This is a genomic window from Streptomyces celluloflavus (assembly GCA_000720995.1).
Classification (GTDB): Bacteria; Actinomycetota; Actinomycetes; order Streptomycetales; family Streptomycetaceae; genus Streptomyces; species Streptomyces celluloflavus.
Genome location: JOEL01000021.1, coordinates 1 through 57,671 on the forward strand (window position 1 = coordinate 1; position 57,671 = coordinate 57,671).

Annotated in this window: 44 protein-coding genes and 1 pseudogene (1 of these 45 running past the window's edge); 33 read left to right on the forward strand and 12 right to left on the reverse strand. The window is 72.2% G+C overall.

The genetic code is table 11. From position 1 onward, the window contains the following. Positions 1-593 precede the first annotated feature (593 nt). From dcd to IH09_RS20430, 3 genes are all read left to right on the forward strand, one after another. Entirely contained in the window at positions 594-1,169 is a 576-nt protein-coding gene (gene dcd, locus IH09_RS20420) for a dCTP deaminase (RefSeq protein ID WP_052858567.1), read from the forward strand. Between the two features lie 153 nt (positions 1,170-1,322). After that, entirely contained in the window at positions 1,323-1,820 is a 498-nt protein-coding gene (locus IH09_RS20425; protein ID WP_052858414.1) for a phosphoribosyltransferase, read from the forward strand. A 275-nt stretch (positions 1,821-2,095) separates the two neighbouring features. Beyond that, complete coding sequence (locus tag IH09_RS20430) at positions 2,096-3,646, forward strand: ricin-type beta-trefoil lectin domain protein (RefSeq protein WP_052858569.1); 1,551 nt, start codon at positions 2,096-2,098, stop codon at positions 3,644-3,646. A gap of 138 nt (positions 3,647-3,784) precedes the next feature. On the opposite strand, the gene IH09_RS20435 is transcribed toward IH09_RS20430, so the two are convergent. From IH09_RS20435 to IH09_RS20455, 5 genes are all read right to left on the reverse strand, one after another. After that, positions 3,785-4,789, reverse strand: a complete 1,005-nt coding sequence (locus IH09_RS20435) for a Yip1 family protein (protein WP_052858415.1) — start codon at positions 4,787-4,789, stop codon at positions 3,785-3,787. A 334-nt stretch (positions 4,790-5,123) separates the two neighbouring features. Beyond that, positions 5,124-5,324, reverse strand: coding sequence for an N-acetyltransferase (locus tag IH09_RS20440; RefSeq protein WP_318279498.1), 201 nt, complete (start codon positions 5,322-5,324; stop codon positions 5,124-5,126). A 209-nt stretch (positions 5,325-5,533) separates the two neighbouring features. Continuing rightward, the gene (locus IH09_RS20445; protein ID WP_052858418.1) at positions 5,534-6,217 is read right to left on the reverse strand and encodes a LysM peptidoglycan-binding domain-containing protein; all 684 of its coding nucleotides are present in this window, start codon (positions 6,215-6,217) and stop codon (positions 5,534-5,536) included. A gap of 518 nt (positions 6,218-6,735) precedes the next feature. Beyond that, on the reverse strand, positions 6,736-7,638 hold the full coding sequence (locus tag IH09_RS20450) for a trypsin-like serine peptidase (RefSeq protein WP_318279499.1): 903 nt from the start codon (positions 7,636-7,638) through the stop codon (positions 6,736-6,738). Positions 7,639-7,857: 219 nt separating this feature from the next. After that, the gene (locus IH09_RS20455; protein ID WP_052858420.1) at positions 7,858-10,116 is read right to left on the reverse strand and encodes a (Fe-S)-binding protein; all 2,259 of its coding nucleotides are present in this window, start codon (positions 10,114-10,116) and stop codon (positions 7,858-7,860) included. A gap of 277 nt (positions 10,117-10,393) precedes the next feature. Between IH09_RS20455 and dnaK the strand changes: the two genes are divergently transcribed. The 6 genes from dnaK (at position 10,394) to IH09_RS20485 (ending at position 18,421) form a co-directional block, all read left to right on the forward strand. Beyond that, positions 10,394-12,253, forward strand: a complete 1,860-nt coding sequence (gene dnaK, locus IH09_RS20460; RefSeq protein ID WP_052858422.1) for a molecular chaperone DnaK — start codon at positions 10,394-10,396, stop codon at positions 12,251-12,253. Next, positions 12,250-12,921: a nucleotide exchange factor GrpE gene (gene grpE, locus IH09_RS20465; RefSeq protein WP_052858424.1), complete on the forward strand. Its 672-nt coding sequence runs from the start codon at positions 12,250-12,252 to the stop codon at positions 12,919-12,921. Before dnaK ends, grpE begins: the two co-directional genes overlap by 4 nt. Positions 12,922-12,966: 45 nt before the next feature. Further along, positions 12,967-14,145 (forward strand): molecular chaperone DnaJ, encoded by a 1,179-nt coding sequence (dnaJ, locus tag IH09_RS20470; protein ID WP_052858426.1) that lies wholly within the window; start codon positions 12,967-12,969, stop codon positions 14,143-14,145. Position 14,146: 1 nt separating this feature from the next. Continuing rightward, positions 14,147-14,599: a heat shock protein transcriptional repressor HspR gene (locus IH09_RS20475; RefSeq protein WP_052858427.1), complete on the forward strand. Its 453-nt coding sequence runs from the start codon at positions 14,147-14,149 to the stop codon at positions 14,597-14,599. Between the two features lie 423 nt (positions 14,600-15,022). After that, positions 15,023-17,650 (forward strand): ATP-dependent chaperone ClpB, encoded by a 2,628-nt coding sequence (gene clpB / locus IH09_RS20480; RefSeq protein WP_052858573.1) that lies wholly within the window; start codon positions 15,023-15,025, stop codon positions 17,648-17,650. A 234-nt stretch (positions 17,651-17,884) separates the two neighbouring features. Further along, positions 17,885-18,421 (forward strand): YbjN domain-containing protein, encoded by a 537-nt coding sequence (locus IH09_RS20485; RefSeq protein ID WP_052858429.1) that lies wholly within the window; start codon positions 17,885-17,887, stop codon positions 18,419-18,421. Between the two features lie 95 nt (positions 18,422-18,516). Here the strand turns inward: IH09_RS20485 and IH09_RS20490 are convergent, their stop codons facing one another. Then, complete coding sequence (locus IH09_RS20490; protein WP_052858431.1) at positions 18,517-19,545, reverse strand: serine aminopeptidase domain-containing protein; 1,029 nt, start codon at positions 19,543-19,545, stop codon at positions 18,517-18,519. Between the two features lie 314 nt (positions 19,546-19,859). Between IH09_RS20490 and IH09_RS20495 the strand changes: the two genes are divergently transcribed. Then, positions 19,860-20,345: a hypothetical protein gene (locus IH09_RS20495; protein ID WP_052858433.1), complete on the forward strand. Its 486-nt coding sequence runs from the start codon at positions 19,860-19,862 to the stop codon at positions 20,343-20,345. Between the two features lie 427 nt (positions 20,346-20,772). Here IH09_RS20495 and IH09_RS20500 read toward each other — a convergent pair whose 3' ends face one another. Next, positions 20,773-21,957 (reverse strand): pyridoxal phosphate-dependent aminotransferase, encoded by a 1,185-nt coding sequence (locus IH09_RS20500; protein WP_052858435.1) that lies wholly within the window; start codon positions 21,955-21,957, stop codon positions 20,773-20,775. Positions 21,958-22,804: 847 nt separating this feature from the next. On the opposite strand from IH09_RS20500, the gene IH09_RS20505 reads away from it, so the two are divergent. The 15 genes from IH09_RS20505 to IH09_RS20575 all read left to right on the forward strand — a co-directional run bounded on the left by IH09_RS20505 (position 22,805) and on the right by IH09_RS20575 (position 40,249). Further along, a complete protein-coding gene (locus tag IH09_RS20505; RefSeq protein WP_052858437.1) occupies positions 22,805-23,326 on the forward strand; it encodes a DUF2617 family protein in 522 nt (173 codons plus the stop codon). Positions 23,327-23,595: 269 nt separating this feature from the next. Beyond that, complete coding sequence (locus IH09_RS20510) at positions 23,596-25,320, forward strand: polyamine aminopropyltransferase (protein WP_052858439.1); 1,725 nt, start codon at positions 23,596-23,598, stop codon at positions 25,318-25,320. A gap of 124 nt (positions 25,321-25,444) precedes the next feature. After that, positions 25,445-26,323: an SRPBCC family protein gene (locus tag IH09_RS20515; RefSeq protein ID WP_052858442.1), complete on the forward strand. Its 879-nt coding sequence runs from the start codon at positions 25,445-25,447 to the stop codon at positions 26,321-26,323. 188 nt (positions 26,324-26,511) lie between these two features. Continuing rightward, positions 26,512-27,342 carry an aldose epimerase family protein gene (locus IH09_RS20520; RefSeq protein WP_052858575.1) on the forward strand — a complete coding sequence of 277 codons (831 nt, stop codon included), beginning with the start codon at positions 26,512-26,514 and terminating at the stop codon, positions 27,340-27,342. 92 nt (positions 27,343-27,434) lie between these two features. Continuing rightward, positions 27,435-27,977: an orotate phosphoribosyltransferase gene (gene pyrE, locus IH09_RS20525; RefSeq protein WP_052858444.1), complete on the forward strand. Its 543-nt coding sequence runs from the start codon at positions 27,435-27,437 to the stop codon at positions 27,975-27,977. A 265-nt stretch (positions 27,978-28,242) separates the two neighbouring features. Next, positions 28,243-29,265, forward strand: coding sequence for a class II fructose-bisphosphate aldolase (gene fbaA / locus IH09_RS20530; protein WP_052858447.1), 1,023 nt, complete (start codon positions 28,243-28,245; stop codon positions 29,263-29,265). A gap of 178 nt (positions 29,266-29,443) precedes the next feature. Beyond that, complete coding sequence (malX, locus tag IH09_RS20535) at positions 29,444-31,246, forward strand: maltose/glucose-specific PTS transporter subunit IIBC (RefSeq protein WP_318279500.1); 1,803 nt, start codon at positions 29,444-29,446, stop codon at positions 31,244-31,246. 1 nt (position 31,247) lies between these two features. Then, entirely contained in the window at positions 31,248-32,450 is a 1,203-nt protein-coding gene (locus tag IH09_RS20540; protein WP_052858449.1) for a MalY/PatB family protein, read from the forward strand. 123 nt (positions 32,451-32,573) lie between these two features. Beyond that, positions 32,574-34,190 (forward strand): MFS transporter, encoded by a 1,617-nt coding sequence (locus tag IH09_RS20545; protein ID WP_052858452.1) that lies wholly within the window; start codon positions 32,574-32,576, stop codon positions 34,188-34,190. Between the two features lie 112 nt (positions 34,191-34,302). Continuing rightward, entirely contained in the window at positions 34,303-34,716 is a 414-nt protein-coding gene (locus tag IH09_RS20550) for a DUF3151 domain-containing protein (protein WP_052858454.1), read from the forward strand. A 185-nt stretch (positions 34,717-34,901) separates the two neighbouring features. Continuing rightward, positions 34,902-35,795 carry a tryptophan 2,3-dioxygenase family protein gene (locus IH09_RS20555; RefSeq protein ID WP_094793397.1) on the forward strand — a complete coding sequence of 298 codons (894 nt, stop codon included), beginning with the start codon at positions 34,902-34,904 and terminating at the stop codon, positions 35,793-35,795. A 130-nt stretch (positions 35,796-35,925) separates the two neighbouring features. After that, the gene (gene kynU, locus IH09_RS20560) at positions 35,926-37,125 is read left to right on the forward strand and encodes a kynureninase (RefSeq protein ID WP_318279501.1); all 1,200 of its coding nucleotides are present in this window, start codon (positions 35,926-35,928) and stop codon (positions 37,123-37,125) included. Next, positions 37,122-37,985 carry an alpha/beta hydrolase gene (locus IH09_RS20565; protein ID WP_052858458.1) on the forward strand — a complete coding sequence of 288 codons (864 nt, stop codon included), beginning with the start codon at positions 37,122-37,124 and terminating at the stop codon, positions 37,983-37,985. Before kynU ends, IH09_RS20565 begins: the two co-directional genes overlap by 4 nt. 228 nt (positions 37,986-38,213) lie before the next feature. Beyond that, the gene (locus IH09_RS20570; protein ID WP_052858460.1) at positions 38,214-39,596 is read left to right on the forward strand and encodes a histidine kinase; all 1,383 of its coding nucleotides are present in this window, start codon (positions 38,214-38,216) and stop codon (positions 39,594-39,596) included. Further along, positions 39,593-40,249, forward strand: a complete 657-nt coding sequence (locus IH09_RS20575; RefSeq protein ID WP_052858463.1) for a response regulator — start codon at positions 39,593-39,595, stop codon at positions 40,247-40,249. Before IH09_RS20570 ends, IH09_RS20575 begins: the two co-directional genes overlap by 4 nt. A 349-nt stretch (positions 40,250-40,598) precedes the next feature. On the opposite strand, the gene IH09_RS20580 is transcribed toward IH09_RS20575, so the two are convergent. Both IH09_RS20580 and IH09_RS20585 read right to left on the reverse strand, forming a co-directional pair. Then, positions 40,599-42,239: an ABC transporter permease gene (locus IH09_RS20580; protein WP_052858465.1), complete on the reverse strand. Its 1,641-nt coding sequence runs from the start codon at positions 42,237-42,239 to the stop codon at positions 40,599-40,601. Then, entirely contained in the window at positions 42,236-43,213 is a 978-nt protein-coding gene (locus IH09_RS20585) for an ABC transporter ATP-binding protein (protein WP_052858468.1), read from the reverse strand. The genes IH09_RS20580 and IH09_RS20585 overlap by 4 nt, the downstream gene beginning before the upstream one ends. A gap of 94 nt (positions 43,214-43,307) precedes the next feature. Here IH09_RS20585 and IH09_RS20590 point away from each other — a divergent pair. After that, positions 43,308-43,817 (forward strand): annotated as a pseudogene (locus IH09_RS20590) (GbsR/MarR family transcriptional regulator); the annotation flags it as partial. A gap of 224 nt (positions 43,818-44,041) precedes the next feature. Here the strand turns inward: IH09_RS20590 and IH09_RS20595 are convergent. Further along, complete coding sequence (locus tag IH09_RS20595; protein WP_052858470.1) at positions 44,042-45,082, reverse strand: diacylglycerol kinase catalytic domain-containing protein; 1,041 nt, start codon at positions 45,080-45,082, stop codon at positions 44,042-44,044. Between the two features lie 236 nt (positions 45,083-45,318). Here IH09_RS20595 and IH09_RS20600 point away from each other — a divergent pair, with 236 nt between their 5' ends. Continuing rightward, entirely contained in the window at positions 45,319-46,602 is a 1,284-nt protein-coding gene (locus IH09_RS20600) for an adenylosuccinate synthase (protein ID WP_052858472.1), read from the forward strand. A gap of 117 nt (positions 46,603-46,719) precedes the next feature. On the opposite strand, the gene IH09_RS20605 is transcribed toward IH09_RS20600, so the two are convergent. Then, positions 46,720-48,519, reverse strand: coding sequence for a serine/threonine-protein kinase (locus tag IH09_RS20605; protein ID WP_318279502.1), 1,800 nt, complete (start codon positions 48,517-48,519; stop codon positions 46,720-46,722). Positions 48,520-48,871: 352 nt separating this feature from the next. Here IH09_RS20605 and IH09_RS20610 point away from each other — a divergent pair, with 352 nt between their 5' ends. From IH09_RS20610 to IH09_RS20625, 4 genes are all read left to right on the forward strand, one after another. Next, positions 48,872-49,666, forward strand: coding sequence for a VTC domain-containing protein (locus IH09_RS20610; protein WP_052858474.1), 795 nt, complete (start codon positions 48,872-48,874; stop codon positions 49,664-49,666). A gap of 210 nt (positions 49,667-49,876) precedes the next feature. Continuing rightward, on the forward strand, positions 49,877-51,262 hold the full coding sequence (locus IH09_RS20615; RefSeq protein WP_052858476.1) for an aminotransferase class III-fold pyridoxal phosphate-dependent enzyme: 1,386 nt from the start codon (positions 49,877-49,879) through the stop codon (positions 51,260-51,262). Positions 51,263-51,431: 169 nt separating this feature from the next. Further along, a complete protein-coding gene (locus tag IH09_RS20620) occupies positions 51,432-52,109 on the forward strand; it encodes a GntR family transcriptional regulator (RefSeq protein WP_052858478.1) in 678 nt (225 codons plus the stop codon). Positions 52,110-52,203: 94 nt separating this feature from the next. Continuing rightward, positions 52,204-52,854, forward strand: coding sequence for a hypothetical protein (locus tag IH09_RS20625; protein ID WP_052858480.1), 651 nt, complete (start codon positions 52,204-52,206; stop codon positions 52,852-52,854). Between the two features lie 81 nt (positions 52,855-52,935). Here IH09_RS20625 and IH09_RS20630 read toward each other — a convergent pair whose 3' ends face one another. Next, on the reverse strand, positions 52,936-53,673 hold the full coding sequence (locus IH09_RS20630) for an SLATT domain-containing protein (protein ID WP_094793389.1): 738 nt from the start codon (positions 53,671-53,673) through the stop codon (positions 52,936-52,938). A 349-nt stretch (positions 53,674-54,022) separates the two neighbouring features. Here IH09_RS20630 and purD point away from each other — a divergent pair, with 349 nt between their 5' ends. Together purD and IH09_RS20640 are read left to right on the forward strand one after the other, a co-directional pair. Beyond that, positions 54,023-55,363: a phosphoribosylamine--glycine ligase gene (purD, locus tag IH09_RS20635; protein ID WP_052858485.1), complete on the forward strand. Its 1,341-nt coding sequence runs from the start codon at positions 54,023-54,025 to the stop codon at positions 55,361-55,363. Positions 55,364-55,908: 545 nt separating this feature from the next. Continuing rightward, positions 55,909-57,671 carry the 5' portion of a hypothetical protein gene (locus tag IH09_RS20640; protein WP_318279503.1) on the forward strand. It continues 49 nt past the right edge of the window, so 1,763 of the gene's 1,812 nt are visible here — the first part of the coding sequence; the start codon lies at positions 55,909-55,911; the stop codon falls past the right edge of the window.

Genomic DNA, 57,671 nt, shown 5'->3' on the forward strand with positions numbered 1-57,671 from the left:
CACCACCCCCCAGGTCATCCGTTCGACAGGGGGCAAAAGTCATGCCAGGCCCGGAGGCCAGCGGCCCTCTTGCAGGACCGCGAAAAACATAACGGGGGGTGGGGTGGGATGCGGGTGTGGGGTACGGGAGTTGAGGCGTACGGTGGGGCGTCGGAGTGCCGCGTGTGGCGGCGCCCAGTTCATCCCCTAATGTGGCAATTGTTGTCCACGGATTTGGGAGAGGGACTTGATGGAGCGCACCGTCGTACGTTGTGCCGAAGGGCACGTGTTCAGCACCGCTTCGTTCCCCATGCAGACCACCGACCGGCTCGGGCCCGGACGGCTGTTGCGCTGCCCACGCTGTGCTCGGCTGCGGCATTCGGTGCCGGTGGAGTACGCGAAGCGGTAGTCGGCCGTGGTGGTGCGGCGGCGCCGGAGTGAGATAGCGGCGGCGCCGTAGCGGGAGCTTGCGGAAGACGGAAGCAGGCGGAAGCAGGCGGAGACAGACCGAAGCGGGCGGAAGCCGGTGGAGGCTGTGGGCGAGGGTCCGGTCCCGGTGGGGGCCGGGCCCTCGTCGTGCGGCGGGGGTGGTGCGGGCGCGTATCCTCGTCTGCGTGCTTCTCTCAGACAAGGACATCCGGGCCGAGATCGACGCAGGTCGGGTGCGCATCGACCCCTACGACGCATCGATGGTGCAGCCGTCGAGCATTGACGTGCGGCTCGATCGCTACTTCCGGGTGTTCGAGAATCACCGCTACCCGCACATCGACCCCGCCGTCGAGCAGGCCGATCTGACCCGTGAGGTCGTGCCGGAGGGGGAAGAGGCGTTCATCCTGCACCCCGGTGAGTTCGTGCTCGCCTCGACGTACGAGGTCATCACGCTGCCGGAGGACCTGGCCTCGCGGCTGGAAGGCAAGAGCTCGCTGGGGCGGCTGGGGCTGCTGACGCACTCGACCGCCGGGTTCATCGACCCCGGGTTCAGCGGGCACGTCACGCTGGAGCTGAGCAATGTCGCGACGCTGCCGATCAAGCTGTGGCCGGGTATGAAGATCGGGCAGCTGTGCATGTTCCGGCTGACCTCGGCGGCCGAGCACCCGTACGGCTCCGCGCACTACGGCTCCCGCTACCAGGGGCAGCGCGGCCCGACCCCGTCGCGGTCGTTCCAGAACTTTCACCGTACGCAGGTGTGAGCAGGCGCCGGCCGGCGGGCACCCGCGCGCCGGCCGAGCGGAAGGCAGGGCCCCGGAGACCGAGGAACGGTCCCGGGAGCAGGGGGAGCGGTCTCGGCGGCCGGCGAAGGTCTGAGAGCGATCCGAGAGATCTGAGAGATCTGAGAGAGATACGTGAGTGACGTGCGGGAGAACCTGACGTACGAGCGCTTCGGCGGTGCGATCCGCGAGCTGGCGCAGACGATCGCGGACGACGGCTACGAGCCCGATGTCGTGCTGTCGATCGCCCGCGGTGGTGTCTTCGTCGCGGGTGGCCTGGCGTACGCGCTGGACTGCAAGAACATCCACCTGGTGAACGTGGAGTTCTACACCGGGGTCGGCACCACGTTGGAGATGCCGGTCATGCTGGCGCCGGTGCCGAACGCGATCGACTTCTCGCAGAAGAAGGTGCTGATCGCGGACGACGTCGCCGACACCGGAAAGACGCTGAAGCTGGTGCACGACTTCTGCCAGGGGACCGTGGCGGAGGTGCGCAGCGCGGTGATCTACGAGAAGTCGCATTCGCTGGTGAAGTGCGAGTACGTGTGGAAGCGCACGGACGAGTGGATCAACTTCCCGTGGAGCGTCGAGCCGCCGGTCGTGCGGCGGGAGAACCAGATTCTCGACGCCTGACGTACAGGCAGGGCGAGCCCTCGACGCCTGACGTGCGGCGTGAGCCCTCGGTGCCTGAGGTGCGGTGGGCGGGCCGGGCTCCCGGTGTGCGGGGTGTGGTGGCGCGGGTGATCTCCCGTGCCGTGTACGGGAGTTGGCGGGCGAGCCGTGCGCGGGCGCGACGGGCGGCCGTCTGTCGCGGTGCGCTTTCGGCCATTTCCGTTCCGGGTGTTCCGCCGGTGGCTACCTCCGAGTAGAAACCGGCGGTAACAGCAGACCGGAGGGGAGGCCCCATGATGCGTCCGAGACGTGGGCGACGGCTGATGACCGTCGTCGCGACGCTGGCCGCGGCACTGACCGTGTCGGCGTCGATGGGCGGGGTGAGCACCGCCGCCGAGGCCACGGCGACCGCGGCGGTCGCGGCGCCCGGCTCCGCGGCGGCCGTGAAACCGCTGCCGCCCGAGCTGGAGAAGATCCGGGCGCAGCAGGCGGCGAAGCTCTACGGCGACCCGGCCGAGCGGCCGCTCGGTGAGCGCAAGACCTCGTTGATCTCGCTGGGTGACAGCGAGATCTCCGGTGAGGGTGTCGGGACGTACGAGCCGGGCACGGACGGGCCCACCAACTGGTGCCACCGGTCGCCGGACTCGGCGATCCACCGGACCGGGATCGCGGCGGATGTGACGTACAACGTCGCCTGTTCCGGCGCGTACACCGGCAACATCCGGATCGGCGGCAGCAAGCAGTACGCCGATGAGCTGGTGCAGAGCGACAGTCTGGCGATCGCGGCCCGCAACACCCGGCTGAAGATGGTCCTGCTGGTGGCGGGCGCCAATGACGATCTCCAGTTCGGGCCGGTGATGACGGACTGCGTCACGCGGTGGTTCCTGTTGCAGGGCACCTGCGAGCCGAAGTACACACCGGGGTGGCAGGCGCGGGTCGACGGGCTGGTGCCGAAGGTCGAGGGGACCGTCGGCGATCTGCGGACCGTGATGCGGGACGCGGGGTACGCGGACGGCGACTACAAGCTCGTGGTGATGTCGTATCCCAGTCCGATCGGGCCGGATGTGACGGACAACCCGAACTTCCCCGGCAAGATCCCGGGCGGCTGCACGGGGTACACCTCCGACTCGGCCTGGGGGCGCAACACCGCGGTACCCGCCTTCGAGAAGGGCGTGCGGAAGGCCGCGACGGACTCCGGGGCCACCTACCTCGACGCCTCGCGGCTCTTCCACGGGCACGAGGTGTGCATGGAGGACACCTGGGCCCGCGGGCTGTATGTGAACATCTCCAACCCCTTCCCGCCGGATGCGAACTCGGTGCGGCAGTCCTTCCACCCGAACGCGCGCGGTCACGGCGCCTTCGCGTCCTGCCTGACGCAGCTGTACGCGGCGGGGCTGCGCGAGGCGTCCTGCGCCGATTCGGCGAGCACCGGGCAGCCGAAGCTGTACCCGGTGGCCTGGGATGACGCGTACCGGCCGGTCAAGAACGCGGCCACCGGCAGCTGTGTGGACGCGAACGGTGCGGCCAGCGGGAACGGTACGGCCGTCGGCGGCTGGGACTGCAACGGGCAGCGCAATCAGGGCTGGTGGTACGACCAGGAGCACCGGTCGCTGCATGTGGAGCTGACCCAGGACCGGTGCCTGGACGTACCGGGCGCCCGGTACGAGCGGGGCGCCGGGCTGATCCTCTGGAACTGCTCGGGCGCGGCCAACCAGCAGTTCGTACGGGCGGACGGCGGTACGGTCCGGCCGGCGGCCGCGCAGTCGCTCTGCCTGACGCTGGGCGCGGCGAAGGATCCGCTGCGGCTCCAGCCGTGCGACGGGTCGGCGGGCCAGCGGTTCGCCTAGCGGAGCGCGCGGCCAGCCGACCAAGAGCGGGAAGGGCGCGGTCCGGTCCGGAGAGTATGGCGAAGGGCCCCGTTCCGAGTCCTCGGGCTCGGAACGGGGCCCTTTGTCCTGGGGCTGGAGCGGCGCGGTGGGCGGGGCCTACAGCGTGCCGAGCTTCACCAGGGCGAGCAGGGCGACCAGCTGGATCGCGGAGGCGCCCAGGGCCTTGGGCCACGGCAGGTCGTGCGATTTGCCGACCATGGAGGTCAGGAGGTAGCCGCCCGCCAGCCAGGTCAGCCAGCCCAGCAACTGCACCAGGGTGCTGTCGCCGCCGAGGAACATCGCGAAGAGCAGCCGGGGCGCGTCCGAGATCGACGTGATCAGCATGGACAGGCCGATGGTCGGGGCCCAGGCACCGTCGCCGCCGAGCTGGCGGGCCATGGTGTGGGTGACCGCGCCCAGGATCAGGCTGCCGAGGACGAACATCACGCAGGTGATCAGCACCCACGGGATGCTGTTGGAGAGGGTGGCGTTCAGCACGTCCTCGCGGGCCCGGTCGAAGCCGAAGACCGCGAGCAGGCCGTAGATCAAGGTGACGGTCAGCGCCGGGCCCCACATCTTGTGGTCCCGCATCTGCCAGAACGTGGGGTCGGGGCGCAGCACGATGCCGGACAGCAGTTGCTTCCAGTGCAGCCGGGGCCCGGCCGGCGGCGCGGTGGTCTGACCGGCGCGGTAGACGCCGCCGTCGGCGTACTGGCTGTCGGCGCCGTTCCCCCCGGGGCCGGCGTACTGATCGGCGTACGGGGCCTCGCCCACGCTGAACTGCTGGGTGTGCCCCGGGGCGCTGTGGTCGGCGTACGGCGCGTAGGACTGCTGCTGCTGGGACTGGTACCCGGACTGCTGCTGGGACTGGTACCCGCCGTCGCCGAAGTACTCGGGCTCGCCGTGCTGCCCGTACGGCCGGCCCGGGGGCTGTCCCTGCGGTTGGCCCTGAGGCTGTCCCTGCGGTTGGCCGCCGTACTGCTGCGGTGGTTGCGGCGGCTGCTGCCACTGTCCGTGCGGAGGCGGGGGCTGCTGTCCGTACGGCCCTTGCTGCCCGTACGGCGCCTGCTGCCCCTGCTGCTGTCCGTCCTGCGCGGAGCGGGCATCCCGTCCGCGACCCATCCTGAATCCAGCCACGTCATCGAAAGTACCTGGTCTGCGCAACCTGGGTGCGGGAGCTGGGACATCGGACGGGGGTTTGCCGCCGAGCTGTGACATCCCCTAAGGGAATCCGGGAGGGGGGACGGGTCCGGGGGAGGAGGGCATACGGGAAGAGGGGTACGGGAGTACTACGGGAGGGGCGTGTGCTGCGGGAGCGCGCGGGGCGGCGGGCGGCCGTTCCGGGGCGGGCGGGGCGTGTTGTGGGGTTGGGCTGTGCGGGTGAGAGGTGGGGGTGGGGGCGGCGGCCGGGCGGTGGCGGTCGGGGAGTGGCCGGGCGGGGTCCGGGCCGGGCGGGTCAGCTCTCGGTCCGGCCGGGGGACCACCGGAGGGTCAGTTCGGGCAGGTTCTCCATGTTGTCGCCGCCGTTGCCCGTGGCGATGACGGCGAAGCCGTGGTGCGCGTAGAACGCGCGGGCGGCGGTGTTGAGTTGGAAGACATGCAGCGTCAGACCGCCGGGGCTGAGGCGGCGGGCCGCGGTGGGCAACCGATTCGACATGTTGAACGTTCGCGTCGAGGCGGGTGGGGCGCGCCAACTCTTCGTTGGGGCATACGAGTTGGGGTGTAGTGGCGATGGTGGGCGGGGAGCGCAGGCCCCCGTTCGCCGATCAGTGGACGGCCGGCCTGTGCTCCCCGCCCGCCCGGGACCCCCTTCCCGGCATTCCCCAGAAGGCGGGCGGGGGAATGCCGGGGTGTTGCGGAATGCGTTCAGTCGGTGCCGGTGTGCCGTACGGTCAGCCGCATACCGGGGAAGATGAGGTTCGGATCGGCGCCGATTTCCTGGCGGTTCTGGCGGTAGAAGTCCTGCCAGTCCATTCCGTGCGCGTAGGCGATACCGCTCACCGTGTCTCCCGAATTGACGACGACGGATTCGGTGGTTTTCTGGTGGCGCCCCGCGTCGTCCCGGCTTTTCCGGGACCGCGAGTGCCGGAGCGGCTCGGGAGCGGTCTCGGCGGCTTTTCGCGGCGGTGCGGCGGTGTGCGGTGTGGTGTCGCGCGAGGCGGTCGAGCGGAGCCCCAGCGAGGCCGAGCAGGCGGGCCAGGCGCGCCACCCCTGGCGGGCCAGTACCCGTTCCGCCACCTGGATCTGCTGCTGCCTGGTCGCCCGCGCCGCGCGGGACGCGTACGCGCCGCCGCCGTTGGAGCGCCAGGTGGGATGGGCGATCTGTAACCCTCCGGAGAATCCGTTCCCCGTATCGGTATGCCAGTTTCCGCCGCTCTCGCACCCGGCCAGGAGGTCCCAGGTCCTGGCGCTCCGGGCCTCGGCGGGCCCTTCGGCCGCCAGGTTCAGCGCGCCGGCCGCCAGCAGGACGGCTGCCGCCGTGACGCTCCGGACCCCGCGGTTTCGGAATTCACTCCGGACGGTCGATTCCGATGCTTGAGGAGATTCCATTCGCTTGCTCCCGTCGCTCGCCGCGCAGTCTCCTGGCGGCTATTCAGGAAACGTGACGCCGCCGCGGTGCACCGCTTTTCTCTTTCCGTGTGCGGTGAGTTGTGCGGGACGCCATGAATTCGACGGTCCAGAGACAACCACGCCCGGAGTTCGCCCCGGCAGAGCGCGCGGTAGCGCCGTCGGCGTTCGGCCTGCCCCCTTGACGCCGGTGACGGGGCGATGCCTCCGGGTCGCGCACCCGCCTGACCGTAGGGGCGCACCCGTACGGGCGGAGGCGTAAGGGCCCCGGGCGTAACGATCATCCGGGCAGAACCGGGCCGGCCGCCGAGCGCATTCGCCGGACTCGGGGCACACGCGCGGCGGGGGTCCCCACACACCGCGCACGGTCCCCTCCGGGCGGCGCAGTGCCGCACACAGTTCGGGCTGCCGGTACGGCCGGGGCACCCGGTACGGGGGTGACGCCGGCCGGCGACGGGGTCCCGGGCCCCGGTCCCGCCCCGTGGCCGCCGCCCGGATCCTCAGGTCGCGCCGGCCCGCACCGCCCGCTCGTACAGATCGCGGGCCCGGTGGTCGAAGAGCACCGCCACCGATTCACGGTCGGTGTCGCCGCCGCTCAGTACGCCGATCAGGCGCCCGGGGCGGTCCGGGCCGCCGTGGTCGGCGAGCCAGGGGCTGCCGCTGGTGCCGCTCCACAGGCCGGCGCACTCCATCCGCACCATGTACGGCTCGTCGGCGTCGCGGCGGGTGCGGGTGGTGCAGGAGACGGGGCGGTTACCGGGGTTGTGGTCCTCGTTGGGGTAGCCGATGACGGTGACGCGGCGGCGCGGGCCGGAGGTCCAGTCGGGGACGACGGCGCCGACGACCTCCTGGAGGGTGCGGCCGCGGGCGTCCCGCGCGACGGTCAGGAAGGCGTAGTCGCCCCGGTCCTCGTTCTCGTCTCTCCACAGGGTGTTGACGTGGATGCCGGTGACCCGCCACTTCCCGTACGGGTAGCGGCCGGGGGCGGCGCCGGAGTACTGCGGGGCGAACTCCAGGTCGCCGTCGAAGTACCCGGCCTCGTAACCGTCCTGCTCGTCCTCCTCCTGGAAGAAGACGCAGTGGGCGGCGGTGGCGATCACATTGCCCTGCGGGCTGTCCACCACGCTCGCCGTGCACCAGTGGTCGCCTTCGCTGGTCAGGACGCCGACGGAGGGGACGGCGGCGACGGGCGAGGCCGACGGGCGGGGGCTGGGGCGGGCGTCGGACGGCGGGGGTGCCGGGGTGCCCGCACAGGCGGTGAGCAGAACGGCCAGGAGGGCGAGCGGGATCCCGAGGGGGAGGGAGAGAGGGGCGCCGAGCGGCCTGTCCGTACGCATACCCGTGCCGTGCCCCACCCTGCTGCTGCCTTTGTTGTTGCTGTTGCCGCTGTTACCGCTTGTCACTGCCGTTGCTCTGCTGCCGTATCAGTTGTGGTGCCCGGTTGGTGTGCCCGTTGCCCGGTTCGCTGCCGGGTTCGCCGGCATGTCCGCCGCCGTGTTCGCCGTCACGCGCACTGTCACGCGCACCGCCATGTTCGCCGATGTGCCGCGCCGTACGCGCCGACGGCCGGTCCCGCGTGCTGCGGGACCGGCCGTCGGTAAGGGGTGACGTCGCTGTTTCGCCTACTTCACCGGCTCCGGTGCGTCCGCCGGTGCCGGGTCGTCCGCCGGGTCGGCGGGGGTCCTGACGGAGTCCAGCAGCAGCTGGGCCACGTCCACGACCTGGATGGACTCCTTGGCCTCGCCGTCGTTCTTCTTGGCGTTCACCGAGTCGGTGAGCATGACGAGGCAGAAGGGGCAGGCGGTGGAGACGATGTCGGGGTTGAGGGAGAGGGCCTCGTCGACGCGCTCGTTGTTGACGCGCTTGCCGATCCGCTCCTCCATCCACATCCGCGCGCCGCCGGCGCCGCAGCAGAAGCCGCGCTCCTTGTGGCGGTGCATCTCCTCGTTGCGCAGGCCCGGCACCTTGGCGATGATCTCGCGCGGCGGTGTGTAGACCTTGTTGTGGCGGCCCAGGTAGCAGGGGTCGTGGTACGTGATCAGACCCTCGACCGGCGTGACGGGGACGAGCTTGCCCTCGTCGATGAGGTGCTGGAGCAGCTGGGTGTGGTGGATGACCTCGAACTCGCCGCCCAGCTGGGGGTACTCGTTCGCGAGGGTGTTGAAGCAGTGCGGGCAGGTCGCGACGATCTTCTTCTTCGCTTTGGGGACCGTCACGCCCTCGTCGGCGTCCTCGCCGAACGCCGTGTTCAGCATCTCGACGTTCTGCTGGCCGAGCTGCTGGAAGAGGAACTCGTTGCCCAGGCGGCGGGCGGAGTCACCGGTGCACGCCTCGTCGCCGCCCATGATGGCGAACTGCACGCCCGCGATGTGCAGCAGCTCCGCGAACGCCTTGGTGGTCTTCTTGGCCCGGTCCTCCAGGGCGCCGGCGCAGCCGACCCAGTAGAGGTAGTCGACCTCGGTGAGGTCCTCGATGTCCTTGCCGACGACCGGTACCGCGAAGTCGACCTCCTTGGTCCACGCCAGCCGCTGCTTCTTCGCCAGGCCCCAGGGGTTGCCCTTCTTCTCCAGGTTCTTGAGCATCGTCCCGGCCTCGGAGGGGAACGACGACTCGATCATGACCTGGTAGCGGCGCATGTCGACGATGTGGTCGATGTGCTCGATGTCGACCGGGCACTGCTCGACGCAGGCGCCGCAGGTGGTGCAGGACCACAGGACGTCCGGGTCGATCACGCCGTTCTCTTCGAGGGTGCCGATCAGCGGGCGCTCGGCCTCGGCCAGCGCGGCGGCCGGTACGTCGGCGAGCTGCTCGGCGCTCGCCTTCTCGTTGCCCTCCGCGTCCTTGCCGCCGCCCGCCAGGAGGTACGGAGCCTTGGCGTGCGCGTGGTCGCGCAGCGACATGATGAGCAGCTTCGGCGACAGCGGCTTACCGGTGTTCCAGGCGGGGCACTGCGACTGGCAGCGGCCGCATTCGGTGCAGGTGGAGAAGTCGAGCAGGCCCTTCCAGGAGAAGTGCTCGATCTGCGAGACACCGAACTGGTCGTCCTCGCCCGGGTCCTCGAAGTCGATCGGCTTGCCCTCGCTGGCCATCGGCTGGAGCGCGCCGAGCGCCACATCGCCGGACGCCTCGCGCTTGAACCAGATGTTGGGGAAGGCCAGGAAGCGGTGCCAGGCCACGCCCATGTCGGTCTTGAGGGCGACCGTGATCATCCAGATGAAGGACGTCCCGATCTTGATCATCGCGACGAGGTAGGTGAGGTTCTGGATCGTGCCGAGGCCGAGCCCCTTGAACGCCAGGATCAGCGGATAGGAGGCGAAGAACCCGGCCTCGTAACCGTCGACGCCGTGCTGGACGCCTTCCAGGGCGCGCAGCGTCATGATCGACAGGCCGACGATGAGGATGACCGCCTCGACGAAGTACGCCTGGCCGAAGTTGGAGCCGGTGAAGCGGGACTTGCGGCCCGCCTTGCCGGGCTTGCTCAGCTGCCGGATGACGATCAGGACGAGGATGCCGACCGTCGTCATCAGACCGAGGAACTCGGTGAAGATCTCGTACGGCAGCCAGTCGCCGATCACCGGGATCAGCCAGTCGGCCCGGAAGAGCTGGCCGATGGCGTTGACGATCGTCAGCAGCAGTGAGAAGAAGCCCACCGCCACGAACCAGTGCGCGACGCCGACGACGCCCCAGCGGTTCATCCGGGTGTGGCCGAGGAACTCCTTGACCACCGTGACCGTGCGTTGCTTCGGGTCGTCGGTCCGGGTGCCGGCGGGTACGGGCTGGCCGAGCCGGACGAAGCGGTAGATCTGCAAGACGGCGCGGCCGAACAATGCGACGCCGACCGCGATGAGCACCAGCGACACGATGATCGCGGCGAGTTGCATAGGGGCTCCTCGTACCTGCGAGAGCGGAATTACTAAGCGGTAACTTTTCAGGTCTGCGCTGAGATTACCCAGTATCCCGGGCCCCATGAAGCCGCCCGACCGGTGATCTGCGTCGCGCAGGCAACCCTGAGGAGCCCCCCGGGCGTCTTCGGTGACACAGCGGTGACGGTAAGGGCGATATAAAAGTTGAGTGGACTCCGCTCAGGTCTGTTGACAGGCTTCCTCTCCGTGTCGCATGCTTGAGCCTGTTCCACTCAAGTCAGCTGGAGGAATCGAAATGGCACGTGCGGTCGGCATCGACCTGGGCACGACGAACTCCGTCGTCAGTGTTCTCGAAGGCGGTGAGCCCACCGTCATCACCAACGCCGAGGGCGCCAGGACCACGCCGTCCGTCGTCGCTTTCGCCAAGAACGGCGAGGTGCTCGTCGGCGAGGTCGCGAAGCGCCAGGCGGTCACCAACGTCGACAGGACCATCCGGTCGGTCAAGCGCCACATGGGCACCGACTGGAAGATCGAGATCGACGGCAAGGGCTTCAACCCGCAGCAGATGAGCGCCTTCATCCTGCAGAAGCTGAAGCGTGACGCCGAGGCGTACCTGGGCGAGAAGGTCGTGGACGCGGTCATCACCGTCCCGGCGTACTTCAACGACTCCGAGCGCCAGGCCACCAAGGAGGCCGGCGAGATCGCGGGACTGAACGTCCTGCGCATCGTCAACGAGCCCACCGCGGCCGCGCTCGCCTACGGCCTGGACAAGGACGACCAGACCATCCTGGTCTTCGACCTCGGTGGCGGCACCTTCGACGTCTCGCTGCTGGAGATCGGCGACGGCGTCGTCGAGGTGAAGGCCACCAACGGTGACAACCACCTCGGTGGTGACGACTGGGACCAGCGCGTCGTCGACTACCTGGTCAAGCAGTTCCAGAACGGCCACGGCGTCGACCTCGCCAAGGACAAGATGGCGCTCCAGCGTCTGCGCGAGGCCGCCGAGAAGGCGAAGATCGAGCTGTCGTCCTCCACCGAGACGACGATCAACCTGCCCTACATCACCGCCTCCGCCGAGGGCCCGCTGCACCTGGACGAGAAGCTCACCCGGGCGCAGTTCCAGCAGCTCACCGCGGACCTCCTGGAGCGCTGCAAGACCCCGTTCCACAACGTCATCAAGGACGCGGGTATCAACCTGTCCGAGATCGACCACGTGGTCCTGGTCGGCGGTTCGACCCGTATGCCGGCCGTCGCCGAGCTCGTCAAGGAGATGACCGGCGGCAAGGAAGCCAACAAGGGCGTCAACCCGGACGAGGTCGTCGCCATCGGCGCCACCCTCCAGGCCGGTGTCCTCAAGGGCGAGGTCAAGGACGTCCTGCTGCTGGACGTCACCCCGCTGTCGCTTGGTATCGAGACCAAGGGCGGCATCATGACCAAGCTGATCGAGCGGAACACGACGATCCCGACCAAGCGGTCCGAGATCTTCACCACCGCCGAGGACAACCAGCCCTCCGTGCAGATCCAGGTCTACCAGGGCGAGCGCGAGATCGCGGCGTACAACAAGAAGCTCGGGATGTTCGAGCTGACCGGTCTGCCGCCGGCCCCGCGCGGTGTCCCGCAGATCGAGGTCTCCTTCGACATCGACGCCAACGGCATCATGCACGTGACCGCGAAGGACCTGGGCACGGGCAAGGAGCAGAAGATGACCGTCACCGGCGGCTCCTCGCTGCCGAAGGACGAGGTCGACCGGATGCGCGAGGAGGCCGAGCGCTACGCGGACGAGGACCACAAGCGCCGCGAGGCCGCCGAGTCCCGTAACCAGGGCGAGCAGCTCGTCTACCAGACGGAGAAGTTCCTCAAGGACAACGAGGAGAAGGTTCCCGCCGAGGTCAAGACCGAGGTCGAGACCGCCGTCGCCGAGCTGAAGGAGAAGCTCAAGGGCGAGGACTCGGCCGAGATCCGCACCGCCACGGAGAAGGTCGCGGCCGTCTCCCAGAAGCTGGGCCAGGCCATGTACGCCGACGCCCAGGCCGCCGGTGGCGGCGCCGCGGGTGCCGCCGGTGCCGCGGGCGGCCAGCAGGCCAAGGCCGAGGACGATGTCGTGGACGCCGAGATCGTCGACGACGAGAAGCCCAAGAAGGACGGTGCCGCGTGACGGAGGAGACCCCGGGTTTCGAGAAGAAGCCCGACGTCCCCTCCGACACCGAGTCCGCAGGTAACTCTGACGGCACGGCGCGTGCCGAGTCCGCCGACAAGGCGGGCTCGGCCCCGGCCGGGGACGACAAGCAAGCCCAGGACATCGCTCTCACGGCGCAGCTGGACCAGGCGCGTACGGCGCTCACCGAGCGTACGGCGGACCTCCAGCGGCTCCAGGCGGAGTACCAGAACTACCGCCGTCGGGTGGAACGGGACCGGGTCGCGGTCAAGGAGATCGCCGCGGCGAACCTCCTGTCCGAGCTCCTGCCCATCCTCGACGACATCGGCCGCGCCAGTGAGCACGGCGAACTGGTCGGCGGCTTCAAGTCGGTGGCCGACTCGCTGGAGACCACGGTCGCCAAGCTGGGGCTTCAGCAGTTCGGCAAGGAGGGCGAGCCCTTCGACCCGACGATCCACGAAGCCCTGATGCACTCGTACGCACCAGATGTCACCGAGACGACGTGCGTCGCGATCCTGCAGCCCGGGTACCGCATCGGTGAACGGACGATCCGCCCCGCGCGGGTCGCCGTCGCCGAGCCGCAGCCGGGCGCGCAGGCCACCAAGTCCCCCGCCGAAGAGGACGCGAAGGCTTCGGACGAGGAGAGCGGTGGCCCGGAAGAGGGCTGACGTGAGGACACCAGGGAACACCGTGCGAGAGGAGGGACGTCGGGGATGAGCACCAAGGACTTCGTGGAGAAGGACTACTACAAGGTCCTCGGCGTCCCGAAGGACGCCACCGAGGCGGAGATCAAGAAGGCGTACCGCAAGCTCGCCCGCGAGTTCCACCCGGACGCCAACAAGGGTGACGACAAGGCCGAGGAGCGCTTCAAGGAGATCTCCGAGGCGAACGACATCCTGGGTGACGCCAAGCGCCGCAAGGAGTACGACGACGCGCGCGCGCTGTTCGGCAACGGCGGCTACCGTCCCGGTCCCGGCGGGGGCGGCAGCTTCAACTTCGACCTGGGCGACCTCTTCGGGGGTTCGCAGGGTCAGGGGCAGGGTGGCGGCGCCGGCGGCTTCGGCGGCGGGCTCGGGGACGTGTTCGGCGGTCTGTTCAACCGCGGCGGTGCGGGCACCCGTACGCAGCCGCGGCGCGGGCAGGACGTCGAGTCCGAGGTGACGCTCAGCTTCACCGAGGCGGTCGACGGGGCCACGGTCCCGCTGCGGATGTCCAGCCAGGCGCCGTGCAAGGCGTGTTCGGGCACCGGCGACAAGAACGGTACGCCGCGGGTCTGCCCGACCTGCGTCGGCACCGGACAGGTCAGCCGGGGCGCGGGCGGCGGCTTCTCGCTCACCGACCCGTGCGCCGACTGCAAGGGCCGGGGCCTGATCGCCCAGGACCCCTGCGAGGTCTGCAAGGGCAGCGGGCGCGCGACGAGTTCGCGCACCATGCAGGTCCGTATCCCCGCGGGTGTCTCCGACGGGCAGCGCATCCGGCTGCGCGGTAAGGGCACCCCCGGTGAGCAGGGCGGCCCGGCGGGCGATCTCTATGTCGTGGTGCATGTCGACGCCCACCCGGTCTTCGGCCGCAAGGGCGACAACCTCACCGTCACGGTGCCGGTCACCTTCCCGGAGGCGGCGCTCGGCGGCGAGGTCAAGGTGCCGACGCTGGGCGGCCCGCCGGTGACGCTGAAGCTGCCGGCCGGGACGCCCAACGGCCGCACCATGCGGGCCCGGGGCAAGGGCGCGACCCGCAAGGACGGCACCCGGGGTGACCTGCTGGTCACCATCGAGGTGATCGTCCCCAAGGATCTCGGCGACAAGGCGAAGGAGTCGCTGGAGTCCTATCGGGAGGCGACCGCGGGAGCGGACCCGCGGGCGGAGCTTTTCAAGGCCGCGAAGGGAGCTTGAGATGGACAGCCGGGGCGGGCAGCGTCGTAACCCCTATGAACTGACCGATGAGTCGCCGGTGTACGTCATCTCCGTCGCGGCTCAGCTCTCCGGACTGCATCCGCAGACCCTGCGGCAGTACGACCGGCTGGGTCTGGTCTCGCCCGACCGTACGGCCGGGCGGGGCCGCCGCTACTCGGCCCGGGACATCGAACTGCTCCGTACGGTGCAGCAGCTGTCCCAGACCGAGGGCATCAACCTCGCCGGCATCAAGCGCATCATCGAGCTGGAGAACCAGGTCGCCGCGCTCCAGCAGCGGGTCGCCGAGCTCCAGGGCGCCGTGGAGGGTGCGGCCAGCGCGATACGGCAGCGGGAGGCGGCGGTGCACGCGTCCTACCGCCGCGATCTGGTGCCGTACCAGGATGTGCAGCAGACCAGCGCGCTGGTGGTGTGGCGGCCCAAGCGACCCGAGTAGCGGGCCGGGTGCCGTAAAGGCCGTATGCCGTGCGGCGCATCCGTGTCACACACGCGAGCAGGGCCGGGTGATCCCCGGCCCTGTTCGCGTTTTTCCGGCGGGTGGCCGGCCCGGGTCCGTGCGGCGCCTTCCCGCGTCGCCCGGCGGCTGCGGCCCCCGGCGCATGGCGACCCGCGCGCGCCGTCCGCACCGGCGACGATGTTCTTGATCTTGACGCACGACTGCCGGGCGGCAGCGGTGGCGAAGGCGCGTTCGGGTCGCCTCACTCGCAAGCAGGGGCTTCTGAGGTGATGTTGACGCCCCGTTTCAACCTTGAGTGGAGTAGGCTCAACTTATCGCACGATGGTAAGTGCAGAGTCGGTGTGATGGCCGCGGCAGGCGGCGGAATGAGTGCAGGACGAGTACGAGGAGGATCGCGAGGACGTGGACGCCGAGCTGACCAACAAGAGCCGTGAGGCGCTGAGCGCCGCCAATGAGCGGGCGATCACCGCCGGGCATGCGGACATGACGTCCGCGCATCTGCTGCTCGCGCTGCTGGCCGGGCAGGACAACGAGAACATCATGGACCTGCTGTCGGCCGTCGAGGCCGACGCCGCCGTGCTGCGCTCCGGCGCCGAGCGGCAGCTCGCGGGGCTGCCCAGCGTGCAGGGCTCCACCGTCGCGCCGCCGCAGCCGGACCGCGAACTGCTCGCCGTCATCGCGGACGCCGCGCAGCGCGCCAAGGAACTCGGCGACGCGTACATCTCCACCGAGCACCTCCTGATCGGCATCGCCACGAAGGGCGGCCGGACCGGCGAGCTGCTGGCGCAGCAGGGGGCCACCGCCAAGAAGCTGCTGGCCGCCTTCGAGGCGAGCCGGGGCGGACAGCGGGTGACCACCGCGGACCCGGAGGGCACGTACAAGGCGCTGGAGAAGTTCGGTACGGACTTCACGGCGGCCGCCCGCGAGGGCAAGCTCGACCCGGTCATCGGCCGGGACCAGGAGATCCGCCGGGTGGTGCAGGTCCTGTCCCGGCGGACGAAGAACAACCCGGTGCTGATCGGCGAGCCGGGCGTCGGCAAGACCGCCGTCGTCGAGGGCCTCGCCCAGCGGATCGTCAAGGGCGATGTGCCGGAGTCGCTGCGCAACAAGCGCCTGGTCTCGCTGGACCTGGGCGCGATGGTCGCGGGCGCGAAGTACCGCGGTGAGTTCGAGGAGCGGCTGAAGACCGTCCTCGCCGAGATCAAGTCCAGCGACGGCCAGATCATCACCTTCATCGACGAGCTGCACACCGTCGTGGGCGCGGGCGCCGGCGGCGATTCCGCGATGGACGCCGGCAACATGCTCAAGCCGATGCTGGCCCGCGGTGAGCTGCGGATGGTCGGCGCGACGACGCTGGACGAGTACCGCGAGCGGATCGAGAAGGACGCGGCGCTGGAGCGGCGCTTCCAGCAGGTGCTGGTCGCCGAGCCGAGCGTGGAGGACACCGTCGCGATCCTGCGCGGCCTCAAGGGGCGCTACGAGGCGCACCACAAGGTGCAGATCGCGGACTCCGCGCTGGTCGCCGCCGCCACCCTCTCCGACCGCTACATCACCTCCCGCTTCCTCCCCGACAAGGCCATCGACCTGGTCGACGAGGCCGCCTCCCGGCTCCGGATGGAGATCGACTCGTCACCCGTCGAGATCGATGAGCTCCAGCGCGCCGTGGACCGGCTCAAGATGGAGGAGCTGGCGCTCCGGAACGAGACCGACGCCGGCTCCGTCCAGCGGCTGGAGAAGCTGCGCAAGGACCTCGCCGACAAGGAGGAGGAGCTGCGCGGCCTGACCGCCCGCTGGGAGAAGGAGAAGCAGGGCCTCAACCGCGTCGGTGAGCTCAAGGAGCGGCTCGACGATCTGCGCGGCCAGGCCGAGCGCGCACAGCGCGACGGCGACTTCGACACCGCTTCCAAGCTGCTCTACGGCGAGATCCCGGGGCTGGAGCGGGAGCTCGCGGAGGCCGCCGAGGCGGAGGCCGAGCAGGAGGCGTCCAAGGAGTCGATGGTCAAGGAGGAGGTCGGCCCGGACGACATCGCCGACGTGGTCGGCTCCTGGACGGGTATCCCGGCCGGCCGGCTCCTCGAAGGCGAGACGCAGAAGCTGCTGCGCATGGAGGACGAGCTGGGCAAGCGGCTGATCGGCCAGACCGAGGCGGTACGGGCCGTGTCGGACGCCGTACGGCGCACCCGCGCGGGTATCGCCGACCCGGACCGGCCCACCGGCTCGTTCCTCTTCCTCGGCCCGACCGGCGTCGGCAAGACCGAGCTGGCCAAGGCGCTCGCGGACTTCCTCTTCGACGACGAGCGGGCGATGGTCCGGATCGACATGAGCGAGTACGGCGAGAAGCACAGCGTCGCCCGGCTGGTCGGCGCGCCGCCCGGCTATGTCGGCTACGAGGAGGGCGGTCAGCTGACGGAGGCGGTCCGCCGCCGCCCGTACAGCGTCGTCCTGCTGGACGAGGTGGAGAAGGCGCACCACGAGGTCTTCGATGTGCTGCTCCAGGTCCTCGACGACGGCCGGCTCACCGACGGCCAGGGCCGCACGGTCGATTTCCGTAACGCCATCCTCATCCTCACCTCCAACCTCGGGTCCAACTTCCTGATGGACCCGCTGCTGAAGGAGGAGCAGAAGCGGGAGAAGGTGCTGGAGACCGTACGGGCCTCCTTCCGGCCGGAGTTCCTCAACCGGCTGGACGACCTGGTGGTCTTCCACCCGCTCGGCACGGACCAGCTCCATCGGATCGCCCGGATCCAGATCGACCACCTCCAGCGTCGGCTCGCCGACCGCCGGCTCACCCTGGACGTCACCGACGGCGCCCTGACCTGGCTCGCCTGGCTCGGCCAGGAACCGGCCCCGGATGCCGCCACGACGTCCCTGCCGGACCTGTCCTACGGCGCCCGCCCGCTGCGCCGCCTGGTCCAGACGGCCATCGGCGACCAGCTCGCCCGCGCCATCCTCTCGGGCGAGGTGCAGGACGGCGACACGGTACGGGTGGAGGTGGCGGGGGACCACCTGTCGGTGCGGCCGGTGCGCTGACCTCGCACCCCGGAAGCCGCGGGGCCTGGCCCGCCGGAAGCCGTACGGCCGGGCCCGCGGTCCGGGTGGGCGGCGGGCCCGGCCCCGTACCCGTCCGGCCGCTTCCGCGACCCGTCCGGTGGGGTGGGGCAGCTCGCCCAACGGATGGAGCGCCGACTCCAGCCGGGACCGGGCTTGCCAGGATGGGGCGACGATGGTGGAGGATGGCGCAGACCATACGAAGGGAATTCCACGGTGAGCATCGACCCGTCCTCGATTCCGAATTTCGGGGGCCAGCCCGAACCGCAGCCGTCGGGGCCTGAGGGTCCCGTCGTGCCCGACCAGGACCTGGTGAAGCAGCTCCTCGATCAGATGGAGCTGAAGTACGTAGTCGACGAGGAGGGTGACCTCGCTGCCCCGTGGGAGCAGTTCCGTACGTACTTCATGTTCCGTGGCGAGGAAGAGCAGCAGATCTTCTCCGTCCGTACGTTCTACGACCGCGCCCACGGCATTGACGACAAGGTCAAGCTGCTGGAGGCGATCGACGACTGGAACCGCCGGACGCTGTGGCCCAAGGCGTACACCCACACCCACGACGACGGCACCGTCCGTCTGATCGGTGAGGCATCGATGCTGATCGGCACCGGTGTCGCCCTTGAGCACTTCGTGTCGAGCACGGTCAGCTGGGTTCGCGCCTCGATCGAATTCGACAAGTGGATCGTCGAGCAGCTGGGCCTGGAGTCCGAGCTCGAAGGCGACTCCGACAAGAAGCCGGACGACGACGAGGACTGAGTCCCGACGGTACGGATCCCGGCTGCGCGGGCCCCTGGAGCGATCGGCTCCGGGGGCCCGCGTGCGGTATCCGGGGCGGGGCCTGCCCGGTCCACTTACTTACGGCCGATGGCGGCCAGGAACTTCTGCTGTTCGTCCAGGTAGCCCGGGGTGAAGAGCGAGCGCGGTGCGGCGATGGCGAGGAACGTGCTCTTGAGCTCCGAGTCCTCGATGCCCTTGGGGACGATGTTGTGGGTCGCGTCCTCGTAGCGCTTCACCGTGAGCCGGCCCGGCTCGGTGAGCAGCTTCCGGTACCCGGCCTCGGTGTCGTCGCTGTCGACGTGGGTGTCACGCCCGCCGAGGACCAGCAGCACCGGCACCTTGACCTTGGCCAGGTCGGCGCTCACATCCGACAGGTAGTTCCGGCGGTTGAAGGCCCAGCGGTCCGGTGAGAGCCCCTCGACGTCGCCGCCCTTGGCCTTGTACTCCTCGTACGTCTCGCTGCTGCGCAGGGCGGTCAGGTTCTTGTCGCTCTTGGCGATCGCCTTCTTGATCTCGTCCGGTGAGGCGCCCTGGTCCCGGAGCGTGGCGACCAGGTCGTAGCGGCCCTGCTGGAGCCAGTTCATCGCGGGCGCGACACCGATGATGAAGCGCACGTCGGACGTCTGCAGGGCGGCCTTGGGCATGACCCAGCCGGCCTGGCTGGCGCCCCACAGACCGATCCGCCCAGGGTCGATACCGGGCTGGGTCTTGGCCCAGTTGATCGCCGCCACCGTCTCGTCGGCCCGGTCCTGGATGCTCTGGTCCAGCCAGTTGCCGGGTGCGCCGTTGACGCCCGGCTTGTCCCAGGACAGGGTCGCGTACCCGGCCTTGGCCATCGCCTCCCAGATCGGCCGGTAGAAGGTGTCGTGGGTGGCGTTCTGCGGCCCGTCCCCGTGCACGAACACGACCAGTCCGTGCGGCCCCTTCCCCTCGGCCGGGCGGGCGAGGACCCCGTTCAGCGGCTGCCTACCGCCCGTGATCTTCACCTGCTCCTCTTTGATGTCGTACTCGTTCTGATAGACCACCCAGCCGCCGGCGCCGACCAGCAGCACCACCACGGTGAGCAGCGAACCCCAGACCCATCTGCGCTTACGCGTACGCACCTTTCCAACCTCAATCGCTCGTATTTAAAACGGTCGTATTTTATTTGAGCATACTATGGAGGCGGGCGCGCCCGAGGTTCCGGGACGGGCGCCGGCGGCGACGGCACGGCATGCGACGGCCCGCCGCCCATGGGGTGGGCGGCGGGCCGTGGGGGACGGGTCGGAGCGGTGTCCGTCAGAGGCGCTGGAGGCGGGTTACGGCCTCGTGGAGGGTCTTTTCCTGTTCCTGCTTGCGGAAGGTGAAGGTGTGCGCGCTCAACGCTGGACGGTCCGCTCCGCTAGTAATCAGAACGTAATCTGAGTAAGCTCTGAGTATGGCTATCGTGCGTCTGGAAGCGGAGACGGAGACCGTCTCCTTCACCGACCTTTCCCGCAATCCCAAGGGTGTCGCGGCCAGAGCTGCCGCCCTTGGGCGTCTCCGCGTCACACATCGGGATGCGCCTGACATGGTGCTGACGACAGCAACGCGCGCGGAGCACGCTGAGGAGAACCTGACTACCGCGTCCCGGCTTTTCCTCGCGCTGATGAAACAGGACGACGGGGCCAAGTCGCTCCTGCTCGCGCTGCCCGAGGTGTTCCCCTGGGTGCGACATCTTGACGCGGAAGAGGTCCGAGCCTTCACCGTCGAGCTTCTTGAAGCGCTGTCGGACGCCGCCGAACTAGGGGCGGGGGAGGCCGTGCACCGCGCAATCATCTCTTGGCGCGCCACGGCCCGCATCAATGCCGATCCTGACCAGCTCAGGGAATCGCTGCGTCCGCTCGACGGCGACGACCTCGGCCAGGTCGAGGTGCGTGGGTGAGCCCGAAGAAGGGGGATCGGGTCAGTGTCCCGCCGCTCAGCGGATGGAATGTTGTCTTCGGGACGACGGAGGCGGTAGCGGGCTGGGAGGAATTGTGCCGAGTGGCGTTGCCGAACGTGCATCGGTGCCTCGACGCGCTCCGAACCGACCCGCTGTCCAGGTCCAACTGGAGTCGCCAGCATCAGCTACGGGGAAGGCATGCGACCAAAGCGTGGAAAGGTTCTGATCTGGAGCAGTGGGAGTACGAGGTCACCAGTGGTGGTCGGGTGCGATACCTGGTCAGCGCGGAGACTTCCACGGTGATTCTCGTGTACGCCTCTCCACGGCATCCCAAAGACACTGAGTGAACTGCGGGTCACTCCAGGGCTTGGGCCTGTCAGGGGGCCCAAGCCCTGGATCACCCGGCAGTGCGTGTTTCTTGCGCCCGTCAGGGCGCCAACTGCTTGAGGCGGGTTACCGCCTCATTCAATACATCGGTCCGCTTGCAGAACGCGAAGCGGACGAACGGTGCGCCCTGGTCCTGGTGGTCGTAGAAGACGGCGTTGGGGATGGCGACGACGCCGGCGCGTTCGGGGAGGGTGCGGCAGAAGGCGAAGCCGTCGTCGAAGCCGAGGGGGCGGATGTCGGTGGTGATGAAGTAGGTGCCGGAGGGGCGGAAGACCTGGAAGCCGGCGTCGGTGAGGCCGGTGGCGAGGATGTCGCGTTTGGCGCGCAGATCGTCGCGGAGGTCGGTGTAGTAGCTGTCGGGGAGGGCGAGCGCTTCGGCGACGGCGTACTGGAAGGGGCCGGCGGAGACATAGGTGAGGAACTGCTTGGCGGAGCGGACGGCGCCGACCAGCTCCGGGGTGGCGGTGACCCAGCCGACCTTCCAGCCGGTGAAGGAGAAGGTCTTGCCGGCCGAGCCGATGGTGACGGTCCGCTCGCGCATCCCCGGGAAGGAGGCGAGCGGGAGGTGCTCGCCCTCGAACACGAGGTGCTCGTAGACCTCGTCGGTGATCACGAGCAGCTCGCGCTCGCAGGCGAGGCGGGCGACCTCGGCCAGTGCGTCGCGGGTCAGGACGGTGCCGGTGGGGTTGTGCGGGGTGTTGAGGAGGATGAGGCGGGTGCGGTCGGTGACGGCGTCCCGTAGTTCGTCCAGGTCGAGGGCGTACGAGCCGCTTTCGGGGTCCGGGCGCAGGGTGACCGGGACGCGGGTGCCGCCGGCCATCGCGATGCAGGCGGCGTACGAGTCGTAGTACGGCTCCAGGGCGATGACCTCGTCGCCGGGTTCCAGCAGTGCGAGCAGCGAGGCGGCGATGGCCTCGGTGGCGCCCGCGGTGACCAGGACCTCGGTGTCGGGGTCGCAGGAGACGCCGAGGTGGCCGTAGAAGCGCTCCTGGTGGGCGGCGACGGCGGTGCGCAGTTCGGGGATCCCGGGGCCCGGCGGGTACTGGTTGCCGCGGCCGTCGCGCAAGGCGCGCACCGCCGCCTCCCGGACCTCCTCCGGCCCGTCGGTGTCGGGGAACCCCTGTCCGAGGTTGATGGCGCCGGTCCGTACGGCGAGTGCCGACATTTCGGCAAAGATCGTCGTTCCGAACTCGGCGAGGCGGCGGTTGAGCAGCGGTCGGTCCATGCGCGCCATCCTGCGCCGAACCTCTGGAGTTCCTCAACCGTGCTTTGAGATCCGCGGGCCGCGGGCATCAGCCCGGTACGAACGGCACGGCGACCGTTCGCACGGTGACGGTTCGCGCGACGGCGGTGCCGAGCGGCGCAGGACGGTACCGGGCGGCGGGCGGACGTGGACGGAGCGGTGCCTCGCTTCGGGGGACGGGAAAAGGGGTGTGGGGCAGATGGGTATCGTGGTTTTCCTGGTGATCTTCGTGGTGGTCGTGGGCCTGGTGGCGGTGGCCGCGCGCGGCGGCATCAGGCGGCGGCGCCGGGGTGCCGGTGCGCGGAGCGTGTCCGGGGCCGGTGTTCGGCGCGGGAGCGTTACCGCGCGGCGCGGGTCCGGGGCGGGTTCCGGGTCCGGGGATTCGGGTGGTGGCGGCAGTTGGTGGGCGGGGGATTCCGGGTCGGGGGGCGGCCACCATGGCGGGCATCACGGCGGCGGCCATTCCTGCGGTGGCGGTGGGGGTCACTCCTCCTGCGGCGGCGGGGGCTGCGGCGGCGGGGGCTGACCCGCACACATGCGGGTGGCCCATGGCGGTCCGCATATGCGTCGGGCGGTGGGCGGGGCGGTATCAACACCCTTGGGATGCTTGGTCGTTGAACAACTGAACTGCATGGCCCTCTGGGGGATGGAAACCCGGCGAAGATGGGTAAAAACGCTGTGGGCGATGTGCCTTTCGTGGTTCCCTCTTCCTTGAGAATCCCCCAGTTCTCGGACCCCATGTGGGCACGAGCCGGCAGGCAGTCGTACATTCCTGATCCTTCTCGGGCGGGCCGTCCCACCATCCCTTGCGTGCTTGTGGAGCCGACCCATGCTCACGACCCTCGAAACGGCCTACACCGATACCCGTTCCTCCGACCTCGCCTGGGCGTTGGGCAGGGAACCCCTGCCGGCCCTGGCCGTGCTGGATCTTCAACTCGACGATGCACGAGTGCAGTTGAGGCTGCTCGGGGCCTCGCATCAGGTGCTTCTGGAAGAGGAGGGCGGCAGTTGCTCCGAGACGGTCGCCTGTATGCCGGGGAGCAGTACGCCGCTCCCCTTGGGCGTGGCCAAGCAGTTCGGCGACTGGGAGTACGAGTTCGCCGCGCATGTGGAGACCCTGTCGCGGGGCTCGTTCGCCGGGCGTGCGCAGGAGTTGCTCGCGCTGGTCGCCGAGCATCCGCACGGCCTCGCGGGGACGTTCCCCGGCTCGCCGCACGCGTTCACCGCGCTGCTGGCGCAGCGCCGGCAGGGCCAGGTGCGCTGGCGGACCTGGCACGCCTATCCGCAGGAGGGCCGGCTGGTGGCCACGCGTACCCGCGTGGGCGTACGGGCGCCGGTCGCGGCGGGGTAGCCCCGGTTCGGGTGGGTGGGCCGGGGGCGCATCCGGCCCGCCCCGGGCGGCCGTGGGGGCGCGCCGCCGTCGTGGGTGCTCGCGGGGCGTGCGCCCTGGGCTGTGCGGAGGCGGCCCGCGCGGTACGGAGGTGTTCCGCGCGGAGCGCGGGGGCGCCGCCGGACAGCCGCCCCGTGTACCGGTGCCGGTTCCGGCTGTCCGGCGTGGGGCGCAGACTGCACTCCTGTGGGTGACGAAGAGGTACGGAATCGTCACGTAGCGTTCATTTCATGATCGATCCGCCAGAGCCCGCTGTCACCGGTGTCCTCAGGCCGTCGCAGGCCACGGCGCCGGTGCGGCTGCCCGTGCCCGCCGGGCTCGGGCGGCTGCTCGTCCTCCTCGTCGTCTTCGTCTGCGCCGCCTGCGGTCTGGTCTACGAACTCGAACTGGTCGCGCTGGCCAGCTATCTGGTCGGCGACTCCGTCACCCAGGCGTCGGTCGTGCTGTCCGTCATGGTCTTCGGGATGGGCGTCGGGGCGCTGCTGGCCAAGCGGCTGCGCTGCCGGGCGGCGGTCGGCTTCGGTGCGGTCGAGGCGGCCCTCGCACTGGTCGGCGGCAGCTCCGCGATGGCGCTGTACGCCTGTTTCGCCTGGTTCGGCCAGTCCCGCTCCGCGCTCGTCGCGTTCTCCCTGGCCATCGGTGTGCTCGTCGGCGCCGAGGTGCCGCTGCTGATGACGCTGATCCAGCGGGTCCGCAGACAGGACCCGGGCGGCGCGGTCGCCGACCTCTTCGCCGCGGACTATGTCGGCGCGCTCGTCGGCGGTCTGGCCTTCCCGTTCCTGCTGCTGCCCGGCTTCGGCCAGTTGACCGGCGCGCTGGTCACCGGAGCGGTCAACGCGGTGGCCGGTGGCGCGCTGGTGCTGTGGCTGTTCCGGGAGGATCTGACCGGCCGGGCGCGCTGGGCGCTGCTCGCCGTCAACGCGCTGGCGCTCGCCCTGCTCGGGGCGGGGGTGCTGCTGGCGACGCCCTTCGAACGCGCCGCCCGGCAGGCGGTGTACGGCTCCGCGGCGCGGGTCGCGGTGCAGACCGGCGTCCAGGAGGTGGTGCTGACCGGCGGTACGGGCGGCGGGGCCGGTGCGGGGCGGGAGAGGAAAGGTTCCGGCCGGCCGCTGGCGCTCTATCTGGACGGTCGGCTGCGGGTCAGCGCGGACAACGAGTTCCGCTACCACGAAGCCCTGGTGCATCCGGCGATGGCGGGCGGTCCGCACGGCCGGACGCTGGTCCTCGGCGGCGGCGACGGACTGGCGGTGCGCGAACTCCTGCGCTACCGCACGGTCCGCTCGGTGACCGTCGTCGAACTCGACGCGGGGCTGCTGGAGCTGGCGCGTACGGACCCCGGCCTGTCCTCCCTCAACCGACGTTCGCTGAGCGATCCGCGGGTGCGGGTGGTGACGGCCGACGCCTTCGACTGGCTGCGGCAGCGAGCCGCGCCCGCCCCGGGGCACCGGCCGCGGCCGTACGACGTGATCGTCTCCGATCTGCCCGACCCCGGCATCAGCGCGAGCACCAAGCTCTACTCGCAGGAGTTCTACGGTCTCGCGCTGCGGGCGCTGGCCGACGACGGGCGGCTGGTGGTGCACGCCGGGCCGCCGGGCGCGCGGCCGCGGTCCTACTGGACGGTGGATGCGACCATCCGGGCGGTGGGCCTGTCGACGGTCCCGTACCGCATCGACGGCGGGCGTCCGGAGTTCGCCGGGGGCCCGGACCGTGCCGCCGACCCGGACCCCCGGGCCGCGCGGCCGGGCCCGGCCGCGGTGCCGGCGGCGGGCGCGCTGCGGTACTGGGGTTTCCTGCTGGCCGCGCGCCATTCGCCGCGGCTGGACGTGGCGCCGGACGCGCCCGTGTCGGCGGCCGTCAGCCGCGAGACGCTGCGGGCCGGCCGGTACGCGGTCGCCCGCGGCCGGATCCCCGGTCTGCCGCCGTCGACCCTGATGCATCCGCGCTATCAGCCGTGAGGCCGGGCGGGCAGGGCCGGGCCGGGGCGCCGGGGTGTTGCTGCGGGGGCACGAAGGGCCGGTGTGCAGAAAGTCGCGCGGGGGCGGGCCCAGGGCCGGGGAGTGCTGGGTAGGCTCCGGTGTCATGGAGCATGAGGTGTACGTTCCGTTTCCCGTCGGGACGGTGCGGCAGGCGCTGACCGAGCCGGAGCGCGTGGCGCGCTGTGTCCCGGGAGTCCAGCTCGACGCCGATGCCGCCCCGGCACACCCCAAGGGCCGCCTGCGGCTGCGTATCGGCGGCTCCACGATCACTTATCGCGGCACCCTGACCGTCACCCCCGGCGCGGGTGCCGGCGGCGGTGCCGCGGACGGGGTGGGTGTCGAGGCGCACGGCGCGGAGGTGCGCGGCGACGGGACGGCGGCGCTGACGCTGACCGTACGGCTGTCCCCGGCCGCCGGCCCCGACCTCGGTGCCGGTCCGGGGACGACGCTGACCTGCTCCGGCACGGTCCGCAGCGCCGGCCGGCTCGCCGAGGTCACCGCCCAGTCCGCCGCGACCGCGGGGCGCCGTCTGCTGGACCGCTTCGCGGAGAACCTCGCCGCGGACCTGGCGGAGCGCCCGGTGGGCGGGGCGGGGAAGCCGGCGGGCCCGGGGAACGTGAACGGTACGGACGGTCCGGAGACCGGCGGGGACGGCGCCGACGAGGCGCACGGGCACGGGACGTTCGACGCCGAAGTGCCGCCGCCCGCGCTCGGCCCGCTCGCCGACGCGGACGGTGCGGACGACGGCTATGACAGTGACGCGGACGATTCCGTGCCCGCCGAGGCCGCGCACGCGCGGCGCACGATGATCGGGCGCAGCGCGGAGGAGGTCGACCACGCCCCGCCGCGCGGGCGGTACGCCCCGGTGCCCGCGCCCGAGGCGAACGGGACCTCGGTGGTGCTGCGCTGGGCGGCGCCGGCCGCCGCGGTGGTGCTGGCCTCGGCCGTGGTCGTCAGCCGGGTGCTGCGCCGCCGCCGGTGAGCCCGCTGCCGTCGGCCCGCCGCGGCTGAGCCCGGTGTACGGGGCGTATAGCGGGGGCCGGACGGGTGCGCCGGGTGGCCCGTGGCGGCCCGCGTCCACCGTGGGCCCGCGTCCGGCGGTGCGGGTGGCGGCGCACCATTAGGGTCGGTCCCGTGAGAACCGACAACACCACGCAGAGCGCGTCGCAGATGCCGGCGGACGGCGTGCGGCTGGCCGCCGGAGACGCCGAACTGACCGTCCATCCGGACAACGGCTGCCGCATCGGCAGTCTCCGCGTCGGCGGTACGGAACTGCTGCGGCAGGGCGCTCAGTACGGCTGCTTCCCGATGGTTCCGTGGTGCGGCCGGATCGCGCTCGGGCGGTTCCGCAACGGCGGTGAGCTGCACCAGATGCCCGTCAACGCCGCACCGCACGCCATTCACGGCACGGGCCGCGACCTCCGCTGGCGGACGGCCCGTTCGAGCGCCACCGCGGCCGCCTTCACCTACGATCTCGCCGACCCGGCGGCCCCCTGGCCCTACCCGGGGATGGTGACCCAGCTGGTCGAACTCGCCGAGGACGGCCGTTCGCTCACCCTCACCATGGGCGTCGAGGCGGCCCAGGACTCCTTCCCGGCGCAGGCGGGCTGGCATCCCTGGTTCGTACGGCACCTCGACGCGGCGGAGGACGGGGACGACAGCGGTGCGCAGGTGCGCCTCGACTTCGCCGCGGAGTGGCAGGAGGAGCGCGGCGAGGACCACCTGCCGACCGGCCGGCGGATCCCGACGCGGCCGGGGCCCTGGGACGACTGCTTCGGGATGCCGCAGGGTGTGGACGTCACGGTGACCTGGCCGGGGCGGCTGGAGCTGAAGGTGACCAGCCGCGCCGAGTGGGTGGTGATCTACGACGAGCAGGAGGCGGCGGTCTGCGTCGAGCCGCAGTCGGGCCCACCGAACGGCCTCAACACGCTGCCGCGCCTGGTCACCCCCATCGACCCGCTGGAGATCTCCACGACCTGGAGCTGGCGGACCCTGACCTGAGTCCGCGGCCGCACCCGGGGCCGCGGCCGGTGCCCTCCTGCGGCACCGGCTGCGCCCCGGCCCCGTCCCCGGGCTGCCCTAAGCTCGTCCGTATGAGCGAGGACGTACGCGGCGCGCTGCTGCAACAGATCAAGGACAAGGCCGTGGTGCACGGCAAGGTGACGCTTTCCTCCGGTATGGAGGCCGATTACTACATCGACCTGCGCCGGATCACGCTGGACGGAGAGTCGGCGCCGCTGGTCGGGCAGCTGATGCTGGACATCACCGCCGACCTGGACTACGACGCGGTCGGCGGGCTGACGCTCGGCGCCGACCCGGTCGCCACCGCCATGCTGCACGCCTCCGCCGCGCGCGGAAAGCGGCTGGACGCGTTCGTCGTGCGCAAGGAGCAGAAGAAGCACGGTATGCAGCGCCGTATCGAGGGGCCGGACATCAAGGGCCGCCGGGTGCTGGTGGTCGAGGACACCTCCACCACCGGTGGGTCGCCGCTGACCGCCGTCACGGCGGCGCGTGAGGCGGGCGCCGAGGTCGTCGCGGTCGCGACGATCATCGACCGTGGTGCCGCGTCGGCCATCGCCGACGCCGGTCTGCGCTATATCACCGGCTACCAGCTCGGGGACCTCGGCCTGGACTGAGCGCGGCCAGGAGCGGTTCCGGGCGCGGCCCGATTGTGGCGGAGAAGTCGTGACTTAGGTCCCGGACCCTCTTTCCGACCGCTCTGACCAGCAGCTTTCTCAAGGGGCGGGCTGTTTCACGTGAAACAGCCCGCCCCTGGTGTGTGCCCGCCGTATGGGGGATGTGGAGCAATCGGGTAAGTCTGGGAAGATGAGGACGGCGATGTCGTCGCCCCCTGGTCAGGGCCAAGAACGCACACTCCCGCACATCACAAGGAGCGGACAGATGCCCATCGCAACTCCCGAGGTCTACAACGAGATGCTCGACCGGGCGAAGGCAGGCAAGTTCGCCTACCCGGCCATCAACGTGACCTCGTCGCAGACCCTGCACGCAGCACTGCGCGGTTTCGCCGAGGCCGAGAGCGACGGCATCATCCAGATCTCCACCGGTGGCGCGGAGTTCCTGGGCGGCCAGTACAACAAGGACATGGTGACCGGCGCCGTGGCGCTCGCCGAGTTCGCGCACATCGTGGCCGCCAAGTACGACATCACCGTCGCGCTGCACACCGACCACTGCCCCAAGGACAAGCTCGACGGCTACGTCCGTCCGCTGATCGACATCTCCGCGGAGCGCGTCGCCAAGGGCGTCAACCCGCTCTTCCAGTCCCACATGTGGGACGGCTCGGCCGAGACCCTCGCGGACAACCTGGCCATCGGCCAGGAGCTGCTCGCCAAGGCCGCCGCCGCCAAGATCATCCTTGAGGTCGAGATCACCCCGACCGGTGGCGAGGAAGACGGCGTCACCCACGAGATCAACGACGAGCTCTACACCACGGTGGACGACGCGCTGCGCACCGCCGAGGCGCTGGGTCTGGGCGAGAAGGGCCGCTACCTGCTCGCCGCCTCCTTCGGCAATGTGCACGGCGTCTACAAGCCGGGCAACGTCGTGCTCCGCCCCGAGCTGCTGAAGGACCTCCAGGAGGGTGTCGGCGCCAAGTACGGCAAGGCGTCCCCGTTCGACTTCGTCTTCCACGGCGGTTCCGGTTCCAGCGAGCAGGAGATCGCCACCGCGCTGGAGAACGGCGTGGTCAAGATGAACCTGGACACCGACACCCAGTACGCCTTCACCCGCCCGGTCGTGGACCACATGTTCCGCAACTACGACGGTGTGCTGAAGGTCGACGGCGAGGTCGGCTCCAAGAAGACCTACGACCCGCGCACCTGGGGCAAGGCCGCCGAGGGCGGGATGGCCAAGCGTGTGACCGAGGCGTGCGCCAACCTGCGCTCCACGGGCACCCGTCTCAAGTAGCCACCGGCACCTCCCGGGCGGCAGCACCGCACGGCGCCGGTGCACCGCGGTTCACCGAGGGCTCCGCATCCGTCCAGGATGCGGAGCCCTTCCGCGTGTGAAGTCGGGACCTGCGACCCTGTGGCCCGCCGCGGGGCCAGGAGAGCGTATGCCCGTGGGACAAGCTGAGGAGAACACCGTGGGACGGGCTGTGGACAGCGACGCGCGAGACGGGGCCGAGCAGGCCGGTGCGAAAGCGTCCGGCGCGTCGCAACCGCCGGGCAGGCCGGCGCCGCCCGGTGGTGAGGCCGGGGGCAGCGCAGTCAAGGACCGCGAAGCCAAGGGCGGCAAGGCCGAGGGCAGCGGGGCCGGGAAGGGCAGGAAGGGCGGCAAGGCCAGGGCCGCGCTGTGGGAGTTCTTGCAGGGGCTCGGCAAGACCTTCATGCTGCCGGTCGCCCTGCTGGCGTTCTGCGGCATCATGCTCGGCGTCGGCAGCTCGCTCTCCAGCGAGTCCGTCACCGACAATTTGCCCTTCCTCAAGGCCGGTGTGTTCCATCTGGTCTTCACCTGGATGGCCAACACCGGGCAGGTCGCCTTCACCTTCCTGCCGGTGCTCTTCGCGATGGCGATACCCCTCGGCCTGGCCCGCCAGGACAAGGGCGTGGCGGCCTTCTCCGGTTTCGTCGGCTTCGCGTCGATGAACCTCGCGGTGAACTTCTTCCTGACCACCAAGGGCGTGACGTCCGACGCCGAGAAGGCGCACTACGGCGTCGCCCAGGTGCTCGGCATCGAGTCCATCGACACCGGGCTCCTCGGCGCCGTCGGCGTGGGCATCGTGGTGGCGCTGCTGCATCAGCGCTACCGCACCAAGCGGCTGCCGGACGCGCTGGCCTTCTTCGGCGGGCTGCGGTTCGTACCGATCGTCTCCGCACTGGTGATGAGCGTCCTCGGGCTGCTCGTCCCGCTGGTGTGGCCGACGCTGGGCGGCTGGATCGCCGATCTCGGCAAGGGCATCGGGCACACCGGGGTCTTCGGGCCGTTCTTCTTCGGTATGGGCGAGGTGCTGCTGCGGCCCATCGGCCTGCACCACATCCTCGTCGCGATGTTCCGCTTCACCGACGCGGGCGGTGCGGGCGCGGTCTGCGGCGAGCACGTCAGCGGGGCGCTGAACCTCTTCTACGCGCAGCTGTCCTGCCCCACGCCCTCCGGCGCCGCGCACACCGCCACGCACTTCCTCTCGCAGGGCAAGATGGCCGCCTACCTGGGCGGACTGCCGGGCGCCGCGCTGGCGATGTACCACTGCGCGCGCAGGCGGATGCGCCCGGAGATCAAGGCGCTGCTGATCTCCGGTGTGGTCGCCTGTGTCGTCGGCGGGGTCACCGAGCCGCTGGAATTCCTCTTCCTGTTCCTCGCGCCCTGGCTGTACCTGATCCACGCGGTACTGGTCGGCCTCGGCTTCCTGACGGCGGCCGTGCTCGGCGTCTATGTCGGCAACACCGACGGCAATGTGATCGACCTGTTCGTCTTCGGCGTCCTCCAGGGCACGAGCACGAAGTGGTACCTCATCCCGGTCATCGCCGCCGTCTGGTTCGCCGTGTACTACTTCCTCTTCCGCTGGGCGATCAGGAAGTTCGACCTCAGGACGCCGGGGCGCGACGAGCCGGCGGACGACGGGACGGCGGGCGCCACGGCGGCCGAGGACACCGGGCCCGCCGGCACCGGCGCCGCCACGCCGCCCGCCGTGGAGCTCGTCGCCGGGAAGTACGACCCGGTGGCGATCCTGGCGGCGCTGGGCGGCGCGGCCAACATCCGCTCCCTCGACAACTGCATCACCCGGCTGCGGATGTCCGTCGAGGACGCGGGGCTGCTGGACGAGGCGCGGCTGAAGAAGCTCGGCGCGGTGGGCGTCGTCACGCTCGACCCGCACAACGTGCAGGTGATCATCGGCCCGCAGGTGCAGTCCGTGAAGGACGCCCTCGCCACGCTCGTCCCGGAGCACTGACATGACCCACCGACACCACCAACGGACCGACGCGGACACCGGCCCGGCGTACGACTTCGACACCCCCGTCGACCGGCACGGCACCTGGTGCACCCAGTGGGACTACGTCGAGGACCGCTTCGGCGCCCCGGACCTGCTGCCGTTCACCATCTCCGACATGGACTTCGAGACCGCGCCCGAGGTGCTGGACGCCCTCCGCGGCCGGCTGGCGCACGGCGTCCTCGGCTACAGCCGCTGGCGGCACGCCGACTTCCTCTCGGCGGTCCGGCACTGGTACGCCACCCGGTACGCCACCGATATCGCCGAGGACCGGATCGTCTACGGGCCCTCGGTGATCTACCAGGTCTCGCAGCTGCTGCGGATGTGGTCGCGGCCCGGCGACGGGATCGTCGTGCACACCCCCGCCTACGACGCGTTCCCCAAGACCGTCGCCGCCCACGGCCGGGAGCTGCGCGGCTGCCCGCTGGGCGACGACGCGGAACTGGAGCGGCTGCTGGCGCTGCCCGATTCGTCGGTGCTGCTGCTGTGCTCACCGCACAACCCGACCGGGCATGTCTGGACGGCCGGGGAGCTGACACGGCTGGCCGAGCTCTGCGCCCGGCACGGCGTCGCGGTGATCAGCGACGAGATCCACGCCGATCTCGCCCGGGACGGCCATCCGCATCTGCCCTGGGCCCGGTTCGGCAGCGGGCGCTGGGCGGTCGTCACCTCCGCCTCCAAGTCGTTCAACATCCCGGCGCTGACCGGCTCCTACGGGATTCTCGGCAGCGACGCGGACCGCGACGCGTATCTGCACCGGCTGAAGGACGCGGACGGGCTGTCCTCACCCGCCGTGCTGTCGGTGGTCGGCCATATCGCCGCCTACCGGCACGGCGCCCCCTGGCTGGACGCGCTCCGCACCTACCTGGACGGCAATCTGCGGCTGGTCGCCGAGCGGCTCGGCGCGGCCTTCCCCGAACTGGCCTGGCAGCCGCCGCAGGCCGGCTATCTGGCCTGGATCGATCTGCGCCCGCTCGGGGTGCCCGAGGCGGCGCTCCAGCGGGAACTGATCGACCGGCAGCGGGTCGCGATCATGCCGGGATCGACGTACGGGCCGGCCGGTGCGGGGTTCGTCCGGCTCAATGTCGGCTGCCCGCGCACCAAGGCGGCGGCGGGCGTCGACGCGCTCGTCCGGGCGCTGACGGCGCTGCGTACGGAGCGCTGAGGCGCGGGGCACGGGCGCCGGGCGAAGGGGGCGGTCCGGCGCCCGGGTGCGGGCGGGCGCAACCCGGATGCGGGCATGTCCGGCGGACGGATCCGGGCATGCTCACCCTGTGAGTGAGCCGAGATGAGTGAGCCGAGCCCGCCCGGCGGAGTCCGCCTGGCCTCGCCCCAAGGCCGCTGGGTGCTGCTGACGGCCGTGCTGGGATCGGGCATGGCGATGCTGGACAGCACGGTCGTCAATGTCGCGCTGCCGCGGATCGGCCTGGATCTGAACGCGGATCTCGGGGTCCTGCAATGGACCGTCACCGCGTACATGCTCACCCTCGCCTCGCTGATCCTGCTGGGCGGGGCGCTGGGCGACCGCTACGGCCGGCGCCGGGTGTTCGTGATCGGCGTGGTGTGGTTCGCGGCCGCCTCACTGCTGTGCGGTCTCGCACCGCACGCCGGGGTGCTGATCGCGGCCCGCGCCCTCCAGGGCATCGGCGGGGCGCTGCTGACGCCCGGGTCGCTGGCGCTGATACAGGCGGTCTTCCACCCCGACGACCGGGCGCGGGCGGTCGGCGCCTGGTCGGGGCTGGGCGGGGTCGCCGCGGCCATCGGCCCGTTCATCGGCGGCTGGCTGGTGGACGGACCCGGCTGGCGCTGGGTGTTCTTCCTGAACGTGCCGCTGGCGGCGATCTGCGTACCCGTCGCGCTGCGGCACGTACCGGAGACTCGGGAACGGGGCGCGCCCGGCCGCGGTTTCGACGTGGCGGGCGCGGCGCTGGGCGCGCTGGCGCTGGCCGGGGTGACGTACGCGCTGATCGCCGCACCCGGCCGGGGCGCCGCGCCGGGGGTGATCGTCCCCGCGGTGGCCGGGCTGCTGCTCGGGGTGGTCTTCATCCGGGTCGAGCGGCGGCGGGCGGACCCGATGCTGCCGCCGGAGATCTTCACCATCCGGCAGTTCAGCGCCGTCAACGCGGTGACCGTCTGTGTCTACGCGGCGTTCGGCGGCTTCTTCTTCCTGTCCGTGCTCCAGCTCCAGGTCGTGGCGGGCTATTCGGCGCTGCAGGCCGGCACCGCGCTGCTGCCCACGACCGTGCTGATGCTGCTGCTGTCCGCCCGGTCGGGGGAGCTGGGCGAGCGGATCGGCCCGCGGATCCCGCTCACCGTCGGCCCGGTGCTCTGCGCCGTCGGGATGCTGCTGATGGTGCGGGTCGGCGCGGACGCCTCGTATCCGACCGAGGTGCTGCCCGCGCTGGTGGTGCTGGGCATCGGGATGGTGACGCTGGTCGCGCCGCTCACCTCGACCGTGCTGGCGTCGGTGGACGTGGACCGGGCGGGCCTGGCCAGCGGTATCAACAACGCGGCGGCGCGGGCCGCCGGGCTGATCGCGGTGGCCGCGCTGCCGTTGCTGGCGGGGATGGGCCCGGAGGCGTACCGCTCGGCGGACCAGTTCGCGGCGACCTTCCGGCGCGCCATGCCGCTGTGCGCGGGCGTGCTGCTGGCCGGTGCGCTGATCGCCTGGCTGACGGTGCGCGGCGAGGCGCCGCGCGGCGCGGCCCCCGATGCCGCGGAGCCCGGCCACCCGGAGTGCGCGTACCACTGCGGGGTGAGCGCACCGCCGCTGGATCCGGGCGAGCCGCGGCCGCCGGCGGGCGGACCGGGGCTCCCCGGTCCCGACGGGGTGGGGGAGCCGGACTCCGGAGGGACGGGGGAGCCGGGTTCCGGGGCGGCGGACGGGCCCCGTAACCCTTCGTGACCGTGTGACCGTGGGGACCAGTCGGCCCGGTCGGCACCGGGGCCGGGGAGCCCCGGCCGCCGAGATGGCGGTCCGCCCGCGGGCCGGGGCGGGGACCAGGCAGACTTGGGGCATGGCCATTCACGAGAACCTGCTCGGGGGACCGCCCCCGACCCACCTGCCCGACGATCCCGAGCCGCGCGAGCTGCTCGCCTCGGGCACGGCGCCGGCCGACGTCGCCGCGAAGTACCCGACCTCCTCCCTGGCCTGGGCCCAGCTCGCCGACGACGCGTTCGAGGCCGGCCGGACCGTCGAGTCGTACGCCTACGCCCGCACCGGTTACCACCGCGGCCTGGACTCGCTGCGCCGGGCCGGCTGGAAGGGCCACGGCCCGGTGCCCTTCGAGCACGAGCCCAACCGCGGTTTCCTGCGGGCACTGCACGCCCTCGCCCGCGCCGCCCAGGCGATCGGCGAGGAGGCGGAGTACGAGCGCTGCGCGACGTTCCTGCGCGACTCCTCGCCGACCGCGGCCGACATCCTGACCTGAGGAGGCCGCCCCAGGGGCGGAACAGAAGGGCCGGCCGCGTGATCGCGGCCGGCCCTTGCGCGGTCCGGATCCAGCGCGGATGATTTCAGTGGGCCGGGGCACCCCGCGCCCGAGGGGACCGGGGCTCCCGAGCCAAGAGGAAGGGGCGGACCGCTACCCGGTAGTCCGCACCTGAGGAGTCCCTCATGTCGCAGCCGTCTCCCACCGCAAGCACCACGCCGAGAGCCGCCGGGGCCGTGCCCGCCCCGGCCGAGACGGGCACGCCGTTCGCCCCCGATCTGAGCATCGGCAGCCGGCACACCACCCCGTACGAGGACTACGTCCAGGCGGGCGTCCTCACCCACCTCCAGCATCCGCTCTCCGACGACCCCGGCGAGATGGTCTTCCTGGTCACCACCCAGGTCATGGAGCTGTGGTTCACGGTCATCGTCCATGAGTGGCAGACCGCCGCCGAGGCGCTGCGCCGCGACGACCTGCCGGTGGCCATGGACGCGCTCAAGCGGTCCGCCCATGAACTGACGGCGCTGAACGCCTCCTGGCAGCCGCTCGCCCGGCTGACCCCGACGCAGTTCAACGCCTACCGCAGCGCGCTCGGTGAGGGCTCCGGATTCCAGTCCGCGATGTACCGCAGGATGGAGTTCCTGCTCGGCGAGAAGTCCGCCGCCATGCTGGTGCCGCACCGCGGTGCGCCCCGGGAGCACGCCGAGCTGGCGAAGGCCCTTGACGAGCCGAGCCTGTGGGACGAGGTGCTGCGGCTGCTGGCGCGGCGCGGCCATCCGGTCCCGGACGCCGTCCTCCGGCGCGATCCGGCGCTCCGTTACGAACCGGACCGGGCCGTCGAGGCGGTCTGGGCCGATATATACGCCGGTTCGGGGGAGTCCGAACTGGTCCGGCTCGGCGAGGCGCTGACGGATGTCGGCGAGCTGGTGTGGCGCTGGCGCAACGACCATCTGGTGGCGACCCGGCGGGCGATGGGCGCGAAGATGGGTACCGGCGGTTCCGCGGGGGTGGCCTGGCTGGAGAAGCGGGCCCGCAAGAGCGTCTTCCCCGAACTGTGGACGGCGCGCAGCTATGTCTGAGACCCACGAGACCCCTGAAGCCCACGAGACGCCAGAAGCCCACGGGACGCCCAGAGCCCGTGGGGCTTCCGAAGCTCATGAGACGCCCGCGACTCGCGAGAGCCAGGAGGCCGCACAAGAACCGGCCGCGGTGGCACGGGAGTTGGACGCCGCCGATCCGCTCGCCGCGATCCGTGACCGTTTCACCCTGGACGACACCGTCTACCTGGACGGCAACTCCCTCGGCGCGCTGCCCCGCACGGTGCCCGCCCGGATCGCCGACGTCATCGCTCGCGAATGGGGCGAACTGCGTATCCGGTCCTGGACCGAATCCGGCTGGTGGACGGCGCCCGAGCGGATCGGCGACAAGATCGCGCCGTTGCTCGGTGCCGCGCCCGGCCGGATCGTGGTCGGCGACTCCACCAGCGTCAACCTCTTCAAGGCCGTGGTCGGCGGCGTACGGATGGCCGGCAAGGGCTGTACGGAGATCCTCGTCGATATGACGACGTTCCCCACCGACGGCTATATCGCCCGGTCCGCGGCCCGGATGACCGGTCTCGCGGTGCGGCCCGTCGAGCCCGCGCGGATCGCCGACGAGGTCACCGAGCGGACCGCGCTCGCGCTGGTCAACCACGTCGACTACCGCACCGGCCGGCTCCACGACCTGCCCGCCATCACCGCCGCGCTGCACTCCGCGGGCGCGCTGGCCGTCTGGGACCTCTGCCACAGCGCCGGTGCGCTGCCGGTCGGACTGGACGCGCACGGCGTGGACCTCGCGGTGGGTTGCACGTACAAGTACCTCAACGGCGGCCCCGGTTCGCCCGCGTACCTCTATGTGCGCGAGAGCCTCCAGGAGCGTTTCGACTCGCCGCTGCCCGGCTGGAATTCGCATGCCGACCCGTTCGGGATGGAGGCCGCCTACGCCCCGGCCGACGGCATCGTGCGCGGCCGGGTCGGCACCCCGGACATCCTGTCGCTGCTCGCCCTGGACGCGGCGCTGGACGTCTGGGACGGCGTCACGATCGAGGACGTCCGCGCCAAGAGCCTCGCGCTGACCGATTTCTTCCTCGACCGCGTGGCCGCGTGCGCCCCGCCCGGCCGGGTCCGCCCGGTCACCCCGCAGGAGCACCGGCGGCGCGGCAGCCAGGTGTCGCTGGAGTGCGCGGGTGCCGGGGAGGTGATGGCGGAGCTGATCCGGCGCGGGGTGGTCGGCGACTTCCGCCGGCCGGACGTGCTGCGCTTCGGCTTCACCCCGCTCTACACCTCCTTCGCGGACGCGGAGCGGGCGGCGCGGGTGCTCGGCGAGGTGCTGCGGGAGCTGCCGGAACCGGTGGCCGGGACCGACGCGTGAGCGCACCGGACGAGGAGTCGGCGCTGCTGGGGCTCGCCCCGGTGGCGCCGGACCGGACGGTGGCGTACGGACCCGGTCCGGACCGGGTCATCGACCTGTACGGGCCATGGGCGGGGGCGGCGCGCGGTCCGCTCGTCGTGCTGCTGCACGGCGGATTCTGGCGCGCGGCCTATGACCGCCGCCATCTGTCGCCGCTGGCCGCGGAGCTGGCCGGGCACGGTCTGCCGGTCGCGCTCGCCGAGTACCGCAGGGCCGCCGGGGGCGCGGCGCGGATGGTCGAGGACGTGTCGGCGGCGGTGTCGGCGGCCGTGGACGAGGCGGGGGATGGGGCGGCGGACGAGGCGGGGTGCGCCGCGAGCGCCGTCCTGCTCGGGCACTCCGCGGGCGGTCATCTCGCGCTGCTCGCCGCCGCCCGCCCCGGTGTCCCGGTGGCGCGGGTCGTCGCCGTCTCACCGGTCGCCGATCTCGCCCGCGCCCATGAGCTGGGGCTGAGCGGGGGCGCGGTGGCCGAACTTGTCGGCGGCGGGCCGGGGCTGGCGGCCCGGATCGCGGCGGCCGACCCGGCGCGCCACCCGCCCGCCGGGGTGCCGGTCACGATCCTGCACGGGGGCGACGACCCGGAGGTACCGCCGGAGCTCTCCCGCCGCTACGCGGCCGCCGCGGGAGCGGTGGCAACGGCGCCGGGGGCGGTGGCAACGGCGCCGGGGGCGAGGACCGGGGCCGTGGGGGCGGCGGCCGCCGGTCACGCCCGTACGATCCTGCACGAGCTGCCCGGCGTGGGCCACTACGCCCCCGTCACCCCCGGCACCCCCGCCTGCCGCACCCTGCTCACCGAGCTGCTCGGAGGGTGGGCGGTGTGACGGTGTGAGGTGTGCGGGTGGGGTGGCGCCGTACGGCACGGCTCAATGCTCGGCTCGTACGGCTCGGCTCGGGTCGTATGTCTGGTACGGCCCGTGGCGGTCGCCTCGTGGCCATGGTCACGCGCACGGTCCGGACCGGTCCCGGGCCGCGTAGTACTTGAGGCGGATACCGGCAGATCCCCACTGCTGGGGACGCCCGGACAGCGCCCGCTGCTTACCGTAGACAGCGTGAACCAGACGACCGAGACGCAGAACCCCCTGCGCACGGAGGCCCGGATAGCCCATGGCGCGCTGCAACGGCTGCGCCAGGACCTGTTCGCCGACGCCTTCGCCTTCCGCCCGCTGATGCCGCTGGACGACGCCCGCGTGGTGGGCTGGCGCCAGCGGGTGCCGAAGCGGATCCGGCGCCATGTGCGCTGGGCCCCGCACTGCGCCGTGGCCCTCGGTGCCGGGATCATCTTTCTGCTGACCCTCAGCTCGACGATGCATTACGGCATCGGGAGCATTCGGTCCTTCGTCACCCTGGGCTTCTGCCTGCTGATCTCCGTCCCGGTCGCCCTCACCCTCTTCCGTCCGGTGGGCGCCTTCTGGGTGTCCATGGCGGGTGTCGTGCTCGGCACGCTCGGCAGTGCCGCCTTCGTCGGGATGTACGGAGGACAGTGGATCGGTGTCGCCTTCGCCACCCACCTCGTGGTGATGACCCTGGTCGTGCTGCGGACCCGGCCACGGCTCGCCCTGGAGATGTGGGTGGTCAGCTTCGGCGCCGGGGCCGCGCTGGCCGTCCTCGTCGGGATGGCCGGAAAGTCGGACATCCCGGCGATGGGGACGTTCTCCGCCCTCGTGCTGGGCGTCGCCGCCGCGATGCGGGCCTGGCGCGAGGAGCGCCGGCAGGTCGTCGAGACGAAGACCGCGACCGCGGAGGAGCGCTCCCGGCGCACGCTGCTGGAGGAGCGCGCCACCATCGCCCGCGAGCTGCACGATGTCGTCGCGCACCATATGTCCGTCATCGCCATCCAGGCGGAGGCGGCCCCGTACCGCGTCGCGGACACCCCGCCCGAGCTGGCGACGTCCTTCGCGACCATCCGGGAGAACGCCGTCGCCGCGCTCACCGAACTGCGCCGCATCCTGGGCGTGGTCCGCTCCGAGGATCCGGACGCCTTCGTGGGCAACGATCCGGAGGCCCCGCAGCCCACCCTCGCCAGCCTGGACTCGCTGCTCGACAGCGTCCGCGGCGCGGGGCTGACCGTCGAGGCGGTGGTCACCGGTGCGGTCCGGCCGCTGCCGCAGGGCGTCGAGCTGTCCGCGTACCGGATCGTGCAGGAGGCGCTGAGCAACGCGCTGCGGCACTCGCCGGGCGCCGATGCGCGGGTCGAGATCTCCTATGTGCTGGGCGGGATCGGCCTGCGGATCGTCAACGGCACCCCGAGCAGGCTCGCCAAGCCGTCCCCGGGCGCCGGCCACGGCGTCCTGGGCATGCGCGAGCGGGTGCAGATGCTGGGCGGCGAGATGACGGCCGACCACACGGCGGACGGCGGCTTCGAGGTCGCCGCGTTCCTCCCGGTGGCCAACACGGGCGCGAACGCGGCGGCCGGAGAGGGCGTCGCGGCATGATCCGGGTACTGATCGTCGACGACCAGGTGATGGTCCGGGAAGGCTTCTCGGTCCTGCTGAACGCCATGCCGGGCATAGAGGTGGTCGGCGAGGCGGTGGACGGCCGCCAGGCCGTGGAGAAGGTCGCGGTGCTGCGGCCGGACGTCGTCCTGATGGACATCCGGATGCCGGAGATGAACGGTCTGGAGGCCACCCGCGAGATCGTCGCGGCCGACGCGGACGCCAAGGTCCTCGTGCTGACCACCTTCGACCTGGACGAGTACGTCTACCAGGCGCTGCGCGCCGGTGCCAGCGGCTTCCTGCTCAAGGACGCCTCGGCCGGCCAACTGGCCGAGGGCGTACGCATCGTCGCCTCCGGTGAGGCGCTGCTCGCCCCCACCGTCACCAAGCGCCTCATCTCCGAGTTCTCCCGCCTGGGGACGCCCCGCGCACCCGCCCAGGAGCGCATCGGCGACCTGACCGAACGCGAGACGGAGGTCCTGGTCCTGGTGGCCCAGGGCCTATCCAACGGTGAGATCGCCGCACATCTCGTCGTCGCGGAATCCACCGTGAAGACCCATGTCAGCCGGATCCTGGTGAAGCTCGGCCTGCGCGACCGCACCCAGGCGGCGGTCTTCGCGTACGAGGTGCGGCTGGTCACACCGGGCGGCTGAGCTGTGCGGTCCGGTGCGGTCCGGTGCGGTCCGGTGCGGTTCCGTGCGCGCGGCCGCGTGCGGATCGTGCTTTTTATCCACTGGGTGTGGATAACGTCCGGTTGGTGGCCGGTGGCCGGTGGCCGGTGGCCGGTGGCCGGTGGCCGGTGGCCGGTGGCCGGTGGCCGGTGGCCGGTGGCCGGTGGTTGGTGACGGGGCGCGGGTCGTGGGCCGTGGGGCCGTTGGGGCGCATGCGTCCGGGCGCGGTGTGAGGCGGTACGAGGCGGTGCGAGTACGCCGCCGGAGTCCGCTACGGCTCCGGCGGCGTACGTGGCGGGGGCGGCCCGGCGGACGGCGGGGCCGCCGGGCGTCAGCCGATGTCGCGGCGGCGGAAGGCGGTCAGGCCCGCGGCCGCGAGGAGGGCCGACAGGGCGAGGAGCCAGCCGAACGGGGCCGCGGTGACCGTGGGGCCGGGGAGCTTGGGGAGATGGCTGAAGGGGGAGAGGTCCATCGCCCATTGGGGGAACTTCAGGGCGGGGCCTATCCAGCCGATCGCGAGGACGCCGCCGATGAGTGCCCAGACGGCGCCGGCCGCCCGCGGGAGCAGGCCGAAGACCAGTACGGCCAGGCTGGTGAGCGTCCAGACCGCCGGGACCTGGGCGAGGGCGGCGCCCAGCACCGGGCCGAGCTGTCCGGTGATGTCGTGGACCGTGCTGCCGTAGCCGACGGCGAGGGCCAGGCCGCCAGCCGTCATGATGACGGCCGTGCCGAGGTAGGCGATGGCCAGATGGCTGCCGGCCCAGCGCAGGCGGCCGACGGCCCCGGCCAGCACCGGTTCGGCGCGGTTGCCGGTCTCCTCGCCGCGCAGCCGGAGCACCGAACCGGCTGCGTAGATCGCCGCGACCATGCCCAGCAGGCCGGTCATCGTGGCCAGGAAGGCGTCGGTCAGGCCCTGTTGGCCGCCCATCCGCTCGAAGATCGCGCGGGTCCGCTCGTTGCCGCCGACCATGTCGGCGGCGCCCTTGGCGATACCGCCGAATATCCCGCCGGCGAAGACGAAACCGGCCGTCCAGCTGAACAGGGTGGCGCGCTGGAGCCGCCAGGCCAGACCGAAGGGGCCGCTCAGGGAGGCGGGCGCGCGGGCCGGACCCGGCCGGGCCGGCAGAAAACTCATGCCCAGGTCGCGGCGGGCCGTCAGGGCGTACGCGGCGGAGACGGCGAGCGCCGTCGCGGCCGGGAAGAGGAGCAGGACCCACCAGCGCTCACCGGCGTACGGCCGCAGATTCTGGGCCCAGCCGACCGGTGAGAGCCAGGTCGGCAGGGAGGTGGCGGTGGCGTCGGCGGCATCGCCCGCGGCGCGCAGCGCGAACGCGAGGCCGAGGACCGCGCCGGTCAGCCCCTTGGCCATCCGGGCGCTCTCGGTGAGCTGCGCGGCGATGGCGGCCAGGCCCGCGAAGAGCAGGCCGGTGGCGCCGACGGCGACGCCGAGCGCGAGCGAACCGGCCGCCGGCCGGCCGGACCCGGCCAGCCCGGCGGCGATCAGCACGGCCAGCCCGGCATCGGCGATCAGGGCGGCCAGCAGCGCCGCGGTCAGCGGTGCGCGGCGGCCCACCACCGCCGCCGAGAGCAGCTCCTGACGGCCGGTCTCCTCCTCCTCGCGGGTGTGCCGGACGACGATCAGCAGGCTCATCACCGCGGCGAGGACGGCGCCGAGACCGGCCATCCGCCAGGCGACGAGACCGCCGACGGAGTCGCTGAAGACCGGTCCGTACAGGGCGCGCAGCGAGCTGTTGGCGTTCATCGACGCGGCCAGGCCGGCGCGTTCGGCGGCCGTGCCGTAGAGGGTCTCGAAGGCGGAGCCGGTACTCGCGACGGCGAGTCCGAGGGTCAGCACCCACGCCGGGATCAGCAGGCGGTCGCGGCGCAGTGCGAGGCGCAACAGGGTGCCGGTGCCCGCCAGCGGGCGAGAGCCGCCGCGGCGGAGAGGGGCGGCCGCGGCCGCGGCGGTCATCGCGCCACCGCCGCTTCGGTGCGGACGTCGTCCTGGTAGTGCCGCAGGAAGAGCTCCTCCAGGGTGGGCGGGGTGCTGGTCAGGCTGCGGACGCCGGACTCGCCGAGCGAGCGGAGCACCGCGTCGAGCTTGTCGGTGTCGACCTGGAAGCGGACGCGGTGGCCCTGGGCCGTCAGGTCGTGGACGCCGGGCAGGCGGGCGAGGCCGTTGGGCGGGCCGGCCAGTTCGGCGCTGACGGAGGTGCGGGTGAGGTGGCGCAGCTCGCCGAGCGAACCGGACTCCACGGTCCGCCCGTTGCGGATGATGCTGACGCGGTCGCAGAGCGCCTCGACCTCGGAGAGCACATGGCTGGAGAGCAGGACCGTACGGCCGCGGTCGCGCTCCTCGGCGACGCAGGACTGGAAGACCTCCTCCATCAGCGGGTCGAGGCCGGAGGTCGGCTCGTCCAGGATGAGCAGATCGACCTCCGAGGCGAAGGCGGCGACCAGGGCGACCTTCTGCCGGTTGCCCTTGGAGTACGTCCGCCCCTTCTTGGTGGGGTCGAGTTCGAACCGCTCCAGAAGCTCGGCCCGGCGCGCGGCGTCGAGACCCGCCCGCCGTCCGCCGCCACCCGCTCCCCGGAGACGCTTCGCGCCGCCCTGGTGCAGCCGCCCGTAGAGGTCGATGACCTCGCCGCCGGAGAGGTTGCGCCACAGGGTGACGTCGCCGGGGACGTAGGCGATGCGGCGGTGCAGTTCGACGGCGTCGCGCCAGGGGTCCTCGCCCAGGAGGCGGGCGGTGCCCCGGTCGGCGCGGAGCAGGCCGAGCAGGACCCGGATGGTGGTGGACTTCCCCGCGCCGTTGGGCCCGAGGAAGCCGTGCACCTCACCGGCCTCGACCGTGAGGTCGAGACCGTCCAGCGCATGGGTCCGGCCGAACGACTTGTGGAGGCCGTCCACCCGGATCGCGGCAGAGGAGGGGTTTGCCTTCGTCATGATTTCGAAGGTACGCTAGTTTCATAAATTTGTGAAGTTAAGAAACCGTATAAAGTTGGAGCTGGTGATTCTGATCAGGGGAGATGATGCGGAGATGACCGAGCGAGGACAGCAGGACGAGCGCCGGCCGGCCGCGGGGCAGCGCGACGACGAAGCGGTTTCGCAGTTCGTCGAACAGTTCGCGGCCCAGCTGGTCGATGCCGGTATGCAGCGGATGTCCGCCCGCGTCTTCGCCTGCCTGCTGGCCTCGGAGTCCGGCGTCCTGACCTCCGCCGAGCTGAGCGAACGCCTCCAGATCAGCCCGGCCGCCGTCTCCGGCGCGATCCGCTACCTCTCCCAGGTCGGCATGATCAGCCGCGAGCGCGAGCCCGGCTCCCGGCGCGACCGCTACCGCGTGCACAGCGACCAGTGGTACGAAGCGCTGACCCACAAGGACAGCGTCCTCACCCGCTGGGAGAGCACCCTGCGCGACGGTGTGGACAGCCTCGGCGAGCGCACCCTCGCGGGCCGCCGGATCGGCGAGACGCTCGCCTTCATGGAGTTCATGCAGAAGGAGCTGGTGGTGATGCTGGACCGCTGGCGCGGCCACCGCGACCAGCTGCGCGCCGGCTTCGTCACCGACCCGGGCGCCACCACGGGTACGGGCACCGGTACCGACGCAGGTGCCGGCACCGGCACCGAGACCGCCGCAGAGGCCGACCCCGGAGCGGGCACACGAGCGGACACAGGAGCGGACACGGCGGCGGATACCGAGACCGCCCGCCGCTGAGCCCCGTACCGCCTGTCCCATACGGTCTGTCCCATACCGCCCGCCCCGCGCCCCGCCGCTCAGCCGTCGCGCGGCAGGGTCAGCCGCCAGGCCCCCGGCTGCACCGTCCAGGTACGCGTCCGGACCGGCCCGCCGACGACCGAGTCCGCCCGGTAGTGGAAGTCCGCACCGGACACCGTCACCGCGTGGGCCCGCGCCCGTACGGGCCGCTCGGCGCCGGGCCAGTGCACGACGACCTCGGCCAGCCCGGCGGCGTCCCCGTCCGCACGGCCCCCGCCGCCGTCCGGGTCACCGCCCCCGCCACCGGACGGCGGTCCGGCCATTCCGCCGTCCGCCACCGCTCCGCCCGGTGCCGCCGCGCCGCCCGCCACCGTCCCGCTCGCCGCCGCGTCGTCCCCCGCCCACCCGGCCGGCACCACCGACACCCCGCGCACCGGCCGGTCCAGGTCCGCCAGCAGCACACCGTCCGCCTCGATCCGCAGCCGCTGGACCGCCGCCCGGCCGCGCCGCCCGGTCAGCCGGCCGGCCGGTGACACCAGCAGCGCCAGCGCCGAACGGGCGGTCCGCGCGGCCGGCGCCCACCACGGCCGGGCCGGTGCGCCGTCCGGTGCGCCGCCGGTCTCGTTCACGGCGTCCACCGGATGCGCCGCACCCGGCACATACGCACCGTGCGCATGCCCCGTCGCACCGCTCCCGCACGGGATGCGCAGCCCGCCCAGCACGATGCCGTCGCTGTCGTCCGTGAGCAGATCCATCGGCCGCTCGTCGCCGTCCAGCACCGCCCGCGCGGCGGCCACCGTGTCCGTGGGGACGCCCAGCAGTCGGCTCAGCGCGACCGCGGCCGGCGCGCCCACCGGCACCATCGACACGGCCACCGCCGCCAGCTCGCGCTCCTTGTGCAGCAGTGCCACGACCCGCAGCAGCGCCCGGTCGTCACCGATCACCACCGGGCGCCGGTGACCGCGCCGGGCGAGCGCCCGCGCGAACTCCTCGGGGCCCTCCGGAAGGCAGATTTTCGCCCCCGCGCCCGCGCACAGGACATCCTTCGCGATCCGCACGGACTCCCCGTCCGTACTGCGGGCGACCGGGTCGATGACCACGAGCAGGGGATACCCCCGGACGGTGTCCGGGGGTGAGTCCCCAGAAGGCTGCGCCGACACCTCGGTCCTTCCTCAGGTAGCATCTCGGTGCAAGAGCCCCTTGCGCTATTGCGCCAGGGGCTTCGTCTATTCCGGGGCACCGGTTCAACGGCTCCAGCGATGACGTACGCGTGCAGACGCATGTTTACGCCGTCCACGCACGTTGGACATGCCCCGCCCGGAAGGGGTGTACGCCTGTGCCCGCACTTGTGCTGCTCGGTGCTCAGTGGGGTGATGAGGGCAAGGGAAAGGCCACCGATCTGCTCGGTGGGTCCGTTGACTATGTGGTGCGCTATCAGGGCGGCAACAACGCCGGCCACACGGTTGTCGTAGGCGACCAGAAGTACGCGCTGCACCTTCTCCCTTCCGGAATCCTCTCGCCGGGGTGTACCCCGGTCATCGGAAACGGCGTCGTTGTCGACCCAGCGGTCCTGCTCTCCGAGCTGAGCGGACTGAACGCGCGTGGCGTCGACACGTCCAAGCTGCTGATCAGCGGTAACGCGCACCTGATCACGCCGTACAACATCACCGTCGACAAGGTGACGGAACGCTTCCTCGGAAAGCGCAAGATCGGCACCACCGGGCGCGGTATCGGCCCGACCTACGCCGACAAGATCAACCGCACCGGCATCCGGGTCCAGGACCTCTACGACGAGTCGATCCTGATCCAGAAGGTCGAGGCGGCCCTCGACGTCAAGAACCAGCTGCTGACCAAGCTCTACAACCGCCGCGCCATCGAGGCCGGCCAGGTCGTCGAGGAGATGCTGGGCTACGCCGACCAGATCAAGGGCTACGTCGCCGACACCACCCTGCTCCTCAACAAGGCGCTGGACGAGGAGAAGGTCGTGCTCTTCGAGGGCGGGCAGGGCACCCTGCTCGACATCGACCACGGCACGTACCCCTTCGTCACGTCCTCGAACCCGACCGCGGGCGGCGCCTGCACGGGTTCGGGCGTCGGTCCCACGAAGATCAGCCGCGTCATCGGCATCCTCAAGGCGTACACCACGCGCGTCGGCGCCGGACCGTTCCCGACCGAGCTGTTCGACAAGGACGGCGAGGCGCTGCGCACCATCGGCGGCGAGCGCGGGGTCACCACCGGCCGGGACCGCCGCTGCGGCTGGTTCGACGCGGTCATCGCCCGCTACGCGACCCGGGTCAACGGCCTGACGGACTTCTTCCTCACCAAGCTCGACGTGCTCACGGGCTGGGAGCAGATCCCGGTCTGCGTCGCGTACGAGATCGACGGCAAGCGCGTCGAGGAACTGCCCTACAGCCAGACGGACTTCCACCACGCGAAGCCGGTCTACGAGATGCTGCCGGGCTGGTCCGAGGACATCACCAAGGCGAAGACCTTCGCCGACCTGCCGAAGAACGCGCAGGCGTACGTCAAGGCGCTGGAGGAGATGTCCGGCGCCCCGATCTCCGCGATCGGCGTCGGCCCCGGCCGCGACGAGACCATCGAGATCAACTCGTTCCTGTAAGGCGCGCGCCGTGGCCGGCGGACCGTGTGTCCGCCGGCCACGGCGATGTCGTATCGGGGCCGCCGCGTGGATGCGGCGGCCTTTCGCATGAGGGCGCGGCGGCGATGGCGTGCGGGATCAGCCCGTCCGGTGGTACGTCAGCGGACCCTTGCCGTCGTCGGAGGTGCGCCGCAGTGCGCCGTCCACCAGCTCCAGGGTGGACGGGGCGCCGGGCCGGCAGGTCGCGGGCGTGCCGGAGACCACGGTGGACGGCTTGAGGCGGACCGGTGGCCCGGCGGACGCCAGGGCGGCCGTGAACGCGCAGTGGTACGCGGGCCCGGTGGCCGTCATCGCCAGCACGGTGTCCCCGGGGCCGCCCTGGCTGAGCGTGAGGCGCCGGACGTCGGAGGTGCCGCTGCCGACCGTCGCCTCCCAGGTGCCGAGGTAGTCCTCGGGCAGGCGGCCGTTCCCGGACGGCGACGGCGCCGCCGCCTGCTTGCCGTGGCCGCCGGCCGACTCGCCACCGCCCGCGTCGGACTGCCCGGCCTGCGACCCGGTGCGGCCCTGCGTACTCAGTACCGCGTACGCGGCACCGGCACCGGCCACGGCCAGGACGAGGGCGTACGCGGTCATCAGCGCGGCACCGCCCCGGCGCCGGCGCGGCTTCCGGGCGGCGGGTACGGGTACGGCGCCGGGGGCGGGCTCCGGGGCAGCCGGGGGCGCGAGGGCGGGCGCGGCCGCGGTCGGCGTCGGATGCGCGCCGGGTGCTTCCGGCCCGCTCTGCCCGGTCGACTGGTTCGGGCCGGTTCCCGTGGCCGATGAGGCGGACCCGTGCGGCCGCCCCGGCTCCGCCGTCCGCTCCGGGCCGCGGTCCGCCGGGTGCGGTGCGTCCGGTCCGTCCGCGGTCCGGGGCGCCGCCGGTGGCGCGGGCCGTGCGCCGCCGCCGTCCGCACCGTACGGGGGAGTCTCCGCCGCCAGCAGTTCCACGGCGTGCCGCCCGAGCCGGGCGATCAGGGCCGCGGGCAGCCACGGCTCGTCCGCGTCCCCGGCCGCCTGCCCCGCCGCCTCCGCCCGCTCCCGCAGCTGTGCCGGTGTGGGGCGCTGCGCCGGGTCCTTGGCCAGACAGGCGGTGACCAGGTCGTACAGCCCCTCGGGCAGTCCGGTGAGGTCGGGCTCCTCCTGGGCGATGCGGTACATCACCGCGTGCGCCGCGTTGCCGGCCGTGGCGAACGGGAGCTGGCCGGTGGCCGCGTACGCGAGGACCGAGCCGAGGCAGAAGACGTCGCACGCCGGGGTGAGCGGTTCACCCCGTACCTGCTCGGGCGCCATGAAGCCCGGTGAGCCGAGCGCGGCGCCGGTGCGGGTCGTACCGGGGCCGGCCGCCGCCTCCAGCGCCCGCGCGATCCCGAAGTCGATCACCCGGGGGCCGTCGATGGTGATCAGGATGTTGGACGGTTTGAGGTCGCGGTGGATGATCCCGGCGGCGTGGATCGACTCCAGGGCGCAGGCGAGCCCGGCGGCCAGGATGCGTACCGTCCGCTCCGGCAGCGGTGTGCCGTCCCCGCCGACGACCTGCCGGAGGGAGGGGCCAGCGATGTAGCCGGTGGCGACCCAGGGCGTCCCGGCCTCGGTGTCCGCGTCCAGGACGGGCGCGATCCACTCCCCGCCGATCCGCAGCGCGGCCCGCACCTCCTGCCGGAAGCGCGCCCGGAACTCCTCCTGGCCGGCCAGCTCCTCGCGGACGAGCTTGACGGCGGCCGTCCGGCCACGGTCCGAACGGGCCAGGAAAACCTGGCCCATTCCGCCCTCGCCCAGCCGCCCGATCAGGCGGTACTCCCCGATCCGCTGCGGATCCCGGGCCCCGAGCGGGGCCGGCCCACCGGGCAGCCATACCTGCCTCGGCCGCCCCAACTGTCCTTCATGTATCGGCTGTTGCACGATCCGTCGCCCCTTCCCCCGAATTCCGCCGTGCCGGAGAGACCCGGCGCGGGCACGGGGCACGCGGGACGATGCCGGCCGTCCCGCCGGGGCCAAGTGGTCCTCGGCCGGGTCCCGTTGTGCCGTGTCGCGCTCTCTTCCGCCCCGAGGATATCCAGGGCCCCTGGCGTCCCGGCCCGGTGGTCGCCCGCGGGACGCGCACCCGGCGCCCGTACGCGGTGTCCGTGGCCCCCGGTGCGCGATGCCGGAACTTTTCGCGGGTACGGAGCGTAGAACCTTTGACACCGCACAGTGCACACCCCGGTCCGCACGATCACCCCTTCCCCCTACGCCCCCCAGCCAAGGAGACCGAGTGATTCCCGCCGTACGAGCCGTTGCCCGCGCCGCCATGGCCGCGCGCCCCGTCCCGCTCGCCGAGGTCCAGGCCCGCGCCGAGCTGCTGGCTCGCTTCGGCCACAGCTATCTCGTCCCGGTCGATGTCTTCGCCGCCTTCGCCGCCGAACTCACCGACCGGCGCAGGCCCGGCGGTCCGTTCGCCGCGCTGTGCATCAACGGCCGCCGCTGGTTCCGCTACCGCTCCGTCCACTACGACACCCCCGACCTGCGGACCTTCCACGACCACCGGGAGCGCCGCCGGCTCCGCTTCAAGATCCGCGAGCGGCTCTACGCGGACACCGGCGAGCGGCAGTTCGAGGTCAAGCTCAAGGGCCGGCACGGCGAGACGGTCAAGCACCGGCAGCCGCTGCTGCCCGGCGACGCGGCTCTCGGCCCGGCCCCGCGCGGCTTCCTCAGCTCCGTACTGCACCGCTCGTACGGCATCGAGGCCCCCACCGAGCTGGGCCGGTCCATCGAGACCTCCTACCAGCGGACCACCCTCGTCGCCGACGGGCAGCGCATCACCTGTGACGCGGGCCTGGTCTGCCGGGATCTGGAGACGGGCCGGACCATACGCGCCGACGGCGGTCTGGTGCTGGTCGAGACCAAGACCTCCGGCCGCCTGGCCGAGGCGGACCGGCTGCTGCGCGGCCACGGTCTGCGGGCCGCCGAATTCACCAAGTACTGCGGGGCGCTCTCGGCCCTGCGCCCGGATCTGACCGTCGGCCACTGGCAGCCGGCGGTCGGGACGGCCTTCCCGTCGGCGGCCTGAGGGCGGCCGTAAGACGGTTCGGCACCCGCCCGGTCCCGTACGGCGAGGGGCCGGACGGGGGCCGTACCAGGAGTCACACACACTGTCGGTGCCGCGCCGGAGGATTCACACACACTGTCGGTACCGGCGGCCGGACGGTGATCCCTAGGCTGGAGGCGTGTGCCGCCCTAGTCTCGGCGGACCCGAGCGACCCGATCCGAGGTACTGACCGTGACCACGACGCATCCCGCTTCCGCCGCCGCTGCCGCCGATCCGGCCGCCGGCGCGGCTGTGAAGGCCGCCGACCGCGCGCATGTCTTCCACTCCTGGTCCGCGCAGGGCCTGATCGACCCGCCGGCGATCGCCGGCGCCGAGGGTTCCTACTTCTGGGACTACGACGGCAACCGCTACCTCGACTTCTCCTCGCAGCTGGTCAACACCAACATCGGCCACCAGCACCCCAAGGTCGTCGCGGCCATCCAGGAGCAGGCCGCGAAGCTGTGCACCCTCGCGCCCGGCTTCGCCGTCGACGTCCGCTCCGAGGCCGCCCGGCTGATCGCCGAGCGCACCCCCGGCGACCTCGACAAGATCTTCTTCACCAACGGCGGCGCGGAGGCCGTGGAGAACGCGGTCCGTATGGCCCGGCTGCACACCGGCCGCCCCAAGGTGCTCTCCGCCTACCGCTCGTACCACGGCGCCACCGCCGCCGCGATCAACCTGACCGGTGACCCGCGCCGCTGGCCCTCCGACACCGCCTCGGCCGGTGTCGTCCACTTCTGGGGCCCGTTCCGCTACCGCTCGCCCTTCCACGCGGAGAACGAGGCCCAGGAGTGCGAGCGCGCCCTCGCCCACCTCGATCAGACCATCGCCTTCGAGGGGCCGCAGACGATCGCGGCGATCGTCCTGGAGACCGTCCCCGGCACCGCCGGGATCATGGTTCCGCCCGCCGGCTACCTCGCCGGTGTCCGCGAGATCTGCGACCGCCACGGCATCGTCTTCGTCCTCGACGAGGTCATGGCGGGCTTCGGCCGCACCGGCCGCTGGTTCGCCGCCGAGCACTTCGGCGTCACGCCCGACCTGCTGACCTTCGCCAAGGGCGTCAACTCCGGATATGTCCCGCTCGGCGGCGTCGCGATCAGCGCCGAGATCGCCGCCACCTTCGACCAGCGCCCGTACCCCGGCGGCCTGACCTACTCCGGCCACCCGCTCGCCTGCGCCTCCGCCGTCGCCACCATCAACGCGATGGCCGAGGAGCGGATCGTGGAGAACGCCGACCGGATCGGCGAGACGGTCATCGGCCCCGCGCTGCGGGAGATCGCCGGGCGCCACCCCTCGGTCGGCGAGGTCCGCGGTATGGGCGTCTTCTGGGCCGTGGAGCTGGTCAAGGACCAGGAGACCCGCGAACCGCTGGTGCCGTACAACGCCTCCGGCGCGGCCAACGCCCCGATGGGCGAGTTCGCGGCGGCCTGCAAGCGCGCCGGTCTGTGGCCGTTCGTGAACATGAACCGCACGCATGTCGTCCCGCCCTGCACGGTCACCGAGGCCGAGGCCAAGGAGGGCCTCGCCGCGCTGGACGACGCGCTGACCGCGGCGGACGCGCACACGACCGGGGCCTGACCCCGGTACCCGCACTCCGCCTGACGTACCGTCCGGCCGGCCCGTGCTTCCCCGCCTCACCCCGCTCCGCGCCCGACGTGCGGCGGGTGGCGTCGGCGACCCTCGCCTATCGTGGGCGGGGGCCGCCTCCCACCTGCGCGGTCATGAGTCGTCGAAGGGGACGCACAGGATGGCCGACGGCGGAGAGCGCGGAGTCATACGGCGCAACACCCTGCGCCAGCAGATCGCCGACGCACTGCGCGACGAAGTCCTGGCCGGCCGGCTGCCGTCCGGCCACCCCTTCACCGTGAAGGAGATCGCCGAGCAGTACGGCGTCTCCGCGACGCCGGTGCGCGAGGCGCTGCTCGACCTCTGCGCCCAGGGCCTGCTCGACGTCGAACAGCACCGCGGCTTCAAGGTGCACGCCTTCACCGCCGACGACTACCGCGCCATGGTCGAGGCCCGCGCCCTGGTCGTCGAGGGCATCTTCCGCAGCGGCGCCGGCCGGGAGCCGCGCCGGCTCCCCACCGAGATGATGGTCTCCATCCGGCGCCGCGCCGAGGAGGCGGAACGCGCCGCGCGCGCCGGTGACCTGGACGTCCTCATCGGCTACGACCTGCGCTTCTGGCGGGAGCTCGGCAGCGTCGTGGGGAACGCGTACATCAGCGACTTCCTGGACCGGATGCGCGTCCAGACCTGGATGTTCGCGGTGCCCCTGCTGCGCCGGCTGGGCGATCTCCGGGGCCATCTGTGGCACGACCACGGCGAGTTGGTCACCGCCGTCGCCCGGCACGACCTGTGCGCGGCCCAGCGGCTGGTGACCGAGTACCACGAGCACTCCCTGACCCTCGTGAGAAAGCGCTGCTAGCACTACGCTGTCCCGACCGTCGGCCGTAATGGGCCGTACCCGTAGCCGTACGTGCGCACGCGCCCCGACCCCTACCGGAAGCGAGTCCTCACCCGTGGCATGTGACCTGTGGCTGGTACCTCTCGTCGATGTGCTCTGTCAGAGCCCCGACAACCCCTTCTCCGAAGAGCTCGCCGCCTACGACCGGGCGCTGACGGGCGCGGGCCTGCCCCCGGTCCCGGTGTACAGCTATATGCCGGGTCTCTCCGGTGACGTCGCGCCGGTGGCCGGTTTCGACTACGACGCGCTGCACTTCCTGCGCCGCGCCTACCTCCTGCGGCTGTGCGGCCTGGAGGTGACGCCGGTGGACGAACTGGGCGGTGACTACGAGCAGTTGCTGGAGATGTTCGAGGCGACCGCGCAGCAGTCCCACCTGGTCTGGCACTACGACCACGCGGGCGCCTACGTCCCGGTCGACTTCCCGCACCCGCTCGGCGGCGACGAACTGCTGGCGGGCGGCGGTCCCCTGGGCTCCTCGCACGGTCTGCTGCGCGACCTCGAACTGGTTGCACCCGCCCTCGGCATAGACCCGGCCAACCCGCCGGCCGCACCCGCCCCGCCGGCCGGTCCGACCTCCCTGGAGGAGCGGACCGACGCCGTCCCCCTGGACGACGGCCCGTTCGCCCGGGAACGGCATGTCTGGCTCGGCCTGCACGCGGCCGCCACCCGGAGCCTGGGCCAAGGCTCGATGATCGTCTTCAGCTGACGGGTGTGCCGGGGGCGCCCGCCTCCGGCATTCACCCGGCGTGCGCGCCCGCGTCCGGGGCCGTAGGCGCGGCCCGAAAACTCAGCGCGGCGGCTCCGGCGGCCGCTGCCGCGGCATGTTCGGCCGCCGGCCGGGCGGCAGCAGGAACCGCCCCGGCTGCCCCGGGCCCTCCGCCCGCTGCGCCGCCCACGGCACCATCGTCTGCGTGGCGTGCGGCGCCGGCCCCGCCCGGAACTCGGCCATCCAGTCCGCCGTCTCGGACCGTACGAGCTCCGTCAGATCCTCGTGGAACCGCCGCAGCACCCCCAGACAGCGCTCCGCGGTCTCGCTCGCCGTACCGTCCGCCGGTCCGAGGACCTCGCGCACGCTCTCCGACGCCCAGTCGAACTGCAACGCCTCCAGCCGCCGCTGGATCGCCTGCGCGGTGGCCACATCCCGCATCCAGCCCGCCGTCACCCCGAAATACCGGTCGCAGCCGACACACACCGCCGCCAGCAGCAGCGCCAGATAGCCCCATGGCGCCCCGCCGCTCCAGGCCCCGGTCAGGTCCAGCAGCGGCAGCGCCCCGGCCACCGAGACCGCCGCCGCGGTGACCAGGCGCAGCGCCCGTGCGCCGCGGCGCTTCGCCACCCGGTCGCGCAGATACCAGTCGGCGGCGCGCAGCGCGCCGTCCTCGGTCCACAGGTAGAGCGCATCCAGACGGTCGGCCGGTTCCCCCCAGTCGCCGAGGGGAAAGGGCCGCCCCGTGAGGTCCTTCCGGTCCCGGCGCCCGCCCTTCTCCCGAGGGGGCCCCTCGGGCTGCATCTCCGGCTGACTCACCCGTGCACTCCTCCATACGGATACCTGCGGTGCGCGTATACGGATACGTGCGGTGTGCGCGTGACGTACGAGACGGCGGATGGCGCGCAGCCCCTTCCTACCGCCGAACGGTTGGCGTTGCCCGCAAGATCACCGCATTTCCGCCGGGAAGTGGCGCGGGATCGGGTATAAGCCCACCGGGCAGCTCACCCGAAAGAGTTGCCACCACGGCGGCCGACGGTTTCCGGCCGCTCCCGGCGCCGCCTGGTGCCCCCCGTCCCCACCCGGCCGCCGCCGGTCTCCGTACGGCCGCCACCGGGCCGTACCGCCCCCGTCCGGGCGCGGCGCCGGGGGCGACTAGGCTGCACCCGTGAAGGTCCTCGTCATCGGCGGCGGCGCCCGCGAACACGCCCTGTGCCGCTCTCTGTCCCTCGACCCCGACGTCACCGCGCTGCACTGCGCTCCCGGCAACGCCGGTATCGCCGAGGTGGCCGAACTGCACGGGGTCAACCCACTCGACGGCGCGGCCGTCGCCGAACTGGCCGCCGGTCTGCGGGCCGATCTGGTCGTCGTCGGCCCGGAGGCCCCCCTCGTGGCGGGCGTCGCGGACGCCGTACGCGACCGCGGCATCCCGGTCTTCGGCCCCTCGGCCGAGGCCGCCCGGCTGGAGGGCTCCAAGGCGTTCGCCAAGGACGTGATGGCCGCCGCGGCCGTCCCCACCGCCCGCAGCTACGTCTGCACCACCGCCGCCGAGATCGATGCCGCGCTGGATGCCTTCGGCGCCCCGTACGTCGTCAAGGACGACGGTCTGGCGGCCGGGAAGGGCGTCGTCGTCACCGAGGACATCGAGGTGGCCCGCGCACACGCCCTCGCCTGCGTCTCCCCGCCGCGCGCCGCGGCCGCCGGGACGGCGGACACCGGGGGACAGGCCGTCATCGAGGAGTTCCTCGACGGTCCCGAGGTCTCCCTCTTCGCCGTCACCGACGGCGAGACCGTCGTCCCCCTCCAGCCCGCCCAGGACTTCAAGCGCGCCTACGACGGCGACGCGGGCCCCAACACCGGCGGTATGGGCGCGTACAGCCCGCTGCCCTGGGCCGACCCGAAGCTGGTCGACGAGGTCATGGCGACCGTCCTCCAGCCCACCGTCGACGAGCTGCGCCGCCGCGGCACCCCGTTCTCCGGGCTGCTCTACGCGGGTCTGGCGATCACCTCGCGCGGTGTCCGCGTGATCGAGTTCAACGCGCGCTTCGGCGACCCGGAGACCCAGGTCGTCCTGGCCCGGCTCACCACCCCGCTGGCCGGGCTGCTGCACGCCGCGGCCACCGGCACCCTCGCCGCCCTCCCGCCGCTGCGCTGGAGCGACGGCGCGGCGGTCACCGTCGTCATCGCCTCCCACAACTACCCGGACACCCCGCGCACCGGCGATCCCATCGAGGGCCTCGCCGACGTCGCGGAGCAGGACGCCCCCGAGGCGTACGTACTGCACGCGGGCACCAAGCGGGACGCCTCCTCCGGCGCGGTGGTCAGCGCGGGCGGCCGGGTGCTGTCCGTGACGGCCACCGGCGCCGACCTCACCGCCGCCCGCCGGCGCGCCTACCGCGCCGTGGACCGGATCTCGCTGGACGGCTCCCAGCACCGCACGGACATCGCCGCCAAGGTCGCGGACGAGCCGGCGGAGCAGACCGCAGGCGAGGCGGCACCGCGGGCCTAGGGCCCGAGGCTCCCCTGGCGTTCCCACCGGCCCCGCCCGCACGTCCTGACCGGATGTACGGGCGGGGCCGCGGTACACCGGCGGGGCGGGATACGCGCAGGTGGGCGGGGCCGAACGGGGTCGTACGGGACTCTGTGGGGGCCGTGGGGCGGGCATATGCGAGGCGCATGCGCCCGTGCCGGCCGGGACGGGCGCCACGGCCGGTCGGCCCCGGCCCACAGCGGCCCGCGCGCGTCCCGTGGCTTTACCCAAAGCCATTCCATCGAGTGACCAAGCCGGTAACCGACTGACGCGAGCGGTACCCCCAACTAGGGTGCCGCGCAGGCGTTCTGCGGCCGCCGTACCGGAAACCGGCGTGGTTGCCGCAGTGGCGTCCGGCAAGTGGCTCACCGGCATTGCGATGTCAGTGGCCGGTGCCACAGTGGTGGGGGAGTGGGCAACGACCACGGCGGACGTCCGCGTCCGCCCGCACCGTCGCCGCACTCCCGCGGCTCACGTACTTCCGTCCCGTGTTCGCTCCATCCGCTCGACCAGGACAGCAGGGGGTGTACAGACTCGTGGCAGGTCCGGAAACAGGTGTCCTGGCGGCGCGTGCCCGCGCCCTCGCCGTACTGCGGATCCGCGGTGCCGCGCTGGGTGTCGCCCTGCTGCCCGCCGCCGTCGCCGTGGTGCTGCTCTTCGGCTGCGCGACCGGCCGGTTCGGTGCGGCCCCCGGCTGGGGCGTCGCGTGCTGGACGATCGGCGCGCTCGCCGTCCTCGTGCTGCTCCTGGGGGCGCTGGTCGCCGTGGTCGTCGCCCGCGCCCGCCCCGCGCTCAGCCCCTCCGTACCGGTCGCCGAGAAGTCGGCCCCCGACCTCTACCGCCTGGTACGCGATCTCGCCGACCGCCTCGACGTCCCGGTGCCGTCCGCGATAGCGCTCACCCCGGACTGCGACAGCTGGCTCGAAGACCGTACGCACCCCGCCCATGCCGCGCTGCACCGCACCCCGCACCCCGCCGACGGCGCGGGACGGCCCTCCGGGGCGCCGGTCCTCGTCATCGGCTCGCCCTTCCTGTGGTGGATGCGGGTCGCCGAGCTGCGCGCCCTGCTCGCCCCGGTCGTCGCCGGCACCGGCCCGTCCGCGCACCCCGACATAGCCGCCGCCCGCCGCTTCATCCGCGGTCTGGACGCCGCCGCCGCGGTCCCGGCCCGCCCCCGGGGGCCGCTGCGGGCCCTGCCGCTCCGCTTCACCGGCCGGATCGCGCGACTGCTGCTGCGCGCCTGCCGCGACCACGCCACGCTCATGGAGCGGGGCGTCGCGGCCGCCGCCTCCGAGCGCGCCAGGACCGTCGACTACGGTCTGCGGATCGTCGCCCAGGAGCAGGTCGGCCTCGCGTACGCGGGCTGGGACCGGCTGCTGACCCGGGTCGCGCTGCCAGCCTGGCGGATGGGCCGCTGGCCCTCCCGGCTGGACGCCGGCGTGGTCTCGGCGCTCACCGAACTCTCCCGCCGCGACCGCCTCGCCGAGGGCTTCGCCTCCCGCCTGGGCGAGCGGCCCGCCTGCGATCTCCTGGAGGAGCCCGGCACCTTCGACCGCGCCGCCTCGCTGCTGGCCGCCCGCCTCTTCCACGGCGGCCCCGCCGAGGCGGGCCCCGACTGGTCACCGGTCGGCTGGCACCAGTACCCCCAGGAGGTCGTGGACCGCAAGTGGCGCCTGGAGGCCGCCCGCCTGCACCGCGTCCTCGACGACCTCCCCGTCGCACCGCCCCCGGACGCCCCCGCTCCCGGCGCCGCCGCCCCGTCCCTCTCCTACGCCCGCACGGCGGCCCGTACGCCCGTGGTCGGCGCGCCCCTGGACGCCCGGCCCGCCGGCCGCGCCTCTGCCCCGGGTGCGACGCCTCCGGGGCCGACGCTCGCCCGCGTCCTCGACCGGCTGGCCCACGACGACCGCACCGGTGACCTCGTGGCCGCCCGGCTCGGGGCCGAGGTCGAGCGCGAGGAGCGTGCGGAGCGCGCGGCAGCGGCCCGTTCGACCGGCCGCGGCGGCTCCGTGTCGGACGCCGCCGCGGGCGTGGCCTGGGGCGACGGCCTGGCCGAGGGGGGCCTCCCGCTCTTCCCGCTGCGGCCGCCCCGTACGGCCCGTGAGCTGCTCGCCGACCACGTCACGGCCATGGTCTGCTGCGCCGCTGTCGACACCGCGGGCGCGGCCCCCGGCCTGGACTGGCTGGACGGCCCGGCGCTGCTGGTGGACGGCGCCCGCCGGTCCGACCTCGGCAGCCCGGTGCTCAGCCTGGTCGACGACGGTGACGCCGAACCGCTCCGCGGCTG

What these genes read in the sequence shown, in the direction of transcription:
- IH09_RS20430 (WP_052858569.1), top strand. Translation starts at nt 2,096, where the DNA reads ATGCGTCCGAGACGTGGGCGACGGCTGATGACCGTCGTCGCGACGCTG.
- IH09_RS20435 (WP_052858415.1), bottom strand. Translation starts at nt 4,789, where the DNA reads ATGGGTCGCGGACGGGATGCCCGCTCCGCGCAGGACGGACAGCAGCAG.
- IH09_RS20440 (WP_318279498.1), bottom strand. Translation starts at nt 5,324, where the DNA reads ATGTCGAATCGGTTGCCCACCGCGGCCCGCCGCCTCAGCCCCGGCGGT.
- IH09_RS20445 (WP_052858418.1), bottom strand. Translation starts at nt 6,217, where the DNA reads ATGGAATCTCCTCAAGCATCGGAATCGACCGTCCGGAGTGAATTCCGA.
- IH09_RS20455 (WP_052858420.1), bottom strand. Translation starts at nt 10,116, where the DNA reads ATGCAACTCGCCGCGATCATCGTGTCGCTGGTGCTCATCGCGGTCGGC.
- dnaK (WP_052858422.1), top strand. Translation starts at nt 10,394, where the DNA reads ATGGCACGTGCGGTCGGCATCGACCTGGGCACGACGAACTCCGTCGTC.
- dnaJ (WP_052858426.1), top strand. Translation starts at nt 12,967, where the DNA reads ATGAGCACCAAGGACTTCGTGGAGAAGGACTACTACAAGGTCCTCGGC.
- IH09_RS20475 (WP_052858427.1), top strand. Translation starts at nt 14,147, where the DNA reads ATGGACAGCCGGGGCGGGCAGCGTCGTAACCCCTATGAACTGACCGAT.
- IH09_RS20495 (WP_052858433.1), top strand. Translation starts at nt 19,860, where the DNA reads ATGGCTATCGTGCGTCTGGAAGCGGAGACGGAGACCGTCTCCTTCACC.
- IH09_RS20500 (WP_052858435.1), bottom strand. Translation starts at nt 21,957, where the DNA reads ATGGACCGACCGCTGCTCAACCGCCGCCTCGCCGAGTTCGGAACGACG.
- IH09_RS20505 (WP_052858437.1), top strand. Translation starts at nt 22,805, where the DNA reads ATGCTCACGACCCTCGAAACGGCCTACACCGATACCCGTTCCTCCGAC.
- IH09_RS20510 (WP_052858439.1), top strand. Translation starts at nt 23,596, where the DNA reads ATGATCGATCCGCCAGAGCCCGCTGTCACCGGTGTCCTCAGGCCGTCG.
- IH09_RS20515 (WP_052858442.1), top strand. Translation starts at nt 25,445, where the DNA reads ATGGAGCATGAGGTGTACGTTCCGTTTCCCGTCGGGACGGTGCGGCAG.
- IH09_RS20520 (WP_052858575.1), top strand. Translation starts at nt 26,512, where the DNA reads ATGCCGGCGGACGGCGTGCGGCTGGCCGCCGGAGACGCCGAACTGACC.
- pyrE (WP_052858444.1), top strand. Translation starts at nt 27,435, where the DNA reads ATGAGCGAGGACGTACGCGGCGCGCTGCTGCAACAGATCAAGGACAAG.
- fbaA (WP_052858447.1), top strand. Translation starts at nt 28,243, where the DNA reads ATGCCCATCGCAACTCCCGAGGTCTACAACGAGATGCTCGACCGGGCG.
- IH09_RS20540 (WP_052858449.1), top strand. Translation starts at nt 31,248, where the DNA reads ATGACCCACCGACACCACCAACGGACCGACGCGGACACCGGCCCGGCG.
- IH09_RS20545 (WP_052858452.1), top strand. Translation starts at nt 32,574, where the DNA reads ATGAGTGAGCCGAGCCCGCCCGGCGGAGTCCGCCTGGCCTCGCCCCAA.
- IH09_RS20550 (WP_052858454.1), top strand. Translation starts at nt 34,303, where the DNA reads ATGGCCATTCACGAGAACCTGCTCGGGGGACCGCCCCCGACCCACCTG.
- IH09_RS20555 (WP_094793397.1), top strand. Translation starts at nt 34,902, where the DNA reads ATGTCGCAGCCGTCTCCCACCGCAAGCACCACGCCGAGAGCCGCCGGG.
- IH09_RS20575 (WP_052858463.1), top strand. Translation starts at nt 39,593, where the DNA reads ATGATCCGGGTACTGATCGTCGACGACCAGGTGATGGTCCGGGAAGGC.
- IH09_RS20580 (WP_052858465.1), bottom strand. Translation starts at nt 42,239, where the DNA reads ATGACCGCCGCGGCCGCGGCCGCCCCTCTCCGCCGCGGCGGCTCTCGC.
- IH09_RS20585 (WP_052858468.1), bottom strand. Translation starts at nt 43,213, where the DNA reads ATGACGAAGGCAAACCCCTCCTCTGCCGCGATCCGGGTGGACGGCCTC.
- IH09_RS20620 (WP_052858478.1), top strand. Translation starts at nt 51,432, where the DNA reads ATGGCCGACGGCGGAGAGCGCGGAGTCATACGGCGCAACACCCTGCGC.